The sequence below is a fragment of the Bradyrhizobium sp. AC87j1 genome, from assembly GCF_002936975.1.
GTDB lineage: Bacteria > Pseudomonadota > Alphaproteobacteria > Rhizobiales > Xanthobacteraceae > Bradyrhizobium > Bradyrhizobium shewense.
Genome location: NZ_PTFE01000052.1, coordinates 1 through 56,158 on the forward strand (window position 1 = coordinate 1; position 56,158 = coordinate 56,158).

Sequence of the window (56,158 nt, forward strand, 5' to 3'; positions counted from 1 at the left end):
CAACACGGGGATTCCTTCCGTCGCGCACCAGCTCTCGGCACGTCATCAACAACCGACACCGTTTCCTGAGCGCCCCTCTCCCTAGCCCTCCCCCACAAGGGGGAGGGAACGCACCTTCGTCGGAGCGCTGGCGGGGGTCTCGATCATCAGGCGCTAAGCCGCCTGCCGCAGCGGGGTCCAGGCGAACTCCGGATAGTAATTGTCCATCATGCGATCGACATAGGCGGTGAGGTTCGGAAAGCCCTCGGCGCGCTCGCGCAGGGCCGATTCGAAGAACGGCGAGAGGATGCCGGCAAGCATACCGAAGGCGGTGGCGTCGACGCCGCAGGGCTTGTTGCCCATCAGATAGGATTTGTCGCCGAGCTGCACCGAGAGCGCGAACAGCGAGCGCACGGCGAGCTCGACATCGTCATCGGGCCCATGGCGGCCGAGGCCCGAGAGCAAATAGTTCTCGGCGACGCGGAACTGCGCATCTTCGCGCAGTTTCTCGCGGTTGTGCTCCGGTGCGCCGTCGAAGAAATGCGCAGGCCCCTTGGCGAAATTGACCGGATCGACCCAGCGCGCCCCGACCAACCCCCAATAGACGTGGTGCTCGATCATCCGTTCGAACGCCCAGGCCTGCGCGCGGTCGGTCAGCGACAGCCCGGCATCGAAATCAAAGCCGTATCGGCGCTCGATATGGGCGCGAATGAAGGTGGAATCGGCCACCGCCTCGCCGCCATCGTCGATGAAGGGCAGCTGCCCCTTGGGCGAGGCGGGCGGCATTGCCCGCTCCTTCCGGTAGGGCAGTCCCGCCATCTTGAGCTGCACTTCCGTCTTGGTGACGAAGGGGCTGATTTCCGGCAGGCCGAAGCCGGTGCCAAATCCGTAGAGCGTGATCATGAAAGCTTCTCCTGAACCACCGAAAAAGTTGACGGAACCTAGTGCCGGGCTGCTGCCACCATGGTGGCAGCAGCCGTGATATCTTCTGCGAAACGGGCCCCCCGCCAGGCACGGCCCATCACATGGCGGACCAGCGCGTCCGCGGCCTGGATCAGCGGGCGTGCCACCACGCTCGCAAAGGCAAACCGGAGGTCGACGGCCATGAGATCGAGCGAAACGAGGCGGCCGAACGCCGACACGGACCACGCCTGTGCCCGCAACATCGGAATAGCCGGGCCGAAATGGGTCGGAATGATCATGGACAAATCCTCTTCAGTCGATGTGTTGTCCCGGTATAGAACCCCCCTGCTGCCAACATCCTGTCAGCAGCCGCGCGCCGCCTTCTGAAAAGATCACCGACAAGGGACCCGCATGAGACGCGCCGACCGGCTGTTTCAAATCATCCAGGTGCTGAGGCGCACGCGTAAGCCGCTGACGGCGGACGCCATCGCGGCCGAGCTCGAGACCTCGAAGCGCACGATCTATCGCGACATCGCGACGCTGATCGGCCAGCGCGTGCCGATCCGCGGTGAAGCCGGCATGGGCTACATCCTGGAAAAGGGATTTGATCTCCCGCCCTTGATGCTCACGCCCGACGAGATCGAGGCGGCGGTGCTGGGCGCACAATGGGTCGCCGGCCATGCCGATTCGGCACTGGCGCGCGCGGCCGAAGATCTGATGGCCAAGATCGCCGACACCGTGCCTGAGCGCCTGCGTCCCTTCGTGCTGGAGCCGGCGAGTCGGGCTCGGCCGAGCTGGAACAGGGAGCCGGACCGCCTGGACATGGTACGTACGCGCACCCAGATCCACGAAGGCAAGAAGATCATGCTGCGCTATCGCGACGAGCAGGGCCGCGCCAGCGAGCGCATGATCTGGCCGATCTCGGTCGGCTATCTCGAAGCCGTGCGCCTGCTGGCAGCCTGGTGCGAGCTACGCGGCGACTTCCGCAGCTTCCGCACCGACCGCGTGGTCGACGCCAACTATCTCGACGAGAGATACCCCGAGCGGCGCGACGTGCTTCGCGCGAGATGGCGGCAGAGCCTGGTCTGGGGCCCGCCCAAAGACACCTGACAAGGACATGTGAGGACGATGGAAGAGAGTTCCCCCGTCGATCTGTCGAGCGTTTGCCAGAGTTGCGGCGCCTGCTGCGGCTATTCGGCGAACTGGCCGCGCTTCTCGATCGAGAGCGACGAAGAGCTTGCCGCGATTCCGGAGGCGCTGGTCAACGACCGCCAATCCGGCATGCGTTGCGAGAGCGATCGCTGTTCGGCCTTGCAGGGGGATATTGGAAAAGCGACCGCATGCGGCATCTATGCGGTGCGGCCGGAGGTGTGCCGCACCTGCATGCCGGGGGACGCCGAATGCGCGATGGCGCGGCGGAAGTTCGGGCTTCCGGCTATCGAAGCAAGTTAGGCCGGAACGGCTTCGCCGATTTCGTCGTCGATCTCGTCGTCCAGCGGTGCGAGCACCGAGAGCGGCTTGGTCGACAGCGTGATCGGCTTGCGCCCGCCCGACAGCGACGGCGTGGATTTCGCCGTGCCTTCGCGCGACAGCGCGTAGAGCGTCGAGCCGACGCGGCCGCCGTTCTCGATCAGATCGCGCTCGTTGCAGCTCCCTGCGATCGCGACCGCCAGCGAATGCAGATGGCTGCGGCGATAGCAGAACAGCGCCAGCCTGGCGCGCGCGTCAGGGGAAACACTCTCAACCAGCCTCGGCAGGCCACTCTCGCTGGCGCGATACATCTCGCCAAGGAGCTCGTCGCGAACCGGGCAGAAATCGCTTTCAAAAGTGTCGCGGCTTGAAAACATTGCAGTTCTCCCTCGTGTGCGGAAGATGCAGCGCAATTCTCTAATGAAAGGTTAACCACGCTGCCCGGTAGTCACCCGGGGTGCTTGCGCGCTCGCCGCGAATCCGAGGCGGCGAAGAGCTTCCCCGCGGCCATCCTTCGAGACGCCCGCCTTCGGCGGGCTGCTCAGGATGAGGTCTGGAGCTGCTGAAAGACACTATCCCCTCATGGTGAGGAGGCGCGTGGCGCCGTCTCGAACCATGCAGGCCCGACCGTCGCCCCGAGGCCACTACCCTCAGTTCGCAGCCATGAAGATGGAGAGGCCGAAGCCGGTGAGATGATGCAGGGCCTGGTCGACGCCAATCAGGGTCCAGAACCAGGGATGCGCAAGGTCGACGCCGAAATTCGCCGAGACCAGTCCCTTGGCGCGGTCGATCGTGATGTGGATCACGAAGTCGATAAAGGCCACGAACCAGAATTTCGGCGCGACGATCAGGATCAGCGGCAGCGCAACCGCAAGGTGAATCAGGCAATGCACCAGAAGCGGCAGGGCCCAGCCGTGCTTCTGGTCTTTGCCGTGCGCCATCCAGGCGGTCTGAAGGACGAAATCGGCGATGATGTGCTTGAAGGTGAGCAGCAACATCCAGCCAATGAGCGCTTCGACCGGAATCGCCGATGACATGGGTGGAAACGACAAAGCCGACGCCCTCATTGAGGTGACAAGAAAAATTGGAGCGTTCAGCGCAACTTCTTCTTGGACCGGTCAAATCGCCGGGACCTTCGATTTATGACATCTCCCGCGGCGGAATGCAGCCGGGGGGAACCGGAAAATCGCCAAGTGTGGCTAACCGGTGATAGGATGACCTTTTCGCCGCGTCCGCGTCGAGTAAGGTTACCCTCGGCTCGAAATTTGCATTCCGGTCCCGGCGCGCTATCATTGCCGGCACAGAATATCGTTCTTTTTTCAGACGTTTAGGAATTGCAGGGCGCCCGCCGCGATCATGTCCGCGAGCCGCCCGTCACCGGAGAATAAGGCCAGAGTGCTGCCATGAGTACTGAAGGCCCCACCACATCCCCGATCGAGCCGCCGTCGCGGCGTCCCAAGGTGATCAAGACCAATCAGCAACAGGTCTTCCTCTACGTCGTGCTGACCCTGCTGCTGTCGCTCGCCACCGTCTGGGGCGGCCGCGCCATGCTGCATAATTCGGAGACGCTGACCTTTGCCGTCGGCGCTCCCAACAGCGATGAGGCGCTGTTCGCGGCAAAGCTCGCCGCCCTGCTGAAGTCCAACGCCTCGCGCTTCCGGATCAAGGTCGTCAACAACGCCGACAACGCCAAGGCGCTCGTGCAGTTCGACCGCAAGCAGGCCGATCTCGCCGTGCTGCGTACCGACGCCAAGGTGCCGCTGCGGGCGCGCACGCTCGCGATCCTCGAGCACGATCTCGTGCTTCTGCTCGGCCCCGGCAACAAGAAGATCAAGTCGATCGCCGAGCTGAAGAAAAAGAAGGTCGCCGTTCTCGCCGAGAACGAATCCTCCCTTGCCTTCGTCCGCGGCATCCTCGACATCCCCGACGGTCCGGACGCCGCCAAGATCCAGATGGCGCCGCAGGGCACGACGCTCGACAAGCTGTTTGCGCCGTCAAACGGCTTTGGCGCGGTGATCGCCATCGTTCATGCCTCCAGGGCGGTGCGCGACAAGGCCTATGAGCAGGTCGCCAAGCGCGGCGGCTTCACGCTCAACGCGATCGACGAGGCCAAGGCGCTGGCGCGCAAGCTCCCGGGCATTTCCAGCGAGACGCTGACGGCGGGCACGCTGTCGACCTCGCCGCAAATTCCCGACGACGATCTCGACACGGTCGGGCTCGAATGGCTGCTGGTCACGCAATCCAGGATGTCGCCATCCACGGCGGGCGAGCTGGCGCGCACCATCTACGAGAACAAATCCGCGCTCGGGCTCGACAACGGCTTTGCCAGCAGAATTGAGCCGGCCTCGACCGAGAAGGACGCCTTCGTGATGGCGCACCAGGGGGCGGCCGACTACATCAACGACGACACCAAGTCGTTCATGGATAAGTACAGCGACTTGATGTATCTGGGCGCCGCCGCGCTCAGCGTCATCGGCTCGATCTTCGCGGCGATCTACGCCAAGATCACCCGCATCGCACCGGAGAAGGCCAGCGAGCTCTCCACCGCCATCCTCGACATCGGTGAGCGGATCGAGCACGCCCACTCTCTGGATCAGCTCGAATGTCTCCAGGACGAGCTGGAGGGCATTTTACGCGGGGCAGTCATTGGGCTCAGAGACGGCACGATCAGCACCGACGGGCTCGACACCTTCAAGCTCGGCTACGAGTTCGTCCGCGACGAGATCGGCATGCGCCGCGACTATCTGAAACGCCATGCCGGCGAAACCGAGAAGACGGTGCAGGGCGGCGGCCCTGCCCAGCACGACGACAGCAATGTCGTGGTGGTGAAGACCGCCCAGAGCGCCTGACGGCCGCCCGGTTGGGCCGCCCATCAATCTCTTCCCGGACAAGCCGCAATGCCGAAGGCGTTGCGGCGCCGAGCCGGGGCACGGGAGGGAGATCGTGACGATCGCCCGTCTGGAACCCAGCCCATCTGCAACCGTTGGTTTCCGGTTGCAACCGGAGACCGCAGCATGCGTGCACTCCTCATCATCCTCCTTCTGGGAATGCTGGCGGCGGCCGGCTACTTCGCCTATTCCGCAATGGCGGTCGAAGGTGAGCCGATCCCGACGGAAGGCTATGTGGCGCTGGCACTGGGCGCGGGGTTTTCCGTCATTGTCGGCGTCGGGCTGATGGTGCTGCTGTTCTTCAGCAGCCGCCGCGGTTACGACGAGCCACCCCATTTCAGGTAAGGCACCACGCCAGCGACGGCGGCACGGACCGGCAGGCCCGGCGCAGCAGCGCCGTTCACGCAGCCTGCCCGTCGTTGACGGCCCCCGCCCGGGCGGGCACTTTGACACCGGCGTCCCCGCCGGGACCCGAAGACTTGTCTCAAGATCGAGCCGCCTTTCCGCATGTCCAAGCCGCTGATTTCCGCTCTGGCCCAGTTCGCGGCCGCCACGGCCGGCCGCAACATGACCAAGGCGGCCTATGTGGCTGTGACCGTCGGCGTGCTCAGCATGGTGTTGCTGTCGGACAAGGGCGCCCAGGAGGCGCACGGATGGATCAACGCCCTGCTCTGGACCTGCCTCGCCTATTTCGTGTTCGAATGGCTGGTGCGGCTGCGCCACATGACGCAGCAGGGGCGGCTCTCGCTGTACATGTCCTCCTCCGCCGGACTGGTCGATACGATCGGGGCGCTGGCGGTGCCGGTCGCGCTTCTCCTCGGCGCCGAGCCGAAGACGGCCTGGCTGCTCAGCGTGCTCTGGGTGCTGAAGGTGGTGCCGGGCATCCCCGGCCTGCGGCAGCTTCGCCGCGTGCTGGTGCTGGAATCGGGTCCGCTGCTCAGCGTGCTCGTGATCTTCCTGATGGTGGTCTTCCTCGCCTCCGTCGCCGAATATTTCCTGGAGCGGGACGTGCAGCCGCAGACTTTTGGCAGCGTCCCCGCCGCGCTGTGGTGGGCCGTCGTCACACTCACGACCACCGGCTACGGCGACGTCGTGCCGGTCACGCCGCTCGGGCGCATCGTGGCGGCCGCGGTGATGATCTCCGGCCTCGGCGTGTTCGGCCTCTGGACCGGTATTTTGGCGACCGGATTTGCCGCCGAGACGCGGCGCGACAATTTCCTCAAGACCTGGGAATCCGTCAGTAAGGTGCCATTCTTCGCGGCCCTCGGGCCCTCCGCGATTGCCGACGTCACTCACATGCTGCGGACCATGGAGCTTCCAGCGCGCACCCTGATCATCCGCAAGGGGGCACAGGGCGACTGCATGTATTTCATCGCCGCCGGCGAGGTCGAGGTCGAGCTGCCCGGCAAGAAAGTGCAGCTCGGTGAAGGCGCCTTCTTCGGCGAGATGGCGCTGCTCGGCAACAACATGCGCGGCGCCAACGTCTCGACCACGAAAGTGTCGCGGCTTCTGGTGCTCGACCTCGTCGACTTCCGCGTGCTGATGGCACGACATCCCGATCTCGCCGAGACCATCGACGCCGAGGCGAAACGGCGCGCACTCGAAAACAAGTAAAAAAGGAGACAAGAATGTCGGACATCACCGACGCAGCCACCGCCCCCGTGCTCGAACGCGACGGCGCCCGCGCCACCATCCGCCTCAACCGGCCCACGCATCTCAACCGGCTGCAGGCCGAGGACCTCGACGAGCTCGTCAGGCTGTTCGACCTGGTCGAGACGGATCCTGAGATCCGGGTGCTGGTGCTGACCGGCACCGGACGCGCCTTCTCCGCCGGTTATGATCTCAACTCGGTCGCCGAGCGCGCCGTCAGCGCCAACGAGCAGCAGAGCGCGGGCTCTGCATTTGAGGTGGTCGTCAACCGGCTGGAGGATCTGGGCGTGCCGACGATCTGCCGGCTCAACGGCGGCGTCTATGGCGGCTCGACCGACCTCGCACTCGCCTGCGATTTCCGCATCGGCGTCGACACCGCCGAGATGTTCATGCCGGCGGCGCGGCTCGGGCTGCATTATTACAGGAGCGGCATCAAACGCTACGTCACCCGGCTCGGCGTCGACAATGCGAAGAAACTGTTCCTGACGGCGCAGAAGATCAGCGCGCCGGAGATGCTGCGCATCGGCTATCTCAACGCGATGGTGCCGGTGGAATTCCTCGACGAGGAGGTCGACAAGCTCGCCAACATCCTCGCCGGCAACGCGCCGCAGGCGATGCGCGGCATGAAGCGCGCGATCAACGAATTCGCCCGCGGTGAGCTCGATGACCGCGCCGCCGACCAGCGCCACCGCGACAGCATGCGCGGCGACGAGATCAAGGAAGGCATCAAGGCGTTCGCGGAGAAGCGAGCGCCGAGGTTTTGAGGGATTGGTCAGCGAGTACGAGCGCGCGGCAAACGCAACTGTCGTCCCGGACAAGCGAAGCGCAGATCCGGGACCCATAACCACAGGGAGTGGTTATGGAGCAAAGCTGATCACTCCGGGTCTTCGCAAAATATCTCCCTGTGGTTATGGGTCCCGGGTTCGCGCTACGCGCGCCCCGGGACGACAGTGGAGATTGAGGCGCCTGCTCAGCCCCCAACCGCCTTCGCATGCTGCGCCGCCATCTCGTCGTCCGCCGCATTGATGCGCTGGAATGCAGGCCGCGCGGTCATGCGCTCGGCATAGCGGACGAAAACGTCCTTCTTCGGCACGATGCCGAACATCATGGTCCAGCTGAACGCCACGCCCCACAACACATCGGCAGCCGTCATCCGCTCGCCAAGCAAATAGGGCCCTTTCGACAGCTGCGCTTCGAGCGCGCCGAGCATGGTGTCGTAGTCGGCATAGGGCGACTGCGTGATCGGCGCCGGCTCGCGCTGCATGAACTTGTCGATCAGCGCCGGCTCGAAGGATGAGCCGTAATAGGCGATCCAGCGCAGATAAGGACCGCGCAGCGGATCGTTCAGCGCGGGCGTCAGACCTGCCTGCGGGAAGAGATCGGCGAGATGGATGGTGATCGCGACCTGCTCGGTCACCAGGGCATCGCCGTGGCGGATCGCCGGGACCTTGCCGAGCGGATTGATGGCGAGATAAGCGGGCTGACGCTGCTCGCCGGCCTTCATGTTGAGGACGTGCAGATCGTAGGGCGCACCCAGCTCCTCCAGCAGCACCCGCGTGCCGGTGGCGCGGCTTTGCGGCGAGTAATACAGCGTGATGCGGTTCGGATCGGTCATGGCAGGTCTCCATCGGGCCAGCGGGCGGTGGGGCAGCTTGTAGCGGGCCATACCTGACATCCTGTGTCAGGTATGGTTTAAGCAATCATGCGCGCGAGCCGAATGTTGTCGATCCTCACCACCCTCCAGGCCAGGGGGCAAGTCACCGCGCCCGACCTTGCGGAAGCCTGCGAGGTCTCGGTCCGCACGATCTATCGCGACATTGACGCGCTCGCGGCATCAGGCGTTCCCGTTTACGCCGACCGTGGCGCGGAGGGCGGCTATCGGCTGCTCGACGGCTATCGCGTGCGGCTGAACGGCCTGTCGCAGAGCGAGGCCGAGACGCTGTTTCTGGCAGGCTTGCCGGGCCCGGCGGCGGCGCTCGGGCTGGATGCGGCAATGATCGCCGCGCAAAACAAGCTGATGGCGGCGCTGCCCGTCCATCTGCGCCAGGATGCAAGCCGGATGCAGGAGCGCTTTCATCTGGACGCGCCGGGCTGGTTCGGCAAGGCCGAGGAGCCGAAGCATCTGCGCACGATTGCCGGCGCGGTGCTGCGCGGGACGCTGATCAAGATCCGCTACCAGAGCTGGCGCGCGGAGAAGCAGCGTCGGCTCGCGCCGCTCGGCCTCGTGCTGAAGGGTGGGAGCTGGTATTTCGCCGGCCAGGTCGACGCCAGCGTGCGCACCTATCGCGTCGCGCGCGTGCTCGACTGCACGGCGCTCGACGACGGCTTCGATCGCCCCGCCGATTTCGATCTCGCCGCCTATTGGCAGGCCGCGACGCTGCGTCTCGAGGCCGAGATGCATCCCAATGTCGCGATCGTCCGGTTGTCGCCGTTCGGCGTCAAGCTGCTCGACGCGCTGAGCCAGCCGTACATCAAGGCGCGCACGCAGCTCGAGGAGACCGTTGATGCGGACGGCTGGCGCATTGCGCGCGTGCCTGTTGGCAAGACGTCCTGGCACGCCGCGGCCGAATTGTTGCGGCTCGGCCCCGAGGCCGAGGTGCTGGAGCCCGCCGACCTCCGCGACAAGATGGCGGAGCTAACGCAGGCGATGGCCGCGCGCTATCGCGCGGCGCGCAAAACATGAGGCCGGCATATTTCGCCGCAGCCCACGAAACATTCCTGAAACACGATTCTCCTCCTCCCGGGTGAACGCATTCGCGTCTCGGCCCGACCGAGATGCAGGGACACAACAACGGCCTTAGCGCCACACTGGAGAATGAAGATGTTTCGTAAGCTTGCTCTCGGTCTGATCGCCGCCGGTTCGCTCGGCGTTGCCGCTCTCGCGCCCACCGCCGCCTCGGCTGGCGGTTTCCACCATCACCATTGGGGTCATGGCTGGGGTCCGGGCTGGGGCTTCGGCGGCGTCTACGTCAACACCGGCGTCAGCAACTGCTACCAGGAGCGCCTCGTTCAGACCCGTCATGGCATGCGCGTCCGCGTCGTGAATGTCTGCGCCTACGGGATCTACTGATATCTCGCCTTCCAAACAAAGCTCCGGTCGCGCTGCGGCCGGAGTTTTGCGTTTGGTTAACGGCTCCTCAGATTCCGACGAAACCAGGCCCAGGTTTCGCGCGTCGTCTGGATGTAGCCGCGGCCGCGATAAACGATCTCGCCGTCGACGATCCCGTTCAGCTTCGGCAGCGCGTGAAACGGGATGGAGGGATAGGCGTGGTGCTCGACGTGGTAGGGCATGTTCCACGCAAACCATTTGACCACCGCGGCGGTATAGGTGGTGCGGGTGTTCTGAAAAGCGCTGCGGGTCCGGTCGCAGCCGGTATGCTCGGCATAGAGATAGGGCCGCAGGAACAACTGCCCGACGGCAAGCGGGACGATCCAGACCCAAAGCAGCAGCGCTGACGAGAACCACAGCGAGAGCGCGAGCAGCAGTACATAGGTCGCGACATAGACACGCGCCTCTCTCACGATGACGGCGCGCTTGTTTTCGGGGATCCATGGCACGGTGACCTTTCCCGTGACCGCATGGCCGAGCATCAGCCGGAGCCGGCCGACGACCTGGAACAGTCCGCTATAGGCGATCGCGAGCTGCGTGTCGGAGGCCGGCTTCACGCCGACGATCAGCTCCGGGTCCTTGTCCGGATCCTGGGTGTAGCGGTGGTGGTCCCAGTGAAACAGGCAGTAATATTCGTAAGGCAATCCGATGAGGAAGGCCGAGAGATACCCGACGACGAGGTTGAGGCTGCGGCTCCTGAACGCGGTCTTGTGCGCGGTCTCGTGCACTGCCATGAACAGGAAGGCGACGACATAGCCCTGCACCGCCATCAGCGGCAGCGCCCAGAGCACGCCCCACGTCGACGAAATCTTCCAGATCAGCGCGCCCACCAGCGCGATCACGCCATAATGGCCAAGGCTCTGCGCCGCGCCTCTGAGATCGGAGCGGACCGACAATTCGCGCAGCAGGGCCGGCGTCAGCGGCTTCAGGCGGTGGCCGGACTCTGAAACGGCGGTGTCGGTCATGATCGGTTGCCTGCCTGCTTGCCGAGTAGGTCCGCGATTTCGGCCTTGATGAAGGCCTGGTCGCGCGGATTGCCAACGGGATTGCCGGCGCGATGGCCATGCAGCGACGGGATTGGATGCAGCACCGCGGATTTCGCGTTGACCAGCCGGCCGAGCTCGTCCTCGTTGTCGCGGACATCGAAATAGCGGTCGGTCGCGCCCGGCATCAGCAGCATGTGCGCCTTGATCGCCGCCAGCGCGCGATCGAAATCGCCAGCGAACGCCTCGCAGCGGCTGATGTCACCCCGCTGCCAGATGCCGACCTGCGCCAAGAGATCATTGGCGTCGCGCCGGGCAAACGTCGCGTCCCAGACGCGGACGAGATAATCTTCCAGCGAGGTGAAGCCGGCCTCGCGCCAGAGCTCGTCGCGATAGAAGCCGTGCGACATCGCCCAGCCGGCATAGACGCGTCCCATGGCGCGATAGCCGGCGACGGGCTTGTCGGCGAAGCGGCCGTCGCGGAAGGCGGGATCGGCGGTCAGCGCAGCCTTCACGCTCTCCAGGAAGACGTAGTTGTAGGGCGCGCAGCGGGCGCTGCCGCAGACCACGGCTGCACGCTCGACCATGTCGGGGTGCAGCGCCGCCCAGTGATAGGCCTGCATGCCGCCCATCGACCAGCCATAGACCAGCGCGAGCTTCTTGATGCCGAAACGCTCGGTGAGGAGCCGATGCTGGACCGCAATCGCATCGTGATAGGTCACCTCGGGAAACGGCGCTGCGGTATTCGACGGCGAGGACGACAGGCCGTTGCCGAACAGGTTCGGGATGACGATGAAGTAGCGCGTGGGGTCGAGCACGCCGTCCGGGTCGATCAGCCACTCGGTGTCAAAATGCTGCGCGCTGAACGAGGTCGGATAGAGGATGACGTTGTCCTTTGCAGCGCTCAGCGTGCCGTAGGTCTTGTAGGCAAGCTTCAGCGAAGGGAAAACGGTCGCGGACTGGAGGACAACGTCGCCAGCCTCGAAGATCTCGTAGTGCGCCGTCATGAACCGGACTCCGCTTGCGCGGCTGCAGATCGCCGCGGCTTCCACGATGCATCGATCATGCCGGGCCTGCAGCTGCGTCATTGCAGCAGATTTTATAACTGTACTTATAGTACAGTTATTCGAGACCGGCAAGATAAATTAGATCCGCTCGCCGGCTCAGGCGATGGCGGCGATGTAGCGCTCCACCGACGCCGCGAAGGCGGCCTTGGCCCCGCTAGCGATGTTGCGGCCCCACCAGGCGCCATAGATGCGATCGAAGGCGAGCGGCTCGACGGCGGCCGCAATCCGGCGCACCGCGGCTGCATTGAGCGGCATGTAGTTGGGATAGGAGTACATGAAGCTGACGAAGCGGCGGTCCATCGTCACCTGGGCGATGTCGCCGGTGAGAAGCGCGCCCCTGCCGTCCGCACTGTGCGCCGAGTGCAGCATGGTGGCGCCGGCGAAATGACCGCCGGTGCGCAGCAGCAGCACATCGTCGGAGACGCGGTGGCTCTCGCCGGTCCAGTGCACGATCGAGGGATGCGGCCGCGTGACGAAAGCGCGATCGTCGGCATGCAGATAGACCGGCACGCCGCCAAAGGTATCGCTCCAGTCTGCGACCGCGCCGTAGTAATGCGGATGCGAGATCGCGATCGCCTTCAGCCCGCCGAGTGCGGCGACGTACTGGATGGCTTCATCGGTCGCGAGCGGAATGCAATCCCACATCACGCAGCCGTTGCCTTGAGGCACCAGCAGCGCGCGCTGTCCGATCGCGAAGCTCGGCTCCAGGCCGATCCCGGTGAGGCCAAGATCGTCGCGTCCCACCAGTCGGTGCCCCCGCGCGAGTTCCTCGCGCGTGAGAAAGGTCTGCCCCTTCCAGTTCACGAACTGCCGTTCATCCTCGCAGATCACGCAGGAGGCGGGCGGATTTCCGCCGTTCGGGAATTGCGCGCCGCAGGTTTCACAGGTCCAGAGAGGCATGACCAGAGCTCCGTGGGAAGGTCGCAGGATGACATTGCGACCGAGCTTTCGGCAAGATCGATGAGCGCAAGGAGACGACTGGAACCAACGCGGCGAGCGCCCGTTACGTTCAGGTCCACGCCGGAAGGATGGTCAAGAGGATCGCGACACACGAAGAGCATGTTTAGGTATCGATGACATCGCGGCCTCCCTCCTCGTCCCGTATCTGGCCTCTGTTTGCGCTCAACTTCTTCATGGCCGACATGCAGTCGGGCATTGGGCCGTTCGTCGGGGTCTTCCTCCAGGAGCGCGGCTGGGCGACCGGGCTGATCGGCACCGCCATGACGATCGGCAATGTCGCGGGCATGCTGGTCACGACCCCGATCGGCGGCTTCATCGATTCCAGCCGCAACAAACGGCTATGGGTCGTCATTCCCGGCATCTGCGTCGTTCTCGCCTCCGCCATCATCCTGATCTCGCAAAACTTCTGGGCGGTGACGTTCTCGCAAGTGGCGCAATCGCTGGCGAGTGCCGCCATCGTGCCGGCGGTAACAGGCATCACGCTCGGCATCGCCAAGCAGAAGGGATTCAACGCGCTGAACGGCCGCAATCAGGCCTTCAACCACGCCGGCAACATGGTCGGCGCGGCATTGTCCGGCTATCTCGGCTACAGGTTCGGCTATGTCGCCGTGTTCGTGCTGGCGGCCGTGTTCGGCGCCATCGCGATCGCCTGCGTGATGATGATCCCCGCCAAAGCGATCGACGACCGTGCCGCACGCGGCAGCAAGGAAGACGACTCCAAGGCTCCGCCGGATGCGATGACGATGCTGCTCAAGCACAAGGCTCTGCTCGTGCTGGCACTCGCGCTCGCGGTCTTCCACCTCGGCAATGCCGCCATTGTACCGCTCTACGGGCTTGCGGCCGTGGCCGAGGGACAGGCCAACGGCCCGAGCTTCGTCGCGACCACCGTGGTGATCGCGCAAGGCGTCATGATCGTGACCTCGCTGATCGCGATGAAGGCCGCGAGCAAACGCAACTATTGGCCGGTGATCCTGGTGTCCTTCATGTTCTTGCCCGTCCGCGGCGTGCTGGCCTTCTTCGTGACGGGATGGTGGGGCGTCATACCGATGCAGGTGCTCGATGGTATCGGCACCGGCCTGCAGACGGTCGCCGTTCCCGGCATGGTCGCGCGCGCGCTGAACGGCAGCGGCCGCATCAATCTCGGCCAGGGCGCCGTGATTACGGTGCAGGGCATCGGCGCCAGCCTTAGTCCCGCGCTCGGCGGCTGGATCGCGCAATGGATCGGCTACGGGCCGACCTTCCTGCTGCTCGGCGGCTTCGGGCTCGCATCGATGGCGCTGTGGCTGGCCTTCGGCGCGGCGGTGAAGAAATACTGAGGCTCACCGCCACCCGAACGCCACGGCGCGACGTGCTTTTGCAGTCCACGCACACGGGGACTGCGGCACCTGGTCGCGGTCTCTGGGCGCCGTTGCGAGTGGCTTATCACGCAATCGGCCGCTTTTGCCGTTGCGGCGCACCGGCCTGACGATACAACCTGCCGTAAACCGTCAACACCTGCGCTTCCGATCGATGATCCAGCCACAACTCTCATTCGATGGCGACCCGAATGGCCCGGCCTATGAAAGATGGCGCGAGCAGTTTTGCCGTCAGGTGGCCAACGTCGATTTCGTGCCGGTCGGAGACGGGCGTGTTCACCGAACCATTGCGCCGGCGATTCTTCCCCGCATCAGGCTCTCGGCCTCGTTCGGCACGCCTATGTCTTTCGTGTCATTGGGCACGAACGACGAATTGATCATTACGATGTCGCCCAATTCGGCGCTCAGCGGGACCATGGGAAAACGACCGCTGGAGATCGCCGCGGGCGACGTTACGATCGGCGATCCCTCGATCAAGGGCGCCCACATCACTCAGACAGGGTTTGGCAATTTCCAGACGGCGCTGTTGCCGCGCAAGGCGCTGCTGCGCGCGTGCCCGAATGCTGAGGATTTGATTGCACGCTCGATCCCCGGCGCCAATCCGATCACATCGATGTTCCTGCGCTATTATGACCTCGCGCATGAGCATGCCGACAAGCTCGGCCCCGCGGAGCTGGACGCGGTCTCGCAACACCTGTTCGACCTTTCGGTGCTGATGATCGGAGCGCGCGGCGATGTCGCCGAACAGGCCCGAATGCGCGGCCTGGCGGCAGCGCGTCTCGAAACCCTCAAGTCCGACATCCTGGCGCAGCTTGACAGCCCCGCGCTGTCGCTCACCGTCCTTTCAGCCGCGCACCGGGTCAGCCCGCGCACGATCCAGCTGCTGTTCGAGCAGGCCGGCATCACCTATAGCGGCTTCGTGCTGGAGCAGCGCCTGCTGCGTGCCGAACGTCTGCTGCGAAATCCCGCCATGCGCGTGCGCAAGATCATCGAAATCGCGCATCTCGCGGGCTTTCACGACGTATCCTACTTCCATCGCGCATTCCGCCGCCGCTTCGGACAGACGCCCGACGACGTCAGGAAGCTGGCCGGCGACGCCGGCTAGCGAACTCGATCATGACGCAGCCAAAAGCCGCCCGGCCTTACGCGCCAAAATTCTTCTGGATCGCCTTGTCGAGCGTCTCGCCGCCGACGAAGCGCTGGCGCAGCTCGCGCTTGAGCAGCTTTCCGCTGGGATTCTTCGGCAAGGCATCCACGAAGATGACGCGCTTGGGCACCTTGAAATGCGCCATCTGGCCGGCGCAGTGCTTGATGACGGCGTCCTCGTCCAGCTTTTCACCGCTCTTGACCACGACGATGGCGGTGACCGCCTCGATCCAGCGCGGATCGGGCAGACCGACGACGGCAACCTCGGAAACCGCCGGGATACGATACACCATCTCCTCGACCTCGCGGCTGGCGACATTCTCGCCGCCGGTCTTGATCATGTCCTTGACGCGGTCGACCACGGTGATGTGGCCCTCTTCGTCGACGGTGGCGAGATCGCCGGAGTGAAACCAGCCGCCGGTGAATGCTGCCGCGGTCTTCACGGGATCGTTGTAATAGCCGGACAATAGATGCGGCGAACGGTGCACGATCTCGCCGACCTCGCCGACCTCAACGTCTTCCATTGACGTGTTGACGACGCGCGTCTCGACATTGAGCACCGGCTTTCCCGCCGAGCCTGCCTTGCGCAGCTGGTCCTCCGGCCGCAGCACGGTCGCGAGCGGCGCGATTTCGGTCTGACCGTAGAAGTTCCAGAATTTTACGGCGGGCAGGCGGCGCTGAAGCTCGAGCAAAACTTCCACAGGCATGATCGAGGCGCCGTAATAGCCCTTCTGCAGGGACGACAGGTCGGACTTGTCGAAATTCGGCGAGCGCAGCATCGCGATCCAGATCGTCGGCGGCGCGAAGAAGGAGGTGATCTTGTGGGCCTGGATCAGGGCCAGGATGTTGTCGGCTGTCGGCTTGCCCGTGATGACGCCGGAGGCGCCGAGATAGACTTGTGGCCCCAGGAACACGTCCAACTGGGCGCAGTGATACAGCGGTAGCGCGTGCAGGAACTTGTCGTCCACGCTCATGCCGCCGTCGATGATACAGCTGACATACTGCCACATCACCGCTTCATGGGTCAGCATCGCCCCCTTGGGCAGCGATTCGGTGCCTGAAGTGTAGACGATCTGCGCGAGATCGCGGCTATCGACCGAGGCTTCCAGGAACGAGCCGTCGGAATGAAGCAGGTCGTCGAAGGTGGTGAGGCCCGCCGGCGCCGACGCGGGATCCTCGCCCGGCAGCCAGATCATTTTTTCGACCGCACAGTCTTTCGCGCTGGCGGCCTTCGCCGGCTCGACGAAATCGGGACCGGTCGCGAGCAATTTTGCCCCGGAGCTCTTCAGGATGAAATTAATCTCGTCCGGATTGAGCATGAAGTTGATCGGCACCAGAACCGCGCCAATCCGCGCCACTGCGAAGCGCAGCGCGGCGAAGGCGTGCGAATTGCGCGACAGCACCGCGAGGCGGTCACCCTTCTTCACGCCGAGCCCGAGCAGACCACGGCCGAGCCGGTTGCAGATCGCGTCCATCTCGGCAAAGGACCAGCTCACATCCCCGCAGCTCACCGCGAGCTTGTTCGGATCGCGGCCTGCCGAGCGGCGCAGGAGATCGCCGATGGAATGCTCGCGTGCCTTCGCAATGGTGGCTGCGGTGTCGCCGGTCATGTGTCCCTCCGTGTGGTGTCTTTGTTTGTTGGATTTCTTGCTTGATATCTTGCGTTATCTTCGCCGGGCCGCCTGCGCGTGCTCCATGTACATGTGCTCGACCGAGCGATCGAGCGAAGCAATCTTCTCGAAGCCGCGGCGCCAGTCCTGCAAATGCCGGCGCGTCCAGAGCACGCCGGCCTCGCGATCGCGGCGGCGGATCGCGTCGATGAGATGGCGATGCGCGGCGACGAGACGCGGGCCGCCTTCGGCGACACCGGTCACGATCATCTCGGTGGTCGGATAGAACAGCTGCGCCGCGGGCTCGCGCGCAAGCTGGAGCACGCGGTTCTGCGAGGCTTTTGCGACCAGCACGTGGAATTCGGCGTCGCATTCGGCAAGCATCGCGGGACTGCCAACGGCGGCTTCGCTGCGCGCGAGATTGCCGGCGAGCTCGGCGAGGTTCTCCTCGCTCGCCCGTTCCACCGCGCCCTCGATGCTGGCGACCTCGAGCGTCATCGAGGCCTCGTAGAGCTCGCGGAAGGTGACCTCGTGCAGGACCAGGGCGCGGCTGAGACGGCTTGCGAGCTTGCTGTAGCGCGGCAGGCAGGCGTGCAAGCGGCGCGAGGAATCCCGGCTGATCAGCCCGCCCTCCTCCAGCACACGGATGCCCTCGCGAATGGTCGAGCGATTGACGCCGAACTGGCGGACCAGATCGTGCTCGGTGCCGATGGGATCGCCGGGCTTGATGCGGCCATTGACGATCTCGCGCTCGATGGCGTCGGCGACCTTCTGATAGGCCGGCGCGATATCTATCGGTCGGAACAGCGGCGCGATGGGCAAATCGGCCTCCAATGGCGATTGTCGGACAAAGTATAGGCACCGACGTGCGGGTGCGTCAAACTACGACATTTATAACATCCGCGGAGGAAATTGACTCCGCCGGAACCCCGCTCTAGCTTTGTCGGACAAAGGGACAGAATAGTCCCGCTCAAGAGGAAACGTATCCATGAGACCCATCGCAGCACTCGTGTCTGCGGCCGGCTTGCTGTCGGCTGCCCTGATCACCCCTGCCTCGGCCCAGCAGGCGCCGCTCAAGATCGGCGTGCTCTCCGACTTCTCCTCCGTCTATTCCGACATCGGCGGCATGGGGAATGTCGAGGCGACCAAAATGGCGATCGAGGATTTCGGCGGTCAGATGTTCGGCAAGCCAATCGACATGGTCAGTGCCGACGTGCTCAACAAGCCCGACGTCGCCTCCACCATCGCACGCAAATGGTGGGAGACCGAAGGCGTCGACATGATCATCGACCTGCCGACCTCGGCGACCGCGCTCGCGGTGATGGAGCTGTCGAAGCAGTACGAGAAGATCATGATCGTGACGGATGCGGCCAGCTCCGACATCACGGGAAAATCCTGCTCGCCCTACACCGCGCACTGGACCTACGACACCTATGCCAACGCGCACACCGTCGGCAGCGCCATCGTCAAGAACGGCGGCGACACCTGGTTCTTCCTCACCGCCGACTACGTATTCGGCCATTCGGTCGAGCGCGATACCGGCGATGTCGTGAAGGCCGCGGGCGGCAAGGTGCTGGGCAGCGTCAAGCATCCGCTCAATACCGCCGATTTCTCCTCGTTCCTGCTCCAGGCCCAGGCTTCCAAGGCCAAGATCATCGGCCTCGCCAACGGCGGCGGCGACACCATCAATGCGATCAAGCAGGCCGGCGAGTTCGGCATCGTCGCCGGCGGACAGAACCTGGCGGCGATCGTGATGTTCATCTCCGACGTGCACAGCCTCGGCTTGAAGCTCGCGCAAGGCCTGATCATCACCGAGGCCTATTACTGGGATCTCAACGACAAGTCCCGCGCCTTCGGCAAGCGCTTCCTCGAGCGCGTCAAGCGCATGCCGACGATGAACCAGGCCGCGACCTACAGCGCGACGCTGCATTACCTCAAGGCCGTGCAGGCTGCCGGCACCAGGGACACCAAGACGGTGATGGCGAAGATGCGCGAGCTGCCGGTGAAGGATGCTTTCACGGACAATGGCGTGCTGCGCGAGGACGGCCGCATGGTGCACAGCATGTACCTGTTTCAGGTGAAGAAGCCCGAGGAATCCAAGGGTCCGTGGGATTACTACAAGCTGCTCGCCGAGGTGCCCGCGGACCAGGCGTTTCGGCCCCTGAAGGATGGCGGCTGCCCGCTGGTGAAGTGAGGCTCGCCGCGCGAGCCAGACAACGCACAGCCTACAGCTTGTGTCCCTTCTGGCGCAGCGCCTCGATCAGGCGCTGCTTCAATTCGTCGGCGGCCTTCTGGCTGACGTCCTGGCCGATCTGCGCACTCGCCTGCGCCAGCGCGTCCGACTTCTCCAGGAACTTTCGGCCCGCCGGCTGGGCATAGAACGCCTCGATCTGGCGCAGCTCGTCCACCGTGAAGCTTTGGGCATAGAACGCCGCGATCTGCTCGACCATGGACGCTACGAACGGAGCATAGATCTCGGAGCCGGGTGCCGTCACTGCATCGTAGTCGCGCTCGATCTCCGGCCTGTCCTGCGCAACCACGGGCCGAAGCTTGAGCAGGAGCTGCGGCAGCAATGCGCGGTACTGATCGGCGATCTTCAAGGTGACGACGAGCTTGCGCGCCGCGCTCATCGCCTCCGGCGACGGCGCCTGCGCCGATGCACCGCAGACGAGAAACAGGAGAGCGCCGGCGATCGTCAACAAACGTTTGGACATCAGGCTCTCCAGGAAATGCGGACGATGCTTCAGTGGCTCGCGGGAGCCGCGCCGGCGGTCGCGGCCTGCGCGCTCTCGACCATCTCCGGCTCCTCGACCTCCGTCACCTTCACGAACAGGTTCGGCACGCGCTCGGCGCGGTTGAGCAGCCCGGCCGCGCCGACCATGATGACGATGCCGATGATGGAGACGGCGAACTGCTCCCAGACGCCCTTGGTGTATTGCGTCAGGATCCAGTGCGCCGAGAACGACAGGAACACACCGAGGCAGAAGATCGGCAGCGAATGCTGGCCGCAGAGGATCACGGGGCGCAGCCAGACCCCATGCAGCGCCCGCCATTTGCGCGAGAGGAAGTGGGTGACCCAGATTGCCAATGCCAGGAAATGCGTGAAGCGCAACATGTCGAGGTCGGTCTTGTCGATGGGGTAGATCGCCTTGATCATCCATTTCGGGATCAGCGCCTCGAGCGCGGGGACGTGCCAGGTCATCACGATCAGCAGCGCGAACACCAGCCAGGCCGCGGCCAGACCCATCGCCGCCCTCGACCACACCCATCTGGCGACCTTGTCGATCTGGCCGACGCCGCACCAGGCTGCGAACACGAACATCAGCTGCCAGCAGAACGGATTGAAGTACCAGGTCGTGCCGGGCGGATAGGAGGCGACGTTCCAGTTGAACCAGCGCGCCAGCACGTAGAGCACGACCGAGGCGGCCAGCGTCAGGTTCGGCCGGCGCACCAGGCACCAGACGATGAAGGGCGAGGCGAGCACCAGCGTGATGTAGAGCGGCAACACGTCGAGATTGACCGGCTTGTATTTCAGCACGATCGCCTGCCCGATCAGCTCATCCGGATGCGCCAGGAAGTTGAACACGTTGAACTCGTGCTGGTACATCGGATTGTCGAAGCGACGCGCGGTGCGGGCGATCTGCGCGGTGAACAGCAGGAACAGCATGATGTGCGCGACATACAGCTCGGCCGCACGCCGCCACAGCCGCTTCGCTGCGGCGAGAAACCAGCCGCCGGCGACGATCGGTCCGTAGATCCAGCCGACCAGATAGCCGGAGATGAAGACGAAGAATTCGGCGGCATCGCTGAAGCCGTAATTGCGCAGCGTCAGCCAGGCCACGACGTCGTGCGGGATGTGGTCGAGGAAGATCATCCACAGGCCGATGCCGCGGAAGAGATCGAGCCTGAGGTCGCGCTCGACCGGCGCCAACAAAGCTGACTGGTCCCGTGTGATCATGGCCCCGCCTCATCCGGTAGGCGTCGCGCCATCGCGGCGCCGGCAAAATGCGATGCTAAAAAATCGAGATCAAAAGTCACCTGGCCCTGCGGCTAGTCACCGACGGTAGCCCACCTTGGCGTCCGCGCAAGGGCTTCGTCACTGCGGTGAGCGAGGCTGCATCTCGCAGCCGCCTGGAGGCGGCGCCCGACCAATAATGTCGAAAACAACCCCATGCACAGTAGCTAACCCGTTGTACTACCTACGAGATTCATTCGGCATTTTGGGCCGACGGTTGGGTCCGCGGCGACAAGGTGCAGACCCGACCGGACGCGGCGTCAGATGAGTTCGCTGCCCTGGGCGAGCACCTCGGTCAGCATCGCCTCGGCCTTGCGCTGGAGCGGCAGCGCGCCGCTTTCGGAGGCGATCGCGATGGCCGCGCGCAGGGCGGTAAGGATGGCCGCCCTGCTCTCCGTACTGGAGGCGGGCGTCACAACGGCTTCGCCGAACAGGGCCTCGGCCTCGAGGCCCGAAAACCCCTGCTGGCGGGCGGTGTTGCGCGCCTCGCGCAGCATGTTCTGCGCGGCCCTGACATCGCCGAGGCGGCATGTCGCGAGCGCAAGGTAGATCGAGCTACGCAGCACCGCCGAGGTGTAGCCGACCGCCTTGGCCTCCTCGCGCGCCTCGGTCAGCATGCCGCGCGCCCGGTCGAACAGGCCCTGCTCCAGATAGGCCATGCCGAGGTGGCAGGCGAGCACCGGCACGAACAGGCGGATGCCGTGCTTCTGCGCCAGGACAAACCCGTCTTCGAGGATGGCGGCGGCCGCCGCCGGGTCGCCCCGGCCGAGCATCAGCCAGCCGCCGCTATAGGCGGCGGCGACGCGGTCGTAGGGACGGCCGGTCTCCTCGGCGATCGCGGCGGCCTGTTGCTGGAGCTGCCCAGCGGCGTCGAGCTCACCCATGACGGTGTGGGTGATGCCGTTCATCATGCAGCAGAGGAGGAGCAAGGATCGTGGAGTCGTGCCAATCGGGGCACTCGATGCCGAGCCCACGAGACCGGCACGTGCCGCGGCCAGCATCTTCTCGGCGCTTTGATAGCGGCCGCAGAGAAAATAGGCCTGCCCAAGACCATATTGCGCGAGATTACGCCAGCCGGGATTGCCTGAGCTTTCCGCCAGACGCACGACCTCTTCCCCGATCGCGACAGCTTCGACCGGCGTTCCGTAGAAGTTCTGCGCGCCCGCTCTCACGGTCATGGCCGCGATCTTGCGCCCGATGTCGTCGATTGCATCGGCGCGCCGTTCGGCTTCGCGTCCCAGATCCAGGGCTTCGGCGACGCGCCCCGATCCGGCAAAGGCCAAGCGCGCCTCCATCCGGAGATCGATGGCGTCCGCTTCTCGCGCTTGCGTCACCGGGGTCTTGTCGAGAGACCCCATTGCGATCTCGAAATAGTCGACCGCGTCGGCATAGGCTGAGCGCACCAGACATTTTCGAGCGGCGCTTCTGCCATGGTGAAACGCCTTGTGCCAATCCTTCGCCCTCGTCGCGTGATAGCAGAGCGCGTCCGGCCCGTCGTTCGATGCCTCGTCGTCCTCGAGCGCTGCGAGGATGCTGGCATGGATGCTTTCGCGCACCTTTTCGACCATGGAATCGTAGGTCACTTGCCGGACCATCTCGTGCCGAAATTCGAGCGAGTCCTCCAACTCGCTATCGATCCTGACGAGCAGTTCGGCCCGGTCGAGCGCGGTGAGGCAATCCTGCAGCACGCCTTCCGGCAAGGCCGCGATCTTCCGAAGCAGGGCCTGGTTTGTCCGGGGACCAAACGCCGCGGCGATCTGCAGGAGCGATCGCTCCTGTCGTGACACGCGATCGAGCCGCGCCGCGATCACACCTTGAATGCTGGTGGGAATGCCGAGCTCTTCCACGGGACGCGCAAGAGACAGGTCGCCCCATTGACCGAGGAGCATGCCGCTGTCCTTCAGACTGCGGCAGACTTCCTCGATGAACAGCGGAACGTTGGCGGTATGGGAGATGATCCGGTTTTTCAGATCCGCGTTGGTGGTGGCGGGGCCGAGCATTTCGGCGAGCATGGCCAAGCCCGAATCGTCGTCGAGGGGCCGCATGGCCACGATCTCTGCGTGACAGCGCGCAATCCACACCGGCATCCCGTTGGGCCGCGTGGTCAGCAGCACGAGCAAATCGGGACATTGCAGCGCGGAGAGAGTGGCCATGACCGTATCGCTGGCCCGATCGATCCAGTGCAGGTCCTCGATCAGAAGGATCGTGCGCTGACGACGGGCGATGCTCTCGACGATGGCGCAGCTCGCATCTGAAATCGCGCGCCCGCGCGCGTGCGGCTCCAGTTCGTCCCATTGCGGATCGGAGATCGGCAGGTCCAGGACCGCGTCGATGGCTCGCTGCTGCACGGCCGGCAACGCCCCTCTGGGATCATCCGCCCTGGCCTGATCCCTTGCGGCCGACTCGAAGATCGACAGCAACAATCGCTTGAGGGCGCTGTACGGCGCGCCCTGGAGATTCGGGCTGCACTCGGCATCGATCAGCCGCCAGCCGCTGGCGCGAAGGTCCTGCGCGAACTCGTGCGCAAGCCGCGACTTTCCGATGCCGGCGTCACCCATGAGCAGAACGGTCTGGCGGCTGGCGCTGACCCTTTCGGCCGCACGCCACAGCAAGGCCCGCTCCGTCGTGCGGTCGACAAATCGGGAAACACTGCGCGCACGCCGGACCCGCCAGCTCGAAAGATCGCTCGCGCCCATGACCCGGTACACAGGCATCGGCTCGCCGAAACCGCGGAGCGTCTTGCGGCCCAGGAATTCAAAGCGGACGTGTCCATCCGCGAGCTTCTGACAGGCCTCAGAGACGTAGACCTGGTTCGCTTCGGCCGCCGCTTCCAGCCGCGCGGCCAGATGCTGGGCGGCCCCGCCGATCTCATAGACCTTGGAAAATTCGCTGGCGACCATGTAGGCGACCACATGGCCCGAGTGGAGCCCGACCCGGACCTGGAGACCGGGATCGCCCAGGCTGCCAACACGCCGGACGAGCTCGATGGCCGCGTGGCAGGCGAGCGGCGCGTGGTTGTCGTCGGCGATCGGGGCACCGAACACGGCGGCCAGCCCGTCTCCCAGCTCCTTGCTGACGATGCCACCGAACTGGCGCACCGCGCCTCTCATCGCCGCGAGAGCCGGCTCAAGGCGCGACACCGCGGCCTCCGGCTCCAGCTCGGCGACAAGCCCTGTGGAATCGACGACGTCGGCGCGCAAAATCGTCACGAACCGCCGTTCGCTGTCGGGCTCAACGCGCTCGCGGACCGCCGCTCCGCATTTGGAGCACCAGCTGTCGCCCGGACCGATTGCCGACTGACACGCGAAGCAATTCATTCCAGCGCCTTCAAACGACTGCCTCAGCAGTCTTCGCTACCCGCGCCCACGAGACGTTCGGCTTACATTACCAATAGGGGACTGCATGGCAATTAGGCTTGCGGGATACGCGACCTTACCGGATGGTAGCTCGCTGGACGAAGTACAGTCGTGGGTGGTAGCGTGCCTGCACACAACAAATTGTGTGATCGGCCGCCGCATCGCGCGTATTTGCGGCCAGACGCTACGGTTTTTGACAAACAAACATATCGAGGAAAGAGGCGATGGCCGGACTGGTATATAGCGGCAAGGCATTTCGAGACTTGATGAACGCCAATTACTATCCCCTGGCGAACATGAAAAAGAGCGTCGCCAAGCTGAAGGCATCCGACGACATCGACCTGCCGACCCTGGAATACGGCCAGTACCATTTGATCTTGAACCCGCCGTCGAGGTGGCCGCAGGGCAGCGCCAAGTACTGGCACAAGGAGAAGGGCCGCGCCCGCGTCGACCTCAGCACCCAGCCGAACACGGTCCCGCTCTCCAAGGACGAGCCCGGCGTCATCCCGCTGACACGATGTGACCTGCTCGATGCCTGCGTGCGCAAATGCTTCAACTCCGAGCCGCCGATCCCGATGAAGACGAAGATCATCACCCACGCGGCAAGCGATGCCTATGCCCATCGACACGAGATCCGGTTGGAGTGGGAATACAAGAAAGGCTCGGACAAGCCGGCGCTGCTGAACCTGACGATGGTCTGTCCGTATCGATCCTGATCTGCAGACGCAACCGGCTTCGATCGTCGCCCGCGCACTTGAGGTGCGCGGGCGTTTTGTTTGCAAGGGCCGCGCGCGCGTCGCGCCCGTCCCACCTCCCGTCATGGGCCTGTCGTAGCAAGATGATCCGCTGCCCTCCGCTCGCCCGCGCGGGTCGCCGCCTCAAGGGAGCGACGCGCCGGTTTGAGAGGAGCGGCCGATTCCCGTTGGACTCTTGGAGGTCGAAGGCACCATCGAGGTCGGCCAGTTCTGGCCGGAGGGGCGGTCGGACGCCGACACCACCAAGGTCGTGGTGAGCATCGCGCCGGACGCGAGCGAGCCATCTTCGCAGGTTGCGGACGGGCGACTAGCTATCGCTCCCGAAGAACCGATTCAGCTCATGGGCCGTCTGCTGCGGAATATCCTCCGGAAAGAAGTGCCCGCCATCGAGCGGCTTTCCTTGCACGTCATCGGCCCAGGTCCGCCATAGCCCCAAGGGGCCGCCCTCGCTCGCATACCAGGAATTCAACGGGCCGCGGCCGCTCCAGAGGATCAGGACAGGGCAATCAATCCGGCGGCCGGAATTGCGATCCGCCAGATCGTGCTCATGATCGATCGTCGCCGCCGCGCGATATTCCTCGCAGATCGCGTGAACATGCGCCTCATCGCGCAACGCCTCGACATAGGATGTCCGGACGGCCCGACTGAAACTGTCTGCTCGCGACCCCCAGCCATGGAGCGCATTGTCGATGACGGCATCGGGAGCTGCGGACACTAGCCGCTCAGGGAGAGGTTCAGGCTGCGCGAGCAACGACCAGGGCCAATAGCCGACCGCCAGTTTCTTGTCGGTGCGCTCCCAGGCATCGGCGATCGGAATGATGTCGAGGACGGCGAGCCGTTCCACGCGTTCGCCATGGTCGAGCGCCATCCGATAAGCGACGCGGCCGCCACGATCATGGCCCACAACCGAGAAACGGTCGAAGCCAAGCCTTGCCATGACGGACACCATGTCCTTTGCCATCGCCCGTTTCGAATATGGCGCGTGGTCCGGGCTGGAGGGCGGACAAGCGCTGCGACCATATCCGCGAAGATCGGCGCAGACTACGGTGAAGTCTTGCGCGAGCAATGGCGCAACGTCTCGCCACATCAGATGCGTCTGGGGAAATCCGTGCAGCAGGAGAATGGGCGGTCCCGAACCGGCCCGACGGATGAAAATCCGCGCTTCCTCGGCTGGAACATCGGCGGCTTCGAAATCCTCGAACTTCATGGGACCAGTCCCTTCCGAACGACGGCGAATCAAGCAGCAAGTTCTATCCCGCAGTCTCATATGACGCCCGGATGCAGGTTGGGTTCCGCCGCGATATCGTGTCGTTCGAGCGACGTTGCGATGGATTTGCGGCGCACTCACTTACGCGACGGCTTTCCGAATAAGTGAGCGGAAGTGTCGGAACGAGGTGCCATTGGACGTCTTCAGAGATATCGGCCCCAACCAGAGGTCACGCCATGGATAGTTCCATCCTGAAGCCTGCTTCCGAGCTCGCTCGCACGAACAAAGCTCATTTTCCCAACGAAAGCGCCGACTACCGCCGCGCTCGGCAAAGCCTCCTGGCCGAGGAGATCGAGCTGCGTCGTCATATCGAGCGTGTCGCTGAACTGCGCCGGGCCCTGCCGCCCGGCGGCGAGGTGAAGAAGAACTACGCGTTCGAAGGCGAGAATGGCAAAGTGAATTTCGTCGATTTGTTCGGCGGCAAGCAGACGCTCGCGATCTACAGCTACATGTTCGGCCCGCAGCGGGAGACGCCGTGCCCGATGTGCACCTCATTCATGAGCACGTGGGAGCACAAATTGCCCGACATCGAGCAGCGTATTGCGTTCGTCTTCATCGCGCGATCGCCGGTCGCTCGATTGATCAAGGCAAAGAAAGCGCGTGGCTGGACACGACACAAGATCTTCTCTGACATCTCGGGGGACTACACGCGCGATTACGTTAGCGCCGAGGATGCTGATGTGCCCGGCTACAGCGTGTTCACGCAGCGCGATGGCACGATCCGGCATTTCTGGTCCGGCGAGATGGGTGCCACGATGGCCGACCCCCAACAGGACCCACGTGGCGCGCCCGACATCGATCCGCTCTGGACCATCCTCGACACCACGCCAGACGGGCGCGGCACCGACTGGTATCCAAAGCTCGCTTACTGAGCGCTTTCTGCTGTCATTGACCGCGCGTGCCGCGCATCCGAATGCAAAGGTCGCATGGCAGACGATGACCTCTATAAGGTCACAAAACCCAAAACAAAGATGGCCCGCGCCATGCGGGCCATTTTCGTCTCGGACCCAGTAAAATCCGAACTTGGTTGCGGGGATGCGCACCCACCGATACCGAGGCGGCCGCACGACTTTCGCGAACGCTCTCCGAATAATTGAGAGGAGGTGTCGGAACGAGGCGCCGCCGGCAACTGTGATTTGCGCCCTTCCTATCCTACTGGGTCGATTACGGAACCATGGGCGACTCGGAATATTTATCCGATTCAGCCTTATGGAGAGCAGAAATGTTCATCGTGATCGGAGCAAACGGCCGTGTCGGCTCAGCGGTGGCGTCGACGTTGCTGAGTGCAGGTCGGCCAGTCACGGCCGTGCTTCACAGCAGCGACAACGATGCCGATTGGCGCAAACGCGGCGCACAGACCGCGGTCGTCGATGTGCGCAACACCGAAGCCCTGCGTGCGGTGTTCAGGACGGGCACCCGCGCTTTCCTGCTAAACCCGAACGCCGATGTCTCGACCGACACCGATCGTGAGGAACATGCTACTGTTCGGAGCATCGTCGCGGCAGTCGACGGATCTGGTCTTGAGAAAGTCGTCGCGGCGTCCACTTATGGCGCCCAGCCGGGCGAGCGCTGCGGGGATCTCAATATCCTCTACGATTTCGAGCAGGCGCTTGCCGCGCGATCGACACCGGCGACTATACAGCGGGGCGCCTACTACATGAGCAACTGGGACGAAATGCTCGGTGCCGCGAAGCGAGGCGTGTTGCCGACAATGATTCCGGGGGACATGAAGATCCCGATGGTCGCGCCCGCCGATCTCGGCAAAGCGGCCGCGCGCCATCTACTGGCACGGCCCTGCGATCATGATGTACATTATGTCGAAGGACCCGAGCGCTATTCGCCGCAGGACGTAGCGGATGTCTTCGCGGCGGCGCTCGGCAATCCGGTGAAGGTCGAGGTCCTACCGCGCGATCAATGGATTGCGGCTTATCGAAAGCTGGGCTTCTCTGCCGCAGCGGCCGAGTCTTATGCGCGAATGACCGCGGTCAGCGTCGATAGCGGCTTTGCGATGTCGGCGCCCTTCGAACGCGGGAGGACCACTCTCGAAGATTATATTGGCGCGCTTGTCGCCAAGTCGCGCGGCTCGCACGCTCTGCCAGGGGGGCACGGCGCGGCTCGAGAGAGTCGACATTGAGGCTCTTCCCCCAAAAAAAATGGCCCGCATCCAGCGGGCCATTTTCTCATCGGAACCGGCATTCCGAATTTGGTTGCGGGGATAGGATTTGAACCTATGACCTTCAGGTTATGAGCCTGACGAGCTACCGGGCTGCTCCACCCCGCGTTAAACACTTGCTTTGCCTTCAGTTGGATCCCGGGGACGGTCGGTTGAGGCCCGCGCTGTTCGCGTGGCTTTTCTCGTCCGTCCCAAAGGCTTCCTTGGAAGGCAACCCCGGGCAAAGCCCGTCGGGTGCGGGGGGTATGTACCAACCCGAGCTGCCTTTGGAAAGGGCCGCGGGAACGTTTTTTTCGACTTTATGACAGGGGAAGCGACCGATTTCGGCTGCATTCCCTGCACTCTTGCCAGAAGTTCCACAAAGGGCCAGCTTGCGGCAACAAGATAAGGCTGAAACGCGCCCTTGAGGGAGGAACGCCCGTGGAAAAATCCCTGACGAGCGCCCCGGTCGGAGCGCTGGAGGAGGCCTTTCACGCCATGGTCGCGCGGTCGCGGGACGAGCCGCCGGCCGGCCTTGCCGAGCGGCTCGACCGGCTGGCGCGGTTGCGCGCCGTGGTCGCCGATAACGAGGAGCGCTTCCGGCAGGCGATCTCGGCCGATTTCGGCCACCGCTCGGCGGTCGAGACCACCATCGCCGAGACGATGCTGCTGTTCTCCGAGATCCGGCACGCCACAAAACACCTCAAGAGCTGGATGGCGCCGCAGCGCGTCGCCACCGCGCTGCAATTCCTGCCGGCGCGCAACCGGCTGATGCCCCAGCCGCTCGGCGTCGTCGGCATCATCGCTCCCTGGAATTATCCGCTCCAGCTCACGCTCGCACCCGCGATCGGCGCGCTCGCCGCCGGCAACCGCGTCCTGATCAAGCCGAGCGAGCTGTCGCCGCACTTTTCCGCGCTTCTGAAGGAGACGGTCGCCGCAAGGTTCGATGCGCAGGAGCTGCTCGTCACCGGCATCGAGGACGAGGTGGCGAAAGCCTTTGCACATCTGCCGTTCGACCATCTCGTGTTCACCGGCTCGACCCGGGTCGGGCGGCTGGTCGCGGAGGCCGCGGGGCGCAATCTGGTGCCCGTCACGCTCGAGCTCGGCGGCAAGTCGCCCGCGATCATCGACGCCTCGGCCGACCTCGAAGAGGCAGCCCAGCGCATCGCCTACGGAAAACTGCTCAATGCCGGGCAGACCTGCATCGCGCCGGACTATGTGCTGGTGCCTGAGCGCTCGTTGCAGGCCTTCGCCGAGAAGGTGCGCGCCCAGATGCGGCGGATGTTCGGCACCGATCCCTCAAACAAGGACTACACCTCGATCATCTCGGATCGGCATTACGCCCGGCTCGAAGGCCTCGTCGCGGACGCGGCGCAGCGCGGCGCAAAAATCCTGCAGCCGGCGAAGCCGGACGATCCGAACTGGAAGGCGCATCGCAAATTTCCACCGACGCTGATCGTCGGGGCGACCGAGGCGATGACGGTGATGCAGGAGGAGATCTTTGGGCCGGTGCTGCCGGTGCTCGGCTATCGGGATCCCGCCGAGGCGATCAGCTTCGTCAACCAGCGCGACCGGCCGCTGGCGCTGTACTGGTTCGGCAAGGACCGCACTGCGCGCGACGAGGTGCTGGCGCGCACCATCTCCGGCGGCGTCACAATCAACGACTGCCTGTTTCACTTCACGCAAATCAACCAGCCGATGGGCGGCGTGGGCGCATCCGGCACCGGCGCCTATCACGGCGAATGGGGCTTTCGCACCTTCAGCAAGCTGAAGCCGGTGTTCTATCGCTCCAAGTTCAACCGCCTCGCCGATCTCTATCCGCCCTATGGCGGCAAGATCGCGCGGCTGGAGAAGTTGATGCGGTTCATGTCGTAGGGAGGCAAACACCGTCATTGCGAGCGCAGCGAAGCAATCCAGAATCCCTCCGCGGAGACAGCCTGGATTGCTTCGCTACGCTCGCAATGACGAAAACAACAAAGAATTTTCGTGGGGGAAACAAGTGATCGACACATTCGATTTCGTCGTCGTGGGCGCGGGCTCCGGCGGCTGCACGGTTGCGGGGCGGCTGTCGGAGGATGCGGCGACATCCGTGGCGTTGCTCGATGCAGGCGGGACGAACGACAATTGGCGCATCACCACACCGTTTGGGCTTGCTCTACCTTACAAAACGGCCAACTGGGCTTTCGATACCGTACCGCAAATGGGATTGAACGGCCGCATCGGCTATCAACCGCGCGGCAAGGGTCTTGGCGGCTCCTCGGCGATCAACGCCATGGTCTACATCCGCGGCCACAAATGGGACTACGACCACTGGGCTTCGCTCGGCAATGCCGGCTGGTCGTATGCCGACGTCCTGCCCTATTTCAAGCGCTCGGAGGACAACTCCGATTTCGACGGCGAGTATCACGGCAAGGGCGGCCCGCTGCATGTCAACCGGCTGCGCGCGGACAATCCGATCCATGATGTCTTCCATCAGGCCGCACGCGAGGCGCAGTTCCGCATTCGCGAGGACTTCAATGGTGAGGATCACGAAGGGCTCGGCAGCTATCAGGTGACGCAGCACAATGGCGAACGCTGGAGCGCGGCACGCGCCTATGTGCATCCCCACATCGGCAAGCGAGCCAATCTGCGCGTCGAGACGGGCGCACACGCCACGAAAATCCTATTCGAGGGCGGGCGCGCCGTCGGCATCGAATATGTGCAGGGCAAGCAGACGAAGCAGCTGCGCGCGCGCCGCGAGGTGATCCTTGCTGGCGGCGCCTTCCAGTCACCGCAGATGCTGATGTTGTCGGGCATCGGCGATGGAGATGCGCTTGGCAAGCACGGCATTGGCGTCGTGCACCATCTGCCCGGCGTCGGGCGCAATCTGCAGGACCACCCGGATTTCGTGTTCGTCTACGCCTCCGACTATCCGCACTTGGTTCATGCCTCGCTCGGACGGTTGCCGTCCCTTATCCGCGCCATCCAGCGCTATCGCCGCGAACGGCGCGGCCTGATGACCACCAATTTCGCCGAGTGCGGCGGCTTTTTGAAAACCCGGCCCGATCTCGACGTACCTGACATCCAGCTGCACTTCGTCATCGCGATGCTCGACGACCACGGCCGCAAGAAGCACAAGGAGGCGGGCTTCTCATGTCACGTCTGCCTGCTACGGCCGAAGAGCCGCGGCAGCGTGTCCCTGAAGAGCGCCGATCCGCTCGCAGCGCCCTTGATCGATCCGAACTTTTTGGGCGAAGCGGAGGATCTCGAGAGGATGGTCGCGGGCTTCAAGACCACGCGGCGGCTGATGGAGACGCCGGCGCTGCGCGCGCTGCAGAAGAAGGACATGTTCACGTCCGACGTGCGAACCGACGACGACATCCGCAATATTTTGCGTAATCGCGTGGACACCGTCTATCACCCCGTTGGCACCTGCAAGATGGGGACAGATGCGATGGCCGTGGTCGATCCGGCACTGAAGGTGCACGGCGTCGAGGCCTTGCGCGTCGTCGACGCCTCGATCATGCCGACGCTGATCGGCGGCAACACCAACGCGCCGACCATCATGATCGGGGAGAAGGCGGCGGATATGATCAGGGCGGAGATGCGGGCGAGTTAGGCGACGCTGCCGCGTCATTCTCGGTGTCGTCCCCGCGAACGCGGGGACCCATAACCACAGGGAGTAGTTGTGGCGCGAGATGTTAACCCCGAGTCCTCGCCAAATTTCTCCCTGTGGCTATGGGTCCCGGATCTGCGCGCGCTTGAGGCGCGCTTGTCCGGGACGACAGCCGGGCTCAATTGAGCAGGAAACCACCGTCGACCGTGATCACGCTCCCCGTCATGTACCGCGATGCCTGTGACGCCAGCAGCAAAATCGCGCCGTCGAGATCGGACTCTGCGCCGACACGGCGCTGCGGGATGCGCTTGGCCAGGCGTTCGCCGGCCGGCGTCGACCAGAAAGCGTGGTTCATCTCGGTGTCGATATAGCCGGGCGCGAGCGCGTTGATGCGGATGTTCTGGCCGGCGAGCTCCAGCGCCATCGCCTTCGTCGCCTGGATGATGCCGGCCTTGGAGATCGCGTAGGGCGACACCGCCTTCAGGACGCCGGTGCCGAGCACGGAGGCGATGTTGACGATGTTGCCTGACTGCTCGCGGGCGATCATGCGCCGCGCGACTTCCGTCGCGAGGAAATAGGCGCCCTTCAGGTTCGCGCCGATCACCGCGTCCCAATCCGCTTCGGTCTGCTCGGTGGCGAGCTTCTCGATGGCGATGCCGGCATTGTTGATCAGCACCGTGACGGGACCGAGCGCGGCCTCTGCCGCGTCGACGGCCCGCGCGATCGAGGCCGTGTCGGTGACGTCGAGCGCGACCGCGGCGGCGCGGCCGCCCTTGCCGCGGATCTCCTCCTCCAGGCTCTTCAGCTTGTCGGCCTGACGCGCCGCGAGCGCGACGGCTGCCCCGTGGGCGGCGAGCACCCGGGCAAATTGCCGCCCCAGCCCCTGGCTCGCGCCCGTGACGAGGATGGTTTCTTTACTGACGTCAAATAGGTCTGACATTGGCGATAACCCTTACGCTCTTGGAGCCATCAATACAGACGATTTTAGCGATCTGAAACCGGAATGATCGGTCCGGCGTTCATTCGTTCCATCGGGGCCGGGTTTTGCTGATGAACAATTTCGATCTCGCCGTCTACGCCGCGCTCGCTATCGCGGTCGGCTTCGGCTTCAGGACCGGCCTGCTCCGCAGCGCCATGACCATCCTCGCCTATCTCCTCGCCGCGCCGATCGCAGTCGCGCTTATGCCGCTGATCGTGCCGCAGATCGCCGGCAACCCGAATGCGCCATTGCTGCAGAACTGGATCTGGCTGTTCGGCATTTTCGTGGTGGTCGGCATGCTGTTCGGCTATATCGGCCGCCTGGCGCTGAACGACACGATCCGCGACGCCGGCATCGGCGACCGGCTCGGCGGCGCTGCGCTCGGTGCCGTCAGGGTCGGTCTCGTCGCCACCACGCTGGTGCTGGTGTTCGACCAGATCGTGCCGGCCAACAAACAGCCGCCGTTTCTCGCCGGCTCGCATCTGCGGCCGCTGTTCTCGACGGCGGGTCAGATGGGCTTCAAGTCGCTGCCCCCTGAAGCGACCTCCGCGATCGACCGCCTCAAGCAGGAGCGGCGCATCTGACGCGCGATAAGATCGCGCCGTTGTTGTTTGGGCATGATCTTTTCGGAAAACCGCTACGCACTTTTCCGGATCATGCCTGCGCATTTGCATCGCCGCGCGGACACGCCATGCATTTTGATGCGAGCCCATGCCTTATCAGCGGCGCCGATGTTGGCTAGAATGGATGCCATCCAAAACCTGCCTGACATTACGGGAGTGAAACAGTGGATCTTGGGATCAAAGGTCGCCGCGCCATCGTCTGCGCATCCAGCAAGGGCCTCGGTCGTGCCTGCGCCATCTCGCTGGCGGAGGCCGGCGTTGATGTCACGCTGACCGCGCGCGGCGCGGAAGCTTTGAAGAAGACGGCGGACGAGATCCGGAAAACCTATCCTGATGTGAAGGTCACCGAGATCGTCGGCGACATCACGACGCCGGCCGGCCGCGAAGCCGTGCTGAAGGCCTGCCCCGAGCCCGACATCCTGATCAACAACGCCGGCGGCCCGCCGCCCGGCGATTTCCGCAACTGGACCCGCGACGACTGGATCAAGGCGATCGACGCCAACATGCTGACGCCGATCGAGCTGATCAAGGCGACGGTGGACGGCATGATGGCGCGCAAGTTCGGCCGCATCGTCAACATCACCTCGGCTGCGGTGAAGGCGCCGATCGACATCCTCGGCCTCTCCAACGGCGCGCGCGCCGGCCTCACCGGCTTCATCGCCGGCCTGTCGCGCAAGACCGTGATCAACAACGTCACCATCAACGGCCTGCTGCCCGGCCCGTTCGAGACCGACCGCCTGACCGGCACCGCAAAGGCCGAGGCCGACAAGCGCGGCGTCTCGGCCGAGCAGATCCTGACCGAGCGCGCCAAGCTCAACCCCGCCGGGCGCTTCGGCCAGCCCGACGAGTTCGGATATGCCTGCGCCTTCCTGTGCGGCGCCAAGGCCGGCTTCATCACCGGGCAGAACATTCTGCTGGATGGCGGCGCGTTCCCGGGGACGTTGTAAATCGCATTCGCAACGGCGCATTCCACGAAAGATCGTCATGCCCGGGCTTGTCCCGGGCATCCACATTCTTTGTTCAGCAAAGTAAGACGTGGATGGCCGGGTCAAGCCCGGCCATGACGGTGGAGGCGTCAGAGCCCGATCATCACCGCCGTTTCGTCGGTTCGTCTTCGTCCCGTTCGCTCGGGTCGGCCGTCGTGCGCTCGTCTGTCCAGTCAATGCCGAATTCGTCGAGCCCGCCTGCGAGCAGATCGCCCAGCATCGGCTCGCCGAGCAGATAGTGCACCGTTTCGCGGCGCGGGCTGCGATATTCGGTGCGCGCCTCCACCGCACGGGCGCGCAAATCGTCCCAGTCATCGATGGTGCCGTCGCCGCGACCGAGCCATGTCAGCGTGACGAGATCAAGCTGCTCGTCCTCGTTCAAGGCGATCATGAAGCTGCCGAGCTCTTGGACAACAGGATCGGAGCCGTCATCCTCGAGGACGTCGACCGCGTCGTCATCGGTCGGGTTCGAGCCGGAATCCGGATCGGAATCCCCCTCCTTGACGTCGAATTCACGCGCCTTCTCGATGATGAAGGCGACTTTCTCCGCGGAAATCGCAAGCTCTGGCATGGCTTCCTCTTCGGCTTTTTCCTGGGGTTCCCGCGATAACGCCGCACCGCGTCAGATGATCCATTGCGCTCGATGACGGAAACGGCGCATCTTTCGGCATCAAGGCAAAAACATGGGAAAGCGGCGGATGCAGTGGAAGGTCGGCCAGGTCAAAATCACCAAGGTTGTGGAGCTGGAGACGGTCGGCTCGACCCGCTTCATCCTGCCGCTCGCGAGCAACGCAGAGATCCAGAAGCTTCCCTGGCTGATCCCGCATTTCGCTACCGAAGAGGGCCGGCTGAAAATGTCGATCCATTCGCTGGTGGTGGAGACGCCTTCGCGCCGCATCGTGGTCGACACCGGCCTCGGCAACGACAAGCAGGGCCGCAATGTTCCGACCTGGAACAACCGCACCACGCCGTTCCTGGCGACGATGATGGCAGCAGGCTTTGCGCCCGACAGCATCGACACGGTGCTGTGCACGCATCTTCATGTCGATCATGTCGGCTGGAATACGCGGCTGGTCGACGGCCGATGGGTGCCGACATTTGCCAAGGCGCGCTACGTCTTCGGCAAGACCGAATACGAGCACTGGCTGGAGCATTCGACCGAGCCGGACAAGCGAGCCGTGTTCGAGGATTCCGTGAAGCCGATCGTCGATGCCGGCCGGGCCGATCTGATCCCGAGCGATCACCGGCTCTGCGAGGAGATCAGCATGATCCCGACCCCCGGCCACAGTCCCGGCCATATGAGCATTCTCATCCGATCGGACGGCGAACAGGGCCTGCTCACGGGTGACGTCGCCCATCACCCCTGCCAGATGGCGCATCTCGACTGGTCCTCGACGGCGGATTCCGACCAGAGCCAATCCGCAAAGACACGGCGCGAATTGTTCGGCCGCTTTGCTGACACGCCGACGCTGGTAATCGGCGGCCATTTCTCGGCCGGGCATATCAGGCGGGATGGAGAGGCATTCAGGTTTGTGGCGCTGCAATCGTAGAATTCGTAGGGTGGATTAGCCCTGCAGATGCGCGAAGCGCATCTGCTCGGCGTAATCCACCTCTTCTGTCCCCGCGGAGGCAGATGTGGTGGGTTACGCCTTCGGCTAACCCACCCTACGATCCTCCGCCTACGCCACGAGGGAAGGGCTGCAATGCGCCCCGCTCTGGGCGGTTGAATTTCCCCTCGCCCTGTTCCATGAAGCTGTTTAACCGATCGGTCCATTCCTAGGGAGAAACGAGAATGAAGCTTGTTCGTTATGGCGAGAAGGGTGCGGAAAAGCCCGGCCTGATCGACAAATCCGGCCAGTTGCGCGACCTGTCGGCGCATCTGAAGGACCTCACCGGCGAGGCCTATTCGCCGGAGAGCCTGAAGAAGCTGGCAGGCCTCGATCCCGCCTCGCTCCCGGCGGTCTCCGGCAAGCCGCGGTTCGGCGCCCCCGTCACCGGCATCTCGAAATTCGTCGCGATCGGCCTCAACTACTCCGACCATGCCAAGGAGACCGGCGCCGATATCCCGAGCGAGCCAATCATCTTCATGAAGGCCAACACGTCGCTGTCCGGCCCGAACGATGCGGTCGAAAAGCCGCGCGGCTCGACCAAGCTCGACTGGGAGGTCGAGATCGCCGCGATCATCGGCACCCGTGCGAAATATGTCTCGGAAGCCGACGCGCTGAATCACGTCGCCGGCTACTGCGTCTGCAACGACGTCTCCGAGCGCGCCTTCCAGATCGAGCGCCTGGGACAGTGGACCAAGGGCAAGTCGCACGACACGTTCGGCCCGCTCGGACCGTGGCTCGCCACCAAGGACGAGATCAAGGACGTGCAGAACCTGTCGATGTGGCTGGACGTCAACGGCCAGCGCCGCCAGACCGGTTCGACCAAGACCATGATCTTCTCCATGGCCAAGTGCATCTCCTATGTCTCGCAGTTCATGACGCTGCTGCCCGGCGACGTCATCACCACCGGCACCCCGCCCGGCGTCGGCCTCGGCATGAAGCCGCCGACCTTCCTCAATGTCGGCGACGTCGTCAGCCTCGGCATCGAGGGTCTCGGCGAGCAGAGGCAGGAGATTATCGCGGCGTAGGGCGCGATTCCCTCTTTGTCATTCCGGGATGGCGCGAGAGCGCCAGACCCGGAATCTCGAGATTCTTAGGTGCGCAATTGCGCACCATAGTTCGATGCTTCGCATCGCCCCGGAATGACAACAAGGATCCAAAATGAAACTCACCTTCTCCCCCGCCTCGCCCTTCGCCCGCAAGGTGCGCATCGCCGCGATCGAGCTCGGGCTGATCGACAAGATCGAGCTCGTGCCCGCAAGCGTCGCGCCGGGCACGGCCAATGAGGACTATTCGAAGATCACGCCGCTGAAGAAGCTGCCGGTGCTGATCACCAATGACGGCGACGTCATTCTGGATTCCTACGTCATCGTCGAATATCTCAACGAGATCGCCGGCGGCAACCTGATCCCGGATTACGGCCCGCGGCGCTGGAAGGCCAAGACCAATCATTCCCTGATCAACGGCATGCTCGATTCCATGCTGCTGTGCCGCTACGAGAAGATGGTGCGGCCGCAGGGCCTGCAATGGCAGGCGTGGTCGGACGACCATTGGAATAGAGCGTGGACCGGCATGGCGCGGTTCGAGAACATGCCTGAGGTGCTGAACGGCCCGTTCGACATCTCGCAGATCGGCCTCGTTTGCGTGCTCGGCTATGCCGACTTCCGCTTCGCCGATTGCGGCTGGCGCAAGGCCTACCCGAAGCTCGACGCCTTCCATCAAAAGATGCTGGAGCGGCCCTCCGTGAAGATCTCGGTGCCACCGGCTGCATAACAACCGGAGTTCTCATGAGCCTGAAGTTCTCAGTCGGCGATCTCACCATCCATCGCGTCATCGAGCAGGAAACCTCGTTCGTCCCGGCGCTGGAGATGCTGCCGGGATTGACGGCCGAGGTGCTAGCCGAGAACCGGGCATGGATGCGCGGGAGCAAGGCGCTGGATGACCAGGACGTGCTGCTGCTGTGCTTTCAGTCCTATGTGGTGAAGACACCGCATCATACCATCCTGGTCGACAGCTGCATCGGCAACGACAAGCCGCGGCCTCGACCGAAATGGAACATGAAGACCGACGACACCTATCTGCGCGGGCTGGGCGCCGCCGGATTTGCGGTCGAGGACATCGACTTCGTGATGTGCACGCATCTGCATGTCGATCACGTCGGCTGGAACACGCGGCTGGAGAACGGCCGCTGGGTGCCGACCTTCCCCAAGGCGCGCTACGTCTTCGCCCGGCAGGAATTCGACCACTGGACCGAGCAGAATGCGAAGGCCGAAGTAGCTCCCTTCGCCGACAGCGTGCTGCCGGTGGTTGAGGCCGGACGCCACGAGCTCGTCGGCAACGATCATGAGATCGGCGATCACGTCCGCATCCTGCCGACGCCGGGCCATACGCCGGGTCATATCGCCATCACGATGGGCCGCGGCAAGGACGACGCCGTGTTCTCCGGCGATCTCATGCACTCGCCGCTGCAGACGCTCTATCCCGAGCTGTCGATCAAGTTCGACGTCGATCCAGTCGCGGCAGCGAAAACGCGCCGCAGCTTCCTGGAACGCTATTGCGACACCGACACGCTGTGCTGCACCGCGCATTTCCCCTCGCCGTCGGTGGGGAAGATCCGGCGCAAGGGCAATGCGTTCGTGTGCGCCGCCGTCTAGCAAGATGCCGTAGGGTGGGCAAAGCGAAGCGTGCCCACCCTACCAAACGCGTCGCGGAAAGATGGTGGGCACGGCGCGCGGTGCGCGCCTTTGCCCACCCTACGATTCCGCCCGAGTGGAGAGACACGATGACTGCGCTTCCCGACATCCCCCTGCCCGCCGGAATCCGCTCGCGTTACATCGACGGCATCAACGGCTTGCGCATGCATGTGCTGGAGGCCGGCTTCGAGACCACGGGGCGGCCATGCCTCCTCTTGCTGCACGGCTTTCCCGAGCTCGCCTTCTCCTGGCGCAAGGTGATGCCGACGCTGGCTTCGGCCGGCTATCACGTGATTGCGCCGGACCAGCGCGGCTATGGCCGCACCACGGGATGGCGCGCGGAATACCACGGCGATCTCGCGCCGTTCTCTCTGCTCAACCTGGTGCGCGACGCGCTCGCTCTGGTGTCGGCGTTCGGCTACAGGCAGGTCGATCTGGCCGGGCATGATTTCGGCAGCCCGGTCGCATCCTGGTGCGCGCTGATAAGGCCTGACGTGTTTCGTTCGGTGACGATGATGAGCGCGCCGTTCGGTGGGCCGCCGCCCCTGCCCTTCAATACGGTCGACACACCGGCAAAGCCGCCCGCCGAAGACCCCGTGCATCGCGAGCTCGCCGCGCTGCCGCGGCCGCGCAAGCACTATCAATGGTACTATTCGACACGCGAGGCGAACGCCGACATGCAGCACGCGCCGCAGGGAGTCCATGATTTCCTGCGCGCCTATTATCATCACAAGAGCGCGGACTGGACCGACAACAAGCCGTATCCGCTGAAGTCCTGGTCGGCGGATGAACTCGCGAAACTGCCGACTTACTACGTGATGGACCTGAACCAGACCATGGCCGAGACGGTTGCGAAGGAAATGCCCTCGCCCGCCGCGATCGCCGCCAACCAATGGCTGCCGGACAGCGACCTCGCGTATTACAGCGCCGAATATGGCCGCACCGGATTCCAGGGCGGGCTGCAATGGTATCGCTACGGCACTTCGGGCATGCTCAATAGCGAGATGCAGCTGTTTGCAGGACGCAGCATCGACGTGCCCTCATGCTTCATCTCGGGCAAGCAGGATTGGGGCACTTATCAGCGTCCGGGCGTGTTCGAGGCGATGCAGGGGCGCGGCTGCACAAACATGCTCGGCTGCCATCTCGTCGACGGCGCCGGCCATTGGGTGCAGCAGGAGCAACCCGCCGAGGTGAGCCGGCTGCTGCTCGACTTCCTGGCCAACGCCGGCAAGGCCTGATTTGACCCGGGAACCCCGGCCCATTATATAGTTTAGAATAATTCTAAACTACTGATACAGGGCCGCCGTGAAGAATTTTGCCGATCTGACCGAGCGCGAGGTGCTTGCGGTCGCGATCTCCTCCGAGGAGGAGGACAGCCGCATCTACATGACCTTCGCCGAGGACCTTCGCGAGCGTTACCCGGACACGGCAAAGATCTTCGAGGAGATGGCCGAGGAGGAGCGCGGCCACCGGCACATGTTGCTGGAATTGTACGAGCAGCGCTTCGGCAAGCATTTGCCGCCGATCCGGCGCGAGGACGTCAAGGGATTCCTGCGCCGCCGCCCGGTCTGGCTGACCAAGAACCTGTCGCTCGACGCCATCCGCAGGGAAGTCGAGACCATGGAGATGCAGGCGGAGCGCTTCTACGTGAAGGCCGCCGAACAGGCCCACGACGTCGGTGTGCGCCGCCTGCTCGGCGATCTCGCCGAAGCCGAGAAAGGTCACGAGGAGACCGCCGCAAAGCTGACGGGCGAGATCCTGAATTCCGACGTCCGCGCCGAGGAGGATCGCACCAACCGCCGCATGTTCGTGCTGCAATATGTGCAGCCGGGCCTCGCCGGATTGATGGACGGCTCTGTCTCGACGCTGGCGCCGCTGTTTGCGGCGGCCTTCGCCACCCACCAGAACTGGCAGACGTTTCTTGTGGGCCTCGCCGCATCGATCGGCGCCGGCATCAGCATGGGCTTTGCCGAGGCGCTGTCCGACGACGGATCGCTTACGGGGCGCGGCTCGCCCTGGCTGCGCGGCGTCACCTGCGGCGCGATGACGACGCTCGGCGGGCTCGGCCACACCGCGCCCTATCTGGTGCCGGATCATTGGGCCAATGCGTTCTGGATCGCGACTGCGATCGCCTGCGTCGTCGTGTTCTTCGAATTGTGGGCGATCGCCTTCATTCGCTCGCGCTATATGGACACGCCGTTCCTCCAGGCCGTGTTCCAGATCGTGCTTGGCGGCGCGATCGTGCTCGCGGTGGGCGTATTGATTGGGGCGGCGTAGGCCCCACCCTCGCTGTCATGCCCCGGCTCGACCGGGACATCAATCGCGATCAAACGGCGGTTGCAGCATTCGGGCAAACTGCGCATCATCCCCCGACAACAAGAGCAGGAGAAGCGCCGTGGCCAGATCGGAATGGAGTTTCAAGAGCGCGGTCGAACTGTCGGCCGCATTGACCGCAAAGAAGGTCTCCGCGGTCGAGCTTACACAGGATGCCATCGACCGCATCGAGCGTCACGACGGCAAGGTCAACGCGATCTGCGTGCGGGATTTTGATCGCGCCCGCAGTGCGGCACGCGAGGCCGATGTGGCGCTGGCGCGCGGCGAGAAAAAACCGCTGCTCGGAATTCCGGTGACGGTGAAAGAATCCTTCAACATCGCGGGCCTGCCCACAACTTGGGGCTGGACGCCGCAAAAGGATTTCAAGCCGACGGAGGACGCGCTGTCGATCTCCCGGGTGAAGAACGCCGGCGGCGTCATTCTCGGCAAGACCAACGTTCCCGTGGGCCTGGGAGACTGGCAGAGCTACAACGACATCTACGGCACGACGAACAATCCATACGATCTCGGCCGCACCCCCGGCGGCTCATCGGGGGGGTCGTCGGCAGCGCTTGCGGCCGGCTACGGACCGCTCTCGCTCGGATCCGACATCGGCGGCTCGCTGCGCGTGCCGGCATTCCATTGCGGCGTCTATGCGCACAAGCCGACATACAATCTCTGTCCCACGCGCGGCCATACGCCGCCGCCATTTCCTGCGGTCCCGATGGAACGCGATATGGCGGTGATCGGCCCGATGGCCCGGAGTGCAGCCGATCTGACGCTGCTGCTGGACGTGATGGCCGGTCCCGATCCGGTCGACCTCGGCATCGGATACAAGCTGGCGCTGCCGGACGCGCGCCACGACAAGCTGAAGGATTTCCGCCTACTCGTGATCGACAGCCATCCGTTGCTGCCTGCGAATTCCGACATTCGCGGCGCGATCGAGACGCTGGCTGGGCGATTGACGGGCGCCGGCGCGAACGTCGCGCGAGAAAGCCCGCTGTTTCCGGACTTCCGGGAGGCCTCGCGTCTCTACATGCGTATGCTGATGAGTTTTCTCGGCGCGTTCTTTCCTCCCGACATTCTCGCCGGCGCACATGCCGGCGCGGCGCAACTCTCGCCCGACGACAAGAGTCTTGCGGCCGAGCGCCTGCGCGGCATGACCTCGAGCCATCAGGCCTGGGTGTTCGACGAGGGCGCGCGCGCCGGGCTACGCGCGCAATGGCGGCAATTGTTCCGGACATTCGATGCGGTGATCTGTCCGATCATGCCGACCCCCGCCTATCCGCATGATCATTCGCCGGAGCAGGAGAAGCGCCGGATCAATATCGACGGCAAGGACCATGTTTATCCGGACCAGCTTGCCTGGCCCGGCATCGCCACGCTGACGGGCTTGCCGGCCACGGCCGTTCCGCTCGGCCTGTCGAAGGATGGCCTGCCGGTCGGCGTCCAGATCATCGGCCCTTTCCTCGAAGACCGCACGCCGCTCAAGCTCGCTGAACTGATCGAGCGTGAGTTCGGCGGGTTCCAGCCGCCGCCATTATTCAGTGATTAGTTCTTCCCGTCATTACGAGCGAAGCGATTCAGAATTTTTCGATGCGACAGTCTGGATTGCTTCGCCGCCAGCGCAAAATTGCTTCGCAATTTAGTCGCGGGCTCCTCGCAATGACGGAGGACGACAACGTGGTGATTCTGGGCTCGCGCGTCGCGTGCCCCGGGATGACGGAAAGGAAGCACCATGAGCCAGGACCTCGACCAACTGACCGCCCTCAACCGTGACTACGTTGCCTCCGTGCAGAACTGCGACGTCAAACGTTTCGACGAAATCTTGGCAACGGAGTTTTATTGCTCCAATCCCGACAAGACGCTGGTCGACCGTGCCGCCTTCCTGGAGCAGACGGCGCGGCCGATCGCGATCCGGAACTTGAAAGAGCGCGACGTCATCATCCGCATCATGGGCGACTTCGCCGTCATCCACGCCGCGACGACCTACACCACAGCGGATGGCCAGCAGGCGATGGGGCGCTACACCGATTGCTGGGCAAAGCAAAATGGCAAGTGGCTCGCGGTGTCGGCACACGTGTCGCGGTGAGGAGGGAACGCTGCCGTTCCCCCTTCGCACCGCGGGGCATTCGACGACTGCCATAAAGAAATCGCTAACCAAACAATCTTTTCCCGAGCAATGGGCAAACCGCTGATCTGACATTTATCCAGCTGGCAATCGTTCGCCCGTCAAAATTGCAAGTGACGAGAGGTCCCCTCAGGGCATCGATCTCGAGCATGTCACCAGGACACGCTCGAAGCTCGGAGTGCTTCTGAGCCCCGGCGAGGGTATCGCTCAAATCCGGCGAGAGTGATTGCGTGACAAACGACACAATTGAGATAGGCGCGCTCCGCGACCCCTATCATCGCGTCAATCCAGACGAGACGCTGCCCGAGAGATGGCGCATTCCGATTGCGGTAGCGGTCGGTTGCGCGCTCATGGGCCTTTTGCTCCGTTACCTTGCGCGGGAACACGCAACCGCCGACGCCGCCGAGTACATCACCTGGTATACCTTCGCGCGAGATCACGGCATTGGCGGGCTTGCCGAGGCTTTCACCAACTATACGCCGTTCTACAGCTACCTCCTGCTGATCGCCGCCCGATTTGACTGGCTGGGCCAGCCGCTTTCCCTCGTGAAGATGATCTCGGCGATATTCGAGTTCGGCTGCGCGATCGTGGTGGCCCGGATGGTCTGGCGCGTTACAGGCATGCCGTTGCGCGCGTCCCTGGCCTTCTGCGCGGTGTGGCTTGCGCCGACGGTGCTCTTCAACGGCGCAATGTGGGGACAGGCCGATTCGATCTGGACCTTCTTCGCGCTGATCTCCGTGGCGATGTTCATGCGGGATCGAAACGGCGTTTTGCCATTCGCAGTGGCCTGCTCGGTGAAGGCCCAGGGCGTCTTCCTGGGGCCGTTCGTGCTGGGCATGATCCTGCGCCGCAAGATCCACGTGGCATGGCTTGCCGCTATTCCGGCAACCTATGCGATCCTCGCCATTCCGGTTCTCGTCGCCGGTAGATCACTGGTCTCCGTACTCGGGATCTATCTCGGCCAGGCCAACACATTTCATCACCTGACCATGAATGCGGCGAATGTCTGGGTATTCGCCGGTGGAACGCCGTACGCGGTCGGAGTCGCCGCCGGCCTCGTGCTCGCGGCGGCGAGCGGGCTCGCCCTATCGATCTTCATCGCACAATCCAAGCGGACCGGGCCAGAGTTCATTCTGCTCGTGGCGTGTGTATCGCTCATCCTCATGCCGTACCTGCTTCCGAAGATGCACGAGCGCTATTTCTACGGCTTCGAGCTTGCGGCGATCGCCCTGGCCTGCCTCAATCTGCGCTATCTGCCGTTCGCGGTGATTGCCCAGGTCGATGGCGTGTTATCCTACCTCGCATTCGAGAGCGAGATCGTCATGGGTCTGTTGCCGGCCGCGCTCTGCAACACCTTTCTGGTGTTCTACCTCGTGCTCGATCTCCGGCATGGCGAACGTGGATTTCGCTTTCCGAGGTTTGCGTGGCTTGGCTTCACCGCGTCGACTGCGGGATTGTTCTCCTATTTGCTGTTCGCGGGTGCTGGCCTGAACGTATCCGTCGCGTATATGCTCGTCGCGGGACTTGCCACGGCCATGACGCTGCTGCTCGTCAAGGAGACGCGCTGCGCCTCGGCCGACGGTCCGGGCGCGTCGCGTTGACTTCAATTTTCGGGCGACGACGGGGTCGGTTGTGCTAGCTGTCGAACACGATCACGCTGCGCAGCGTCTTGCCGGCTTTCATGTTGGCAAAACCCTCGTTGACCTCGGACAGCTTCAATTTCGCCGAGATCCAGTCCTCCAGATGCAGTCGTCCGCGCAGGTAGAAATCGACCAGACGCGGCATGTCGACGCGAAAATGGTTCGAGCCCATTGAGGAGCCCTGGATCCGGCGCTCGCGCAGGAAATCAAAACCGTGCAGCTCGATCTTCTGGCCGAACGGAATCATGCCGACGATGGTGGCGGTGCCGCCGGAGGCGAGCATGCCGAACGCCTGCTCGGCAGTCTCCTTGCGGCCGAGCACCTCGAAGGAATGATGCACGCCGCCATTGGTGAGATCACGCACCTGCTTGACGACATCGCCGTCGGCGGGGTTGATGATGTCGGTCGCACCCAGCTTGGTCGCGAGCTGAAGCTTGGCCGGATTGGTGTCGATGGCGATGATGCGGCCGGCGCCTGCGATCTGCGCGCCGTTGATCGCGGCCATGCCGACGCCGCCGCAGCCGATCACCGCCACGGTCTCGCCGGCCGTCACCTTCGCGGTATTCACCACCGCGCCATAGCCGGTGATGACGCCGCAGCCGATCAGCGCGGCGAGATCGAGCGGCATCTCCTTGCGGATTTTGACGATCGCGTTCTCGTGCACCAGCATCTGTTCGGCAAAGGACGAGAGATTGAGGAACTGGTGCAGCTTCTCAGGCTTGGACCACTGCATCCGGTTTGAGGCGCCGGGCAGCAACTTCACGGTGGTGTCGGTGCAGAGCACGGTGCGGCCCGTGGTGCAGTTGTCGCAGGTGCCGCAGAACACCGACAGGCAAGTGACGACGTGGTCACCCGGCTTGACGTAAGTGACATCGGAGCCGACCTGCTCGACCACTCCGGCGGACTCGTGGCCGAGCACCGCGGGCAGCGGATGCGGATAGAGCCCTTCCATGAAATGCAGGTCGGAGTGACAGAGCCCGGCGACCGTGGTGCGGATCAGAACTTCGCGCGGGCCCGGCTTCGGCAGGCTGACGTCCTCGATGACGAGCGGCTGGTTGACTTCATAGAGGACGGCGGCCTTCATCGAGCACTCCCTGTCGCGTTTCTTGGTTTGATCGTGGAGTGCAGCCTACGCTGCCAGAACCAGTTCGCCAACCTCGCTCATGCCGACTGAGCTGTCGCCGAGCAGCAGCGCGGCGATCTTGGCCTGCGTGGCATTTTCCGTCAGCCGGAACGGATCGCTTGGTGATACCCGATGGTCGATCACGAGCCGCGACAACAGCAGCCGGCGCGCATCGCCGCGCATCTCGTGGATGCGGTGTGCTTCCCAGGCGAGCGCGACGGCGCTGGCGACATGATAGAGCAGGCTCGTCGCACGACGCGCATCGGCCTCGTTCTCGGATTTCCCCGCAACCTGGCGCGCGAAGCCGACAGCGCGATCGACGAGGCCACGCAGATTGTCGCGCCAGGCCTGCGGCACGGATGCACTGTCGTCGAGCCGCGCATGCAGATCGGCTGACAGCGCGGATTCCGCGCCGTGGCGGCCGACCGCGCGCCGGAGCGCATCGATCGCGACGATGTTGCCGGTGCCTTCCCAGACCGAACCGAGATGCGCGTCGCGCAGCAGGCGCGGCGTGGCGAATTCCTCGATATAGCCGATGCCGCCGCGCATCTCGAGCGCATCGCCGCAGACCTTTCGCGCATCGCGGGTGGCGCGGAATTTCAGGGTCGGCGTCAGGATACGCAACAATGCCGCCGCATCCTGGCTGCCGGCCTCGGCGCGGTCGAGCGCGTCCGCAGTGAGGAAGCTCATCGACAGCGCCTGCTCGACCGGAAGCATGATCTTCAGCATCTGCCGCCGGCCGAGCGGCAGGTCGATGATGCGGTTGCCGAACACGACGCGATTGGTCGCGACCGTCATTGCGTCGTGATAGGCGCGGCGCATCAGCGCGGTCGATTTGACGCCGTTAGAGAGCCGCGACGAATTCACCATCTCGGCCATCTGCACGAAGCCGCGGTCGAGCTTGCCGACCGCATAGGCGATCGCGCCTTCGAGCTTGATCTCGCCCGAGGCCATCGAGCGGGTGCCGAGCTTGTCCTTCAGACGCACGATCCGGTAGTGGTTCTGCGAGCCGTCGTCGAGGAAGCGCGGCATCAGAAACAGGCCGACGCCGCGCGTGCCGGGGCCGGCGCCTTCGGGGCGCGCGAGCAGCATCACGACCTTGGCGTCGGCATTCGAGCAGAACCATTTTTCGCCCGTGAGGCGCCAATGGTCGTCCTCCTGCACCGCGCGCGTGGTCAGCGTGCCGACATCGGAGCCGCCCTCCTTCTCGGTCATGAACTGGCCGCCTTGCGTCAGCTTGCTCATGTCGGTCGAGGTCAGGCCGTCCAGATATTTCGCCTTTAGCGCCTCGCTGCCGAAATTCGCCAGCAGCTTTGCGCAGCCGTCGGTGACGTTGATCGGGCAGCCCATGCCGAATTCGGTCTGGTTGAACAGGAACGTGAAGGCGTGCTTGGCCACCACGGGATATTTGTCCGGCCAGCCCATGATGCCCTTGCGGATCGAGAGCGCATGGATGCCGAACTCGCCGAACGCAGCATTCTCCAACTCGCGATAGGCCGGGTGATATTCGATCGACTGCACGTCGCGGCCGAACTTGTCGCGCTGGTGCAACACCGGCGTGTGGCGGTCGACGAGCCGCGCGCAGTCGTCGAGGCGGCCGCCGGCAAGTTCGCCGAGGCGATCGAGATGCGGCTCGATATGACGGAACAGATTTTCCGGCAGATGGATGCGCAACAGGTCGGTCAGCGCAGGATCGGCGCGGTAGAAATTCATGCCTGTGGTGTCGGGCGCCAGCAGGCCGGATGGTGCGGCCGCGACATTCTTTGGCTGCGCTGGGGCCGGCTTATGCATGATCGTCCTCTTCGTTTCCGCAACCTGCGGACATTCCGCGGCACTTTAGCGCTTGCCGCTTGGGATGATGTCGATCATGCTCCAGTCGCAGATACGGATAAAGCCGCAAATCGTCAGGGAGGCATGATCACCGTGAAGGAGCAATTCGCTCTGCGGAATTGTGATCCCGCCGGCTGGTTGTTCGCGAAAGCCATGCATAGATCAGGGGCTCCCTGCCTCCAAGAGACCACACCATGGAACATCCGAAATACAAAATAGCCCTCATCGTCGGTGCCGGCGAAGGCCTGAGCGCTTCGCTGGCGCGCTTGCTGGCTGCGCAAGGCATTCGCGTCGCGCTCGCGGCGCGCAAGATCGAGAAGCTGGGCGCGCTCTGTAGCGAGACCGGCGCCAAGGCCTACGCCTGCAACGCGACCGAGCCCGATGAGGTCGAGCGGTTGTTTGGCCTCGTCGAGCGCGAGATCGGCACGCCCGACCTCGTCGTCTACAACGCCAGCGGCCGCACCCGCGGGCCATTCGTCGACCTCGTCCCGGCCGACGTCGCGCAAGCCATCGCGGTCAGCGCCTATGGCGGCTTTCTGGTTGCGCAGCAGGCGGCCAAGCGCATGCTGCCGAACAAGCAAGGCGCGATCCTGTTCACCGGCGCCTCCGCCAGCGTCAAGGGCTATGCGCAGTCGGCCTCGTTCGCAATGGGCAAGTTCGCGCTGCGCGGCCTCGCGCAGAGCCTGGCGCGCGAATTGTCGCCGCAAGGCATCCACATTGCGCATTTCGTGATCGACGGCGGCATCCGCAGCGCGGCGCGGACGGAAGCCGAAGACAAGCCGGATTCGATGCTCGATCCCGACGCGATCGCGCAGAGCTATTGGAATGTGTTGCAGCAGCCGCGCAGCGCCTGGAGCTGGGAGCTCGAGCTGCGTCCCTGGGTGGAGAAGTTTTGAGGCGAGATGCCGTAGGGTGGGTTAGCCGAAGGCGTAACCCACCTCTTTTATCACCGCGCATTAGAGAAGAGGTGGATTACGCTTCGCTAATCCACCCTACTAGTCCAACAAGAGCAGGGAGGATCAATGACCACGGAAACCACCATCGACACCGGCACCAACGAGCTCCTCTGCGTCATTCGCGACCGCGTCGCTGTCATCACGCTGAACCGGCCGGACGCGCGCAATTCGCTGTCGGATGCGCTGACCCCGGCGCTGCGCACGATGATCCGGAGCTGCGGCGAGAACCCCGGCGTCGGCGCGCTGCTGATCACCGGCGCGAGCGAAGCGTTCTGCGCCGGCGGCAACGTCAAGGGCATGGGCGCCCATCGCGACAAGGCAAAGCTCGAGATGCCGCTGGAAGATCGCATCGCCGATCTGCAGGAGCGGCAACGGCTGCTCACCGGCGCGCTGGTGTCGGTACGCAAGCCGACCATCGCCGCCCTGCCCGGCCCTGCGGTCGGCGCCGGGCTCGCCATCGCCATGGCCTGCGACATCCGCATCGCCGCGCAATCGGCCTTCGTCGCCACCGGCTATGCCCGCATCGCGCTGAGCGGTGATTACGGCATCGCCTGGCTGCTCACCCGTCTCGTCGGCACCGCGCGGGCGCGCGAGCTGATGTTCACCGGCGACCGTGTCGATGCGGTGCGGGCCGAAGCGATCGGCCTCGTCAACCGCGTCGTGCCTGATGACAAATTGCAGACCGAGGCCTTTGCATTGGCGAAGTCGCTCGCCGAGGGCCCGCGCCTGGCGCTGCGCTACATGAAGGACAATCTCGACGAGGCCGTGCTGTTCGACTTCGAAACCGCGCGCGACCACGAAGCCGAACGGCTGATCCGCCTCACCACGACCGCCGATCACAAGGAGGCGGTGCAGGCGTTCATCGAGAAGCGGAAAGCGGTGTTCACGGGGAAGTAGCAGCGTTCTAAGATCTATGACCGTCACCCTGAGGTGGCCGCTTCTTCAGCGGCCCTCGAAGGGCGACGGCCCGACTGTTGCTGCGCGAAGTCCGACACCGGGGTGCGGTGGGGCCGTTCATCCTGCGAGGCTCCCCACGCGTCGCGTTGCGCCGCGCGTCTCGCACCTCACGATGACGGATCTACAAGCAAAAAAAAAGCCCGGCCCTGGTTCACCCAGAGCCGGGCTTGCAGTGGTGTCAGGCCGAGGCTGAGGGGCTTTCGGCCTGACGGGAAAGGGCGGCGAGGCGCCAGCTCGCACAGGGGATGTCTTTTGCTGCGACTGTGATCTCCTTGTCGAAGCGCACCAGCTTCCAGTCATCAGGGTGATTGACGAAAGCGAAGCCGGATTTGCGGGCGAGCGAGATCATGGTCTCGTTGGAGCGCAGCGTCTCGCCAAAGATGTGGTCGGCGCCAAGCGCTGCGGCGCGGCATTCGAGATTCTTCAGAAGCGCTGTAGCGATGCCGCGGCCCTGCCAGCGATCATGGACCGACAGGCCAAATTCGAGCGTGGCGATTTCGGCATGCAGCGCATAGCGCGCCTCGGCGACGATGGTCTCGAAACCGTCGATCATGATGGTCGCGACCACGGTGAAACGTTCGCGCTCGCCGACCTGAAGGAAGTCGTGCAGCAGTCCGTTCGGCAGCTCGCTGATCGCGCCGAAGAAACGGTTGTAGCGGGAGCGGGTCGAGAGCGAGCGGAAATAGTGCTGAAGCTCGTCGGTATCGCGCGGCTCAACGAAGCGGACATTGAGCGCTTCACCCTGCCGGGTGCGCAGCGTGTCCGAATACCGCTTCAAATCTTCCAGGCGAAGAGCGGTCATGGCACATGCTCGGGACAAAAGGGACCGCCGGCGCCCCTCTGATGAGGCGGCGCCGGCCTGGCGGCCAATCAGGCCCGCCAGAAGGGTTTGTCGGCCTCGTAGGCGATATCGCTCCAGGACAGCCCGACGTCCTGAAGGTCGCGCGCGGTCCATTGCGTGAGCTCGCGCCTGTTACGGTAGCGCTCGTGCCAGACGTGAAGCGTCTCGCCGATCTGCTCGATCAGGCCCGGTGCATGATGATTTGTCATCGAATTGTCAGTCAAAGTAGACATTTTCAGCTCCTGGAGCTAAGTTGACCGCTAATATCTGCTTCCTGGTGCACTGCGACAAACGACAATTTGTACCTTTTCGCATGAATTAACGTCATGTATCCTGCTGCCAAATGACTGCCAGATTACCGTCCCTGAACGGATTGCGGGCGTTTGAGGCCGCCGCGCGCCATCTCAGCTTCACGCTGGCGGCGGCCGAACTGAACGTGACGCAGACCGCGATCAGCCATCAGATCCGAAGGCTCGAGGAGGAGCTCGGCATCCGCCTGTTCATCCGGCAGAACCGCGCGCTGGCATTGACGCCGGAGGCGCGCGACTACCTCCCCGGCGTCCGCGCCGCCTTCAATGACCTCCGGCTTGCGACCGACCGGTTGCTGCGCAAGGACGACGACAAGGTGCTGACGGTCTCGACGCTGGCCTCGCTCGCCGCAAAATGGCTGTTGCCGCGGCTGACGGATTTCCAGGAGCAGCATCCCGGCATCGACGTTCGTATCACCACCTCGACCAGCTTCGTCGACTTCCAGCGCGACAATGTCGATGCCGCGATCCGCTACGGCCGCGGCCAGTGGCCGGGCCTGCGCGCCGACTGGCTGATGGCGGATGAGCTGTTTCCGGTGTGCAGTCCGTCGCTATTGCGTGGCGACAAGCCACTGCGCCGGCCCGAAGACCTGGGAAACCATCCGCTGCTGCACACCTCAAGCGCCAACAGCGACGATTGGCGGCTTTGGCTGACCGCGGCGGGCCTGCCGGCAGACATCGCGAGGCACCCCGGCATCACCTTCGACATGATCTTCATGACCATCCAGGCCGCGATCGACGGCATTGGCGTCGCGATGGGACGGACCTCCTACGTTCAGGACGACATCGCCAAGGGCCGCCTCGTGGTCCCCTTCAAGATCGCGCTGCCGGCCGACGCCGGCTTCTACCTGGTCGCGCCCGAGGGACGCCGCGAAGCACCGAAGCTGACCGCATTCCGCCAATGGATGCTCGCTGCGACGCAAAATAAAGCCTGAAAAATCATCAGCTTCCCCGGCAAAATCGATTGACTCGCGGCGCCCTGCGCGGGAAGGGATGAGACAGATTGTCACAGCATCAATCTGTCGCCTTGCCGTGAATGATTCCCGGTCCGGCCACGTCTCGAAGGGGAGCAACGCCATGGTTGGACCAGCAACCAATCCGCCTGAACTCAAATCACGCATCGGCGCCATCCTGCGCGCCACGTCAGGCAATTTTCTCGAACAGTTCGACTTCTTCCTGTTCGGCTTCTATGCGGCCGCGATCGGCAAGGCGTTCTTCCCCTCCTCCGATGAGACCGCATCGCTGCTCAACACTTTCGGCGTGTTCTGGCTCGGCGCGTTGATGCGGCCGGTCGGCGCGATCGTGCTCGGCGCTTACATCGACCGCATCGGCCGCCGCCAGGGCCTGATCGTCACCCTCGCCATCATGGCCTTCGGCACCGTCGTCATCGCGTTCTGCCCGAGCTACGCGACCATCGGCATCGCCGCGCCCGTCATCGTGCTGATCGGACGTCTGCTGCAGGGCTTCTCCGCCGGCGTCGAGCTCGGCGGCGTGTCGGTCTATCTCTCGGAGATCTCCACGCCGGGCAATCGCGGCTTCTACACCTCGTTCCAGTCGTCGAGCCAGCAGGTCGCGATCTTCGTCGCCTCGATCCTCGGTTACATCCTCTCGGAGGTGATGCCGGCCGACACCGTCGCCGCCTGGGGCTGGCGCATTCCCTTCTTCGTCGGCTGCCTGATCATTCCCCTGATCTTTGTCCTGCGGCGGACGCTGGAGGAGACGCCGGCCTTCCTCGCCATGAAGAAGCATCCGACGGCCAGCGAGGTGTTCGCCTCCGCGCTCGCCAACTGGCGCATCGTCATCCTCGGCATGATGATCGCAGTCCTGACCACGACCACATTCTACTTCGTCACCGTCTACACGCCGACCTTCGGCAAGACGGTGCTGAAGCTGTCGACGCAGGACGCACTGCTGGTGACATTGCTCGTCGCTGTCACCAACTTCTTCTGGAACCCGATCGGCGGCGCATTATCCGACCGCATCGGCCGCAAGCCGGTGCTGCTCACCATCGCCGGCCTGTCGCTCGTCACCGCCTACCCGGCACTGCACTGGCTGGTGGCGGCGCCGAGCTTCGGCAAGCTGCTCGCGGTCGAGATGATGTTCTCGTTCTATTTCGGCGTCTACAGCGGCACCATGCTCGGCGCGCTGGTCGAGATCGTGCCGGCGGATGTGCGCACCACCTGCTTCTCGCTCGCCTTCGCGCTCGCCGCCGCCCTGTTCGGCACCTTCACGCCGTTCGCCTCGACCTTGCTGATCGAGCATACCGGCGACAAGGCCTCGCCCGGCTTCTGGCTGATGCTCGCCGCACTGCTCGGCATCATCGCGGCCTCGACGGTGTACCGCGGCGGCGGCAAGGCGGTGCTGACATATGATGCGGTGGCCGAGCCTGTGGCGGGGCGTTGATGGTCGCTTCGATCATCGCCGCCTCTTACCCTCCCCTGGAGGGGGAGGGTCGGCTCACATTGAGCGCAGCGATAATGTGAGACGGGGTGGGGTGAAGGTCCCTCCGCATCGAACGCTGCCCGTGGGGAGAGATCACCCCATCCCGCTCGCGCTCCGCGCGATCGACCCTCCCCCCAGGGGAGGGTGAAGAGATGAGGCCTACAGCTCCACCACCACGTAGTCGCTCTCGACTTTCACCGGGATCGTCTCGGCGACATACGGCCCCTTCACCATGCTCGCGCCCGGCTCGACATGGGCCGGATAGGCCTTCACGCGGAAGCGGCGGGGGTCGCAATAGGATTGGCCGGTGCGGATGTCGAACTCCCAGCCGTGCCAGGGGCAGCGGATGATCTCCCCGAGCTTGGTGTATTCGATTTCGCCGGGCTCCTTCGACTGCGCGAGACCGATCAGCGGACCCTCGCACAGCGCCGCCCCCTGATGCGGGCAACGGTTCATCAGGCCGAAATATTCACCCTTGATGTTGAAGACCGCGATCGGCCGCCCGTCGATCTCCAGAAATTTTCGCGTCCCCGGCGGCAGTTCATCGACCGGCGCGATCACATGCCGCGCCATCAACCAATCCCGTACAGCGCGCGCGCATTGCCGAGATAGAACGCCTCGCGATTGGCTTCGCTGACGCCCGCCGGCAGCACGCGCGACGGCTCGTCGTAATCCCAATGCGGATAGTCGGTGGCGAACAACAGGCGATCCCAGCCGATCCAGTTGATGACGTCGAACAGATCCTCGCGCCGCTCCGGGTCCTCCATCGGCTGCGTCGTCCACCACACCTGCTCGCGAATATATTCCGACGGCGGCCGCTTCACATGCGGCACCTCGCTGCGCAGGCGCTGCCAGGTCTTGTCGAGCCGCCAAGCCAGCGACGGCGCCCAGCCGAAGCCGGCCTCGATCATCACCATCTTCAGTTTCGGGAAGCGCTCGAACACGCCCTCCAAAACAAGACTCGCCAGCGCCGATTGCTGGCATTGCGAGTGACCCACCATCTCCTCGATGTAATAGGACGGCCAGCCCGACGGCGTGATCGGATTGCCGCCGAAGCCGAAGGCGTGGACGCCGACGGGAAGGCCGGCTTCCTCCGCGGCCTGGTAGATCGGCCAGTAGCGGCGCTGGCCGAGCGGCTCGACATTGCGGCTGAGCAGCAGCACCTGCACGAAGTTCTTGTCGCCGGCGCGCTCGCGGATTTCGGCGGCGGCCGACAGCCCGTCCTCATTGCCGACGACGATCGAGGCTTTGAGCCGCTTGTCCTTGCTGGTCCATTTGTCGATCTGCCAGTCGTTGATCGCCGAACACAAAGCGGCCGAGAGCTCGTGATTGCGGATGCCCTGCCCGGTGTTGAGCGGATTGAGCACGCCCAGCTGCACGTTGTTGGGATCGAGCAGCTGCTTCTGCATGAAGGACAGCGAGGAGCCCTGCGGGCCGCCTTCGGGCGGATAGGCATCGCGGCGCGAGGCATTGGGCTGGGCCTTCGGATAGGGCGGGCCTTCCGTCATGCCCTGATAGGCATGGACGCCATAGACTTCGAGATGATGCTGCCAGCGTTTGGCGAGATAGGGATAAAGCTCGGTGCGGGTGGCGCGTGCCGGATGGATGTCGCAGTCCGCGATCGCGGTTTTGACGGTCAGTGGGGAAACGGCTTCTTGGCTCTCGCGGAATTGGATATTCATCGCCTTGCCTCCTTTGGCAGCGGGCTCATTTCAGGCGGGGATAGGTCGCATGTGGATTTTCGATCATGATCTTGCGCACGAGATCGGGGGTGAGACTTTCGGGCAGCGCGTCCTGGCCCTCGAACTGCCAGTGCGGATAGTCCGTGGAGAATAGGACCAATTCGTCGGACTGCATATGATCAAACAGGCGAATTAATGTCGCCTCGTCTGGCGGTGCATCAAATGGCTGTAAGGAGAAGCGGATGTTGCTGCGCACAATATCCAGCGGCGCGCGATCAACCCAGGGCGTCTCCATCCGCACCCCGCGCCAGAACTTGTGCAGGCGCCAGAGATAGGGAGAGATCCAGGAGACGCCGGATTCCAGCATCACCATTTTCAGGCGCGGATATTTGGCGAACACGCCCTCGACGATCAGGCTGGTGAGCTGCGTCTGGAACGCCTGGGCCTGCCCGACATAGTCCTCGATGTGATAGGAACCCCATCCCACGGCGGTCGGCGGATTGTGATAGGCGGAACCCGCGTGAATGCCGACGGGTAGTTCCAGCCGTTCCGCGGCTTCATAGATCGGCCACAGCGCGCGCTTGCCGAGCGGCGTGTCGCCCATCACGAGCATCAGCACCTGGACGAACCGCTTGTCCTGCGCGCAGCGCTCGATTTCTGCCACGGCCTTCTCGACGCTTTGCGTCGGGATCACGATCGAGCCGCGCAGCCGCTTGTCGCGATCGAGCCACTCCTTCACCAGCCAGTCGTTCAGCGCGCGGCAGAAGGCGGCCTGCAAATCTTCCGA

54 protein-coding genes and 1 tRNA gene (1 of these 55 cut by a window edge) are annotated in these 56,158 nt (G+C 64.1%); 31 read left to right on the top strand and 24 right to left on the bottom strand.

Annotated elements, in window-relative coordinates; all coding sequences use genetic code 11:
* Positions 1–153: 153 nt before the first annotated feature.
* Positions 154–882 (bottom strand): glutathione S-transferase family protein, encoded by a 729-nt coding sequence (locus CV770_RS24300; protein ID WP_104464153.1) that lies wholly within the window; start codon positions 880–882, stop codon positions 154–156.
* A gap of 38 nt (positions 883–920) precedes the next feature.
* Positions 921–1,181, bottom strand: a complete 261-nt coding sequence (locus CV770_RS24305; RefSeq protein ID WP_104464154.1) for a hypothetical protein — start codon at positions 1,179–1,181, stop codon at positions 921–923.
* A 112-nt stretch (positions 1,182–1,293) separates the two neighbouring features.
* On the opposite strand from CV770_RS24305, the gene CV770_RS24310 reads away from it, so the two are divergent.
* Positions 1,294–1,992, top strand: coding sequence for a helix-turn-helix transcriptional regulator (locus CV770_RS24310; RefSeq protein ID WP_026202551.1), 699 nt, complete (start codon positions 1,294–1,296; stop codon positions 1,990–1,992).
* A gap of 18 nt (positions 1,993–2,010) precedes the next feature.
* Entirely contained in the window at positions 2,011–2,334 is a 324-nt protein-coding gene (locus tag CV770_RS24315) for a YkgJ family cysteine cluster protein (RefSeq protein ID WP_104464155.1), read from the top strand.
* On the opposite strand, the gene CV770_RS42745 is transcribed toward CV770_RS24315, so the two are convergent.
* A complete protein-coding gene (locus tag CV770_RS42745) occupies positions 2,331–2,729 on the bottom strand; it encodes a hypothetical protein (RefSeq protein WP_165637236.1) in 399 nt (132 codons plus the stop codon). The genes CV770_RS24315 and CV770_RS42745 overlap by 4 nt on opposite strands.
* Before the next feature lie 273 nt (positions 2,730–3,002).
* Positions 3,003–3,350, bottom strand: coding sequence for a DUF3307 domain-containing protein (locus tag CV770_RS24325; protein WP_049801962.1), 348 nt, complete (start codon positions 3,348–3,350; stop codon positions 3,003–3,005).
* A 405-nt stretch (positions 3,351–3,755) separates the two neighbouring features.
* On the opposite strand from CV770_RS24325, the gene CV770_RS24330 reads away from it, so the two are divergent.
* From CV770_RS24330 to CV770_RS24345, 4 genes are all read left to right on the top strand, one after another.
* A complete protein-coding gene (locus tag CV770_RS24330; protein ID WP_104464157.1) occupies positions 3,756–5,201 on the top strand; it encodes a TAXI family TRAP transporter solute-binding subunit in 1,446 nt (481 codons plus the stop codon).
* A gap of 165 nt (positions 5,202–5,366) precedes the next feature.
* Positions 5,367–5,585 carry a hypothetical protein gene (locus tag CV770_RS24335; RefSeq protein ID WP_018321417.1) on the top strand — a complete coding sequence of 73 codons (219 nt, stop codon included), beginning with the start codon at positions 5,367–5,369 and terminating at the stop codon, positions 5,583–5,585.
* 162 nt (positions 5,586–5,747) lie between these two features.
* Positions 5,748–6,854: a cyclic nucleotide-gated ion channel gene (locus CV770_RS24340; RefSeq protein ID WP_104464158.1), complete on the top strand. Its 1,107-nt coding sequence runs from the start codon at positions 5,748–5,750 to the stop codon at positions 6,852–6,854.
* A 14-nt stretch (positions 6,855–6,868) separates the two neighbouring features.
* The gene (locus CV770_RS24345) at positions 6,869–7,654 is read left to right on the top strand and encodes an enoyl-CoA hydratase/isomerase family protein (protein ID WP_104464159.1); all 786 of its coding nucleotides are present in this window, start codon (positions 6,869–6,871) and stop codon (positions 7,652–7,654) included.
* A 206-nt stretch (positions 7,655–7,860) separates the two neighbouring features.
* On the opposite strand, the gene CV770_RS24350 is transcribed toward CV770_RS24345, so the two are convergent.
* Positions 7,861–8,505: a glutathione S-transferase family protein gene (locus CV770_RS24350; protein WP_104464199.1), complete on the bottom strand. Its 645-nt coding sequence runs from the start codon at positions 8,503–8,505 to the stop codon at positions 7,861–7,863.
* A gap of 87 nt (positions 8,506–8,592) precedes the next feature.
* Between CV770_RS24350 and CV770_RS24355 the strand changes: the two genes are divergently transcribed.
* Positions 8,593–9,573 carry a helix-turn-helix transcriptional regulator gene (locus CV770_RS24355; protein WP_104464160.1) on the top strand — a complete coding sequence of 327 codons (981 nt, stop codon included), beginning with the start codon at positions 8,593–8,595 and terminating at the stop codon, positions 9,571–9,573.
* 138 nt (positions 9,574–9,711) lie between these two features.
* Positions 9,712–9,960: a hypothetical protein gene (locus tag CV770_RS24360; protein ID WP_091956035.1), complete on the top strand. Its 249-nt coding sequence runs from the start codon at positions 9,712–9,714 to the stop codon at positions 9,958–9,960.
* A 56-nt stretch (positions 9,961–10,016) separates the two neighbouring features.
* On the opposite strand, the gene CV770_RS24365 is transcribed toward CV770_RS24360, so the two are convergent.
* From CV770_RS24365 to CV770_RS24375, 3 genes are all read right to left on the bottom strand, one after another.
* Complete coding sequence (locus CV770_RS24365) at positions 10,017–10,964, bottom strand: fatty acid desaturase (RefSeq protein ID WP_104464161.1); 948 nt, start codon at positions 10,962–10,964, stop codon at positions 10,017–10,019.
* On the bottom strand, positions 10,961–11,989 hold the full coding sequence (locus CV770_RS24370; protein ID WP_104464200.1) for an alpha/beta fold hydrolase: 1,029 nt from the start codon (positions 11,987–11,989) through the stop codon (positions 10,961–10,963). Before CV770_RS24370 ends, CV770_RS24365 begins: the two co-directional genes overlap by 4 nt.
* A gap of 156 nt (positions 11,990–12,145) precedes the next feature.
* Complete coding sequence (locus tag CV770_RS24375; protein WP_104464162.1) at positions 12,146–12,949, bottom strand: MBL fold metallo-hydrolase; 804 nt, start codon at positions 12,947–12,949, stop codon at positions 12,146–12,148.
* Between the two features lie 173 nt (positions 12,950–13,122).
* Between CV770_RS24375 and CV770_RS24380 the strand changes: the two genes are divergently transcribed.
* Complete coding sequence (locus CV770_RS24380) at positions 13,123–14,325, top strand: MFS transporter (RefSeq protein ID WP_104464163.1); 1,203 nt, start codon at positions 13,123–13,125, stop codon at positions 14,323–14,325.
* Between the two features lie 130 nt (positions 14,326–14,455).
* The gene (locus CV770_RS24385) at positions 14,456–15,469 is read left to right on the top strand and encodes an AraC family transcriptional regulator (protein ID WP_245453852.1); all 1,014 of its coding nucleotides are present in this window, start codon (positions 14,456–14,458) and stop codon (positions 15,467–15,469) included.
* A gap of 37 nt (positions 15,470–15,506) precedes the next feature.
* On the opposite strand, the gene CV770_RS24390 is transcribed toward CV770_RS24385, so the two are convergent.
* On the bottom strand, positions 15,507–17,120 hold the full coding sequence (locus CV770_RS24390; RefSeq protein WP_104464165.1) for an acyl-CoA synthetase: 1,614 nt from the start codon (positions 17,118–17,120) through the stop codon (positions 15,507–15,509).
* A 54-nt stretch (positions 17,121–17,174) separates the two neighbouring features.
* The gene (locus CV770_RS24395; protein ID WP_091956033.1) at positions 17,175–17,942 is read right to left on the bottom strand and encodes a FadR/GntR family transcriptional regulator; all 768 of its coding nucleotides are present in this window, start codon (positions 17,940–17,942) and stop codon (positions 17,175–17,177) included.
* A 166-nt stretch (positions 17,943–18,108) separates the two neighbouring features.
* On the opposite strand from CV770_RS24395, the gene CV770_RS24400 reads away from it, so the two are divergent.
* Positions 18,109–19,314, top strand: a complete 1,206-nt coding sequence (locus CV770_RS24400; protein WP_104464166.1) for an ABC transporter substrate-binding protein — start codon at positions 18,109–18,111, stop codon at positions 19,312–19,314.
* A 31-nt stretch (positions 19,315–19,345) separates the two neighbouring features.
* On the opposite strand, the gene CV770_RS24405 is transcribed toward CV770_RS24400, so the two are convergent.
* The 3 genes from CV770_RS24405 to CV770_RS24415 all read right to left on the bottom strand — a co-directional run bounded on the left by CV770_RS24405 (position 19,346) and on the right by CV770_RS24415 (position 24,452).
* Positions 19,346–19,834, bottom strand: coding sequence for a DUF2059 domain-containing protein (locus tag CV770_RS24405; RefSeq protein ID WP_091955878.1), 489 nt, complete (start codon positions 19,832–19,834; stop codon positions 19,346–19,348).
* Between the two features lie 29 nt (positions 19,835–19,863).
* Entirely contained in the window at positions 19,864–21,078 is a 1,215-nt protein-coding gene (locus CV770_RS24410) for an OpgC domain-containing protein (protein ID WP_104464167.1), read from the bottom strand.
* A gap of 317 nt (positions 21,079–21,395) precedes the next feature.
* Positions 21,396–24,452 carry an ATP-binding protein gene (locus CV770_RS24415; RefSeq protein WP_104464168.1) on the bottom strand — a complete coding sequence of 1,019 codons (3,057 nt, stop codon included), beginning with the start codon at positions 24,450–24,452 and terminating at the stop codon, positions 21,396–21,398.
* A 263-nt stretch (positions 24,453–24,715) separates the two neighbouring features.
* Here CV770_RS24415 and CV770_RS24420 point away from each other — a divergent pair, with 263 nt between their 5' ends.
* Positions 24,716–25,207, top strand: coding sequence for a hypothetical protein (locus CV770_RS24420; protein ID WP_104464169.1), 492 nt, complete (start codon positions 24,716–24,718; stop codon positions 25,205–25,207).
* Between the two features lie 346 nt (positions 25,208–25,553).
* Here the strand turns inward: CV770_RS24420 and CV770_RS24430 are convergent, their stop codons facing one another.
* Complete coding sequence (locus CV770_RS24430) at positions 25,554–26,453, bottom strand: alpha/beta fold hydrolase (RefSeq protein ID WP_104464170.1); 900 nt, start codon at positions 26,451–26,453, stop codon at positions 25,554–25,556.
* A gap of 236 nt (positions 26,454–26,689) precedes the next feature.
* On the opposite strand from CV770_RS24430, the gene CV770_RS24435 reads away from it, so the two are divergent.
* Positions 26,690–27,385, top strand: a complete 696-nt coding sequence (locus CV770_RS24435; protein WP_104464171.1) for a DUF899 family protein — start codon at positions 26,690–26,692, stop codon at positions 27,383–27,385.
* 350 nt (positions 27,386–27,735) lie between these two features.
* Positions 27,736–28,647, top strand: a complete 912-nt coding sequence (locus CV770_RS24440; protein WP_104464172.1) for an NmrA family NAD(P)-binding protein — start codon at positions 27,736–27,738, stop codon at positions 28,645–28,647.
* Positions 28,648–28,717: 70 nt separating this feature from the next.
* Here CV770_RS24440 and CV770_RS24445 read toward each other — a convergent pair.
* Positions 28,718–28,794, bottom strand: a tRNA-Met gene (locus tag CV770_RS24445).
* 369 nt (positions 28,795–29,163) lie between these two features.
* Between CV770_RS24445 and CV770_RS24455 the strand changes: the two genes are divergently transcribed.
* Together CV770_RS24455 and CV770_RS24460 are read left to right on the top strand one after the other, a co-directional pair.
* Positions 29,164–30,540, top strand: a complete 1,377-nt coding sequence (locus CV770_RS24455) for a coniferyl aldehyde dehydrogenase (protein ID WP_502693612.1) — start codon at positions 29,164–29,166, stop codon at positions 30,538–30,540.
* A 124-nt stretch (positions 30,541–30,664) separates the two neighbouring features.
* Positions 30,665–32,263, top strand: a complete 1,599-nt coding sequence (locus CV770_RS24460; protein WP_104464175.1) for a GMC family oxidoreductase — start codon at positions 30,665–30,667, stop codon at positions 32,261–32,263.
* 175 nt (positions 32,264–32,438) lie between these two features.
* Here the strand turns inward: CV770_RS24460 and CV770_RS24465 are convergent, their stop codons facing one another.
* On the bottom strand, positions 32,439–33,200 hold the full coding sequence (locus CV770_RS24465) for an SDR family oxidoreductase (RefSeq protein WP_104464176.1): 762 nt from the start codon (positions 33,198–33,200) through the stop codon (positions 32,439–32,441).
* 110 nt (positions 33,201–33,310) lie between these two features.
* Here CV770_RS24465 and CV770_RS24470 point away from each other — a divergent pair, with 110 nt between their 5' ends.
* Both CV770_RS24470 and CV770_RS24475 read left to right on the top strand, forming a co-directional pair.
* Positions 33,311–33,823 (top strand): CvpA family protein, encoded by a 513-nt coding sequence (locus CV770_RS24470; RefSeq protein ID WP_104464177.1) that lies wholly within the window; start codon positions 33,311–33,313, stop codon positions 33,821–33,823.
* A gap of 203 nt (positions 33,824–34,026) precedes the next feature.
* Positions 34,027–34,809 (top strand): SDR family oxidoreductase, encoded by a 783-nt coding sequence (locus tag CV770_RS24475; RefSeq protein WP_104464178.1) that lies wholly within the window; start codon positions 34,027–34,029, stop codon positions 34,807–34,809.
* A gap of 142 nt (positions 34,810–34,951) precedes the next feature.
* Here CV770_RS24475 and CV770_RS24480 read toward each other — a convergent pair whose 3' ends face one another.
* Positions 34,952–35,419: a DUF3775 domain-containing protein gene (locus CV770_RS24480; protein WP_104464179.1), complete on the bottom strand. Its 468-nt coding sequence runs from the start codon at positions 35,417–35,419 to the stop codon at positions 34,952–34,954.
* Positions 35,420–35,546: 127 nt separating this feature from the next.
* Here CV770_RS24480 and CV770_RS24485 point away from each other — a divergent pair, with 127 nt between their 5' ends.
* The 9 genes from CV770_RS24485 to CV770_RS24525 all read left to right on the top strand — a co-directional run bounded on the left by CV770_RS24485 (position 35,547) and on the right by CV770_RS24525 (position 45,193).
* A complete protein-coding gene (locus tag CV770_RS24485) occupies positions 35,547–36,398 on the top strand; it encodes an MBL fold metallo-hydrolase (protein WP_201760018.1) in 852 nt (283 codons plus the stop codon).
* Between the two features lie 242 nt (positions 36,399–36,640).
* Positions 36,641–37,483 carry a fumarylacetoacetate hydrolase family protein gene (locus CV770_RS24490; protein ID WP_018321387.1) on the top strand — a complete coding sequence of 281 codons (843 nt, stop codon included), beginning with the start codon at positions 36,641–36,643 and terminating at the stop codon, positions 37,481–37,483.
* A gap of 133 nt (positions 37,484–37,616) precedes the next feature.
* Entirely contained in the window at positions 37,617–38,228 is a 612-nt protein-coding gene (locus tag CV770_RS24495; RefSeq protein ID WP_104464181.1) for a glutathione S-transferase family protein, read from the top strand.
* 14 nt (positions 38,229–38,242) lie between these two features.
* A complete protein-coding gene (locus tag CV770_RS24500) occupies positions 38,243–39,109 on the top strand; it encodes an MBL fold metallo-hydrolase (RefSeq protein ID WP_104464182.1) in 867 nt (288 codons plus the stop codon).
* A gap of 128 nt (positions 39,110–39,237) precedes the next feature.
* Complete coding sequence (locus CV770_RS24505; protein ID WP_104464183.1) at positions 39,238–40,386, top strand: alpha/beta fold hydrolase; 1,149 nt, start codon at positions 39,238–39,240, stop codon at positions 40,384–40,386.
* Between the two features lie 67 nt (positions 40,387–40,453).
* Positions 40,454–41,425, top strand: a complete 972-nt coding sequence (gene mbfA / locus CV770_RS24510) for an iron exporter MbfA (RefSeq protein ID WP_104464184.1) — start codon at positions 40,454–40,456, stop codon at positions 41,423–41,425.
* Positions 41,426–41,543: 118 nt separating this feature from the next.
* Positions 41,544–43,016 carry an amidase gene (locus CV770_RS24515; RefSeq protein ID WP_104464185.1) on the top strand — a complete coding sequence of 491 codons (1,473 nt, stop codon included), beginning with the start codon at positions 41,544–41,546 and terminating at the stop codon, positions 43,014–43,016.
* Positions 43,017–43,199: 183 nt separating this feature from the next.
* Positions 43,200–43,553, top strand: a complete 354-nt coding sequence (locus CV770_RS24520; RefSeq protein ID WP_104464186.1) for a nuclear transport factor 2 family protein — start codon at positions 43,200–43,202, stop codon at positions 43,551–43,553.
* 389 nt (positions 43,554–43,942) lie between these two features.
* Positions 43,943–45,193: a putative hexosyltransferase gene (locus CV770_RS24525; RefSeq protein ID WP_245453853.1), complete on the top strand. Its 1,251-nt coding sequence runs from the start codon at positions 43,943–43,945 to the stop codon at positions 45,191–45,193.
* Positions 45,194–45,227: 34 nt separating this feature from the next.
* Here the strand turns inward: CV770_RS24525 and CV770_RS24530 are convergent, their stop codons facing one another.
* On the bottom strand, positions 45,228–46,316 hold the full coding sequence (locus tag CV770_RS24530) for a Zn-dependent alcohol dehydrogenase (RefSeq protein WP_104464188.1): 1,089 nt from the start codon (positions 46,314–46,316) through the stop codon (positions 45,228–45,230).
* Positions 46,317–46,361: 45 nt separating this feature from the next.
* On the bottom strand, positions 46,362–48,146 hold the full coding sequence (locus CV770_RS24535) for an acyl-CoA dehydrogenase family protein (protein ID WP_104464189.1): 1,785 nt from the start codon (positions 48,144–48,146) through the stop codon (positions 46,362–46,364).
* 233 nt (positions 48,147–48,379) lie between these two features.
* Between CV770_RS24535 and CV770_RS24540 the strand changes: the two genes are divergently transcribed.
* The gene (locus CV770_RS24540; protein WP_104464190.1) at positions 48,380–49,081 is read left to right on the top strand and encodes an SDR family oxidoreductase; all 702 of its coding nucleotides are present in this window, start codon (positions 48,380–48,382) and stop codon (positions 49,079–49,081) included.
* Between the two features lie 126 nt (positions 49,082–49,207).
* The gene (locus CV770_RS24545; RefSeq protein ID WP_104464191.1) at positions 49,208–50,038 is read left to right on the top strand and encodes an enoyl-CoA hydratase; all 831 of its coding nucleotides are present in this window, start codon (positions 49,208–49,210) and stop codon (positions 50,036–50,038) included.
* A 238-nt stretch (positions 50,039–50,276) separates the two neighbouring features.
* Here the strand turns inward: CV770_RS24545 and CV770_RS24550 are convergent, their stop codons facing one another.
* Both CV770_RS24550 and CV770_RS24555 read right to left on the bottom strand, forming a co-directional pair.
* Positions 50,277–50,900: a GNAT family N-acetyltransferase gene (locus tag CV770_RS24550; RefSeq protein WP_104464192.1), complete on the bottom strand. Its 624-nt coding sequence runs from the start codon at positions 50,898–50,900 to the stop codon at positions 50,277–50,279.
* 68 nt (positions 50,901–50,968) lie between these two features.
* Entirely contained in the window at positions 50,969–51,172 is a 204-nt protein-coding gene (locus CV770_RS24555; RefSeq protein ID WP_091955854.1) for a DUF1127 domain-containing protein, read from the bottom strand.
* Between the two features lie 110 nt (positions 51,173–51,282).
* Between CV770_RS24555 and CV770_RS24560 the strand changes: the two genes are divergently transcribed.
* Both CV770_RS24560 and CV770_RS24565 read left to right on the top strand, forming a co-directional pair.
* Complete coding sequence (locus CV770_RS24560; RefSeq protein WP_104464193.1) at positions 51,283–52,182, top strand: transcriptional regulator GcvA; 900 nt, start codon at positions 51,283–51,285, stop codon at positions 52,180–52,182.
* 142 nt (positions 52,183–52,324) lie between these two features.
* Positions 52,325–53,650: an MFS transporter gene (locus CV770_RS24565; RefSeq protein WP_104464194.1), complete on the top strand. Its 1,326-nt coding sequence runs from the start codon at positions 52,325–52,327 to the stop codon at positions 53,648–53,650.
* Between the two features lie 198 nt (positions 53,651–53,848).
* On the opposite strand, the gene CV770_RS24570 is transcribed toward CV770_RS24565, so the two are convergent.
* The 3 genes in view from CV770_RS24570 to CV770_RS24580 are tightly spaced (at most 25 nt apart) and all read right to left on the bottom strand, a layout consistent with a single transcriptional unit that may run on beyond the window.
* Positions 53,849–54,262, bottom strand: a complete 414-nt coding sequence (locus CV770_RS24570; protein ID WP_104464195.1) for a Rieske (2Fe-2S) protein — start codon at positions 54,260–54,262, stop codon at positions 53,849–53,851.
* Positions 54,262–55,371 carry an amidohydrolase family protein gene (locus tag CV770_RS24575; RefSeq protein ID WP_104464196.1) on the bottom strand — a complete coding sequence of 370 codons (1,110 nt, stop codon included), beginning with the start codon at positions 55,369–55,371 and terminating at the stop codon, positions 54,262–54,264. Before CV770_RS24575 ends, CV770_RS24570 begins: the two co-directional genes overlap by 1 nt.
* Positions 55,372–55,396: 25 nt before the next feature.
* Positions 55,397–56,158: the 3' portion of an amidohydrolase family protein gene (locus tag CV770_RS24580; RefSeq protein ID WP_104464197.1), read on the bottom strand. The gene runs 297 nt beyond the window's last position; the window shows 762 of its 1,059 coding nt (coding positions 298–1,059); its start codon lies off the right edge, out of view; its stop codon occupies positions 55,397–55,399.

Bases quoted from the DNA above. Each gene is read 5' to 3' on its own strand.
- CV770_RS24305 (WP_104464154.1), bottom strand. From the start codon at position 1,181: ATGATCATTCCGACCCATTTCGGCCCGGCTATTCCGATGTTGCGGGCA.
- CV770_RS24525 (WP_245453853.1), top strand. From the start codon at position 43,943: ATGGGCCTTTTGCTCCGTTACCTTGCGCGGGAACACGCAACCGCCGAC.
- CV770_RS24570 (WP_104464195.1), bottom strand. From the start codon at position 54,262: ATGGCGCGGCATGTGATCGCGCCGGTCGATGAACTGCCGCCGGGGACG.
- CV770_RS24490 (WP_018321387.1), top strand. From the start codon at position 36,641: ATGAAGCTTGTTCGTTATGGCGAGAAGGGTGCGGAAAAGCCCGGCCTG.
- CV770_RS24365 (WP_104464161.1), bottom strand. From the start codon at position 10,964: ATGACCGACACCGCCGTTTCAGAGTCCGGCCACCGCCTGAAGCCGCTG.
- CV770_RS24535 (WP_104464189.1), bottom strand. From the start codon at position 48,146: ATGCATAAGCCGGCCCCAGCGCAGCCAAAGAATGTCGCGGCCGCACCA.
- CV770_RS24485 (WP_201760018.1), top strand. From the start codon at position 35,547: ATGCAGTGGAAGGTCGGCCAGGTCAAAATCACCAAGGTTGTGGAGCTG.
- CV770_RS24345 (WP_104464159.1), top strand. From the start codon at position 6,869: ATGTCGGACATCACCGACGCAGCCACCGCCCCCGTGCTCGAACGCGAC.
- CV770_RS24315 (WP_104464155.1), top strand. From the start codon at position 2,011: ATGGAAGAGAGTTCCCCCGTCGATCTGTCGAGCGTTTGCCAGAGTTGC.
- CV770_RS24555 (WP_091955854.1), bottom strand. From the start codon at position 51,172: ATGTCTACTTTGACTGACAATTCGATGACAAATCATCATGCACCGGGC.
- CV770_RS24545 (WP_104464191.1), top strand. From the start codon at position 49,208: ATGACCACGGAAACCACCATCGACACCGGCACCAACGAGCTCCTCTGC.
- CV770_RS24415 (WP_104464168.1), bottom strand. From the start codon at position 24,452: ATGAATTGCTTCGCGTGTCAGTCGGCAATCGGTCCGGGCGACAGCTGG.
- CV770_RS24550 (WP_104464192.1), bottom strand. From the start codon at position 50,900: ATGACCGCTCTTCGCCTGGAAGATTTGAAGCGGTATTCGGACACGCTG.
- CV770_RS24370 (WP_104464200.1), bottom strand. From the start codon at position 11,989: ATGACGGCGCACTACGAGATCTTCGAGGCTGGCGACGTTGTCCTCCAG.
- CV770_RS24330 (WP_104464157.1), top strand. From the start codon at position 3,756: ATGAGTACTGAAGGCCCCACCACATCCCCGATCGAGCCGCCGTCGCGG.
- CV770_RS24335 (WP_018321417.1), top strand. From the start codon at position 5,367: ATGCGTGCACTCCTCATCATCCTCCTTCTGGGAATGCTGGCGGCGGCC.
- CV770_RS24455 (WP_502693612.1), top strand. From the start codon at position 29,164: ATGGTCGCGCGGTCGCGGGACGAGCCGCCGGCCGGCCTTGCCGAGCGG.
- CV770_RS24420 (WP_104464169.1), top strand. From the start codon at position 24,716: ATGGCCGGACTGGTATATAGCGGCAAGGCATTTCGAGACTTGATGAAC.
- CV770_RS42745 (WP_165637236.1), bottom strand. From the start codon at position 2,729: ATGTTTTCAAGCCGCGACACTTTTGAAAGCGATTTCTGCCCGGTTCGC.
- CV770_RS24360 (WP_091956035.1), top strand. From the start codon at position 9,712: ATGTTTCGTAAGCTTGCTCTCGGTCTGATCGCCGCCGGTTCGCTCGGC.
- CV770_RS24325 (WP_049801962.1), bottom strand. From the start codon at position 3,350: ATGTTGCTGCTCACCTTCAAGCACATCATCGCCGATTTCGTCCTTCAG.
- CV770_RS24530 (WP_104464188.1), bottom strand. From the start codon at position 46,316: ATGAAGGCCGCCGTCCTCTATGAAGTCAACCAGCCGCTCGTCATCGAG.
- CV770_RS24520 (WP_104464186.1), top strand. From the start codon at position 43,200: ATGAGCCAGGACCTCGACCAACTGACCGCCCTCAACCGTGACTACGTT.
- CV770_RS24465 (WP_104464176.1), bottom strand. From the start codon at position 33,200: ATGTCAGACCTATTTGACGTCAGTAAAGAAACCATCCTCGTCACGGGC.
- CV770_RS24435 (WP_104464171.1), top strand. From the start codon at position 26,690: ATGGATAGTTCCATCCTGAAGCCTGCTTCCGAGCTCGCTCGCACGAAC.
- CV770_RS24310 (WP_026202551.1), top strand. From the start codon at position 1,294: ATGAGACGCGCCGACCGGCTGTTTCAAATCATCCAGGTGCTGAGGCGC.
- CV770_RS24390 (WP_104464165.1), bottom strand. From the start codon at position 17,120: ATGACCGGCGACACCGCAGCCACCATTGCGAAGGCACGCGAGCATTCC.
- CV770_RS24565 (WP_104464194.1), top strand. From the start codon at position 52,325: ATGGTTGGACCAGCAACCAATCCGCCTGAACTCAAATCACGCATCGGC.
- CV770_RS24380 (WP_104464163.1), top strand. From the start codon at position 13,123: ATGACATCGCGGCCTCCCTCCTCGTCCCGTATCTGGCCTCTGTTTGCG.
- CV770_RS24505 (WP_104464183.1), top strand. From the start codon at position 39,238: ATGACTGCGCTTCCCGACATCCCCCTGCCCGCCGGAATCCGCTCGCGT.
- CV770_RS24300 (WP_104464153.1), bottom strand. From the start codon at position 882: ATGATCACGCTCTACGGATTTGGCACCGGCTTCGGCCTGCCGGAAATC.
- CV770_RS24440 (WP_104464172.1), top strand. From the start codon at position 27,736: ATGTTCATCGTGATCGGAGCAAACGGCCGTGTCGGCTCAGCGGTGGCG.
- CV770_RS24500 (WP_104464182.1), top strand. From the start codon at position 38,243: ATGAGCCTGAAGTTCTCAGTCGGCGATCTCACCATCCATCGCGTCATC.
- CV770_RS24495 (WP_104464181.1), top strand. From the start codon at position 37,617: ATGAAACTCACCTTCTCCCCCGCCTCGCCCTTCGCCCGCAAGGTGCGC.
- CV770_RS24350 (WP_104464199.1), bottom strand. From the start codon at position 8,505: ATGACCGATCCGAACCGCATCACGCTGTATTACTCGCCGCAAAGCCGC.
- CV770_RS24410 (WP_104464167.1), bottom strand. From the start codon at position 21,078: ATGATCACACGGGACCAGTCAGCTTTGTTGGCGCCGGTCGAGCGCGAC.
- CV770_RS24405 (WP_091955878.1), bottom strand. From the start codon at position 19,834: ATGTCCAAACGTTTGTTGACGATCGCCGGCGCTCTCCTGTTTCTCGTC.
- CV770_RS24400 (WP_104464166.1), top strand. From the start codon at position 18,109: ATGAGACCCATCGCAGCACTCGTGTCTGCGGCCGGCTTGCTGTCGGCT.
- CV770_RS24355 (WP_104464160.1), top strand. From the start codon at position 8,593: ATGCGCGCGAGCCGAATGTTGTCGATCCTCACCACCCTCCAGGCCAGG.
- CV770_RS24375 (WP_104464162.1), bottom strand. From the start codon at position 12,949: ATGCCTCTCTGGACCTGTGAAACCTGCGGCGCGCAATTCCCGAACGGC.
- CV770_RS24430 (WP_104464170.1), bottom strand. From the start codon at position 26,453: ATGAAGTTCGAGGATTTCGAAGCCGCCGATGTTCCAGCCGAGGAAGCG.
- CV770_RS24540 (WP_104464190.1), top strand. From the start codon at position 48,380: ATGGAACATCCGAAATACAAAATAGCCCTCATCGTCGGTGCCGGCGAA.
- CV770_RS24560 (WP_104464193.1), top strand. From the start codon at position 51,283: ATGACTGCCAGATTACCGTCCCTGAACGGATTGCGGGCGTTTGAGGCC.
- CV770_RS24470 (WP_104464177.1), top strand. From the start codon at position 33,311: ATGAACAATTTCGATCTCGCCGTCTACGCCGCGCTCGCTATCGCGGTC.
- CV770_RS24480 (WP_104464179.1), bottom strand. From the start codon at position 35,419: ATGCCAGAGCTTGCGATTTCCGCGGAGAAAGTCGCCTTCATCATCGAG.
- CV770_RS24340 (WP_104464158.1), top strand. From the start codon at position 5,748: ATGTCCAAGCCGCTGATTTCCGCTCTGGCCCAGTTCGCGGCCGCCACG.
- CV770_RS24575 (WP_104464196.1), bottom strand. From the start codon at position 55,371: ATGAATATCCAATTCCGCGAGAGCCAAGAAGCCGTTTCCCCACTGACC.